The 55285-nt window shown below is 56.0% G+C and carries 60 protein-coding genes (1 of these 60 cut by a window edge); 31 read left to right on the forward strand and 29 right to left on the reverse strand.

Annotated features, from left to right (window positions below):
• The 4 genes from AC5EFR_RS14360 to AC5EFR_RS14375 form a co-directional block, all read left to right on the forward strand.
• A partial coding sequence (locus tag AC5EFR_RS14360) for a hypothetical protein (RefSeq protein WP_493576476.1) occupies positions 1–442 on the forward strand: 442 nt, incomplete at its 5' end.
• Between the two features lie 2 nt (positions 443–444).
• Complete coding sequence (locus AC5EFR_RS14365; protein WP_493576477.1) at positions 445–669, forward strand: hypothetical protein; 225 nt, start codon at positions 445–447, stop codon at positions 667–669.
• Between the two features lie 155 nt (positions 670–824).
• Complete coding sequence (locus AC5EFR_RS14370) at positions 825–1277, forward strand: hypothetical protein (protein WP_493576478.1); 453 nt, start codon at positions 825–827, stop codon at positions 1275–1277.
• Positions 1278–1350: 73 nt separating this feature from the next.
• Positions 1351–1905, forward strand: coding sequence for a hypothetical protein (locus AC5EFR_RS14375; protein WP_493576479.1), 555 nt, complete (start codon positions 1351–1353; stop codon positions 1903–1905).
• A 66-nt stretch (positions 1906–1971) separates the two neighbouring features.
• Here AC5EFR_RS14375 and AC5EFR_RS14380 read toward each other — a convergent pair whose 3' ends face one another.
• A complete protein-coding gene (locus tag AC5EFR_RS14380) occupies positions 1972–2388 on the reverse strand; it encodes a VOC family protein (RefSeq protein WP_493576480.1) in 417 nt (138 codons plus the stop codon).
• Positions 2389–2594: 206 nt separating this feature from the next.
• Here AC5EFR_RS14380 and AC5EFR_RS14385 point away from each other — a divergent pair, with 206 nt between their 5' ends.
• From AC5EFR_RS14385 to AC5EFR_RS14400, 4 genes are read left to right on the forward strand one after another with little or no spacing between them, the layout of a single operon-like run.
• Positions 2595–2921: an ArsR/SmtB family transcription factor gene (locus AC5EFR_RS14385; protein WP_493576481.1), complete on the forward strand. Its 327-nt coding sequence runs from the start codon at positions 2595–2597 to the stop codon at positions 2919–2921.
• Between the two features lie 12 nt (positions 2922–2933).
• Positions 2934–3389, forward strand: coding sequence for an SRPBCC domain-containing protein (locus AC5EFR_RS14390; protein WP_493576482.1), 456 nt, complete (start codon positions 2934–2936; stop codon positions 3387–3389).
• Positions 3390–3421: 32 nt separating this feature from the next.
• Positions 3422–3961: a DUF2244 domain-containing protein gene (locus AC5EFR_RS14395; RefSeq protein WP_493576483.1), complete on the forward strand. Its 540-nt coding sequence runs from the start codon at positions 3422–3424 to the stop codon at positions 3959–3961.
• A 15-nt stretch (positions 3962–3976) separates the two neighbouring features.
• Positions 3977–4891, forward strand: a complete 915-nt coding sequence (locus AC5EFR_RS14400; RefSeq protein WP_493576484.1) for a hypothetical protein — start codon at positions 3977–3979, stop codon at positions 4889–4891.
• Between the two features lie 31 nt (positions 4892–4922).
• On the opposite strand, the gene AC5EFR_RS14405 is transcribed toward AC5EFR_RS14400, so the two are convergent.
• Positions 4923–5387, reverse strand: coding sequence for a GatB/YqeY domain-containing protein (locus tag AC5EFR_RS14405; protein WP_493576485.1), 465 nt, complete (start codon positions 5385–5387; stop codon positions 4923–4925).
• A gap of 199 nt (positions 5388–5586) precedes the next feature.
• Between AC5EFR_RS14405 and carA the strand changes: the two genes are divergently transcribed.
• Both carA and AC5EFR_RS14415 read left to right on the forward strand, forming a co-directional pair.
• On the forward strand, positions 5587–6732 hold the full coding sequence (gene carA, locus AC5EFR_RS14410; protein WP_493576486.1) for a glutamine-hydrolyzing carbamoyl-phosphate synthase small subunit: 1146 nt from the start codon (positions 5587–5589) through the stop codon (positions 6730–6732).
• Between the two features lie 75 nt (positions 6733–6807).
• Positions 6808–8691, forward strand: coding sequence for a glycosyltransferase (locus AC5EFR_RS14415; RefSeq protein ID WP_493576487.1), 1884 nt, complete (start codon positions 6808–6810; stop codon positions 8689–8691).
• Positions 8692–8704: 13 nt separating this feature from the next.
• Here the strand turns inward: AC5EFR_RS14415 and AC5EFR_RS14420 are convergent, their stop codons facing one another.
• Complete coding sequence (locus AC5EFR_RS14420) at positions 8705–9364, reverse strand: GntR family transcriptional regulator (protein WP_493576488.1); 660 nt, start codon at positions 9362–9364, stop codon at positions 8705–8707.
• Between the two features lie 99 nt (positions 9365–9463).
• On the opposite strand from AC5EFR_RS14420, the gene AC5EFR_RS14425 reads away from it, so the two are divergent.
• The 3 genes from AC5EFR_RS14425 (at position 9464) to AC5EFR_RS14435 (ending at position 11679) form a co-directional block, all read left to right on the forward strand.
• Positions 9464–10108 (forward strand): pyrimidine 5'-nucleotidase, encoded by a 645-nt coding sequence (locus AC5EFR_RS14425; RefSeq protein ID WP_493576489.1) that lies wholly within the window; start codon positions 9464–9466, stop codon positions 10106–10108.
• Positions 10109–10197: 89 nt separating this feature from the next.
• Positions 10198–10404, forward strand: a complete 207-nt coding sequence (locus tag AC5EFR_RS14430; protein WP_493576490.1) for a hypothetical protein — start codon at positions 10198–10200, stop codon at positions 10402–10404.
• An 81-nt stretch (positions 10405–10485) separates the two neighbouring features.
• On the forward strand, positions 10486–11679 hold the full coding sequence (locus tag AC5EFR_RS14435; RefSeq protein ID WP_493576491.1) for a UbiH/UbiF family hydroxylase: 1194 nt from the start codon (positions 10486–10488) through the stop codon (positions 11677–11679).
• Positions 11680–11758: 79 nt separating this feature from the next.
• Here the strand turns inward: AC5EFR_RS14435 and AC5EFR_RS14440 are convergent, their stop codons facing one another.
• From AC5EFR_RS14440 to AC5EFR_RS14460, 5 genes are all read right to left on the reverse strand, one after another.
• Positions 11759–12883: an aminotransferase class V-fold PLP-dependent enzyme gene (locus AC5EFR_RS14440; RefSeq protein ID WP_493576492.1), complete on the reverse strand. Its 1125-nt coding sequence runs from the start codon at positions 12881–12883 to the stop codon at positions 11759–11761.
• A gap of 73 nt (positions 12884–12956) precedes the next feature.
• Positions 12957–13385 carry a hypothetical protein gene (locus tag AC5EFR_RS14445; protein WP_493576493.1) on the reverse strand — a complete coding sequence of 143 codons (429 nt, stop codon included), beginning with the start codon at positions 13383–13385 and terminating at the stop codon, positions 12957–12959.
• Positions 13386–13428: 43 nt separating this feature from the next.
• On the reverse strand, positions 13429–13884 hold the full coding sequence (locus AC5EFR_RS14450) for an Lrp/AsnC family transcriptional regulator (protein ID WP_493576494.1): 456 nt from the start codon (positions 13882–13884) through the stop codon (positions 13429–13431).
• Complete coding sequence (locus AC5EFR_RS14455) at positions 13877–14458, reverse strand: DUF3885 domain-containing protein (RefSeq protein ID WP_493576495.1); 582 nt, start codon at positions 14456–14458, stop codon at positions 13877–13879. The genes AC5EFR_RS14450 and AC5EFR_RS14455 overlap by 8 nt, the downstream gene beginning before the upstream one ends.
• Positions 14455–14910: an Lrp/AsnC family transcriptional regulator gene (locus AC5EFR_RS14460; RefSeq protein ID WP_299927927.1), complete on the reverse strand. Its 456-nt coding sequence runs from the start codon at positions 14908–14910 to the stop codon at positions 14455–14457. The genes AC5EFR_RS14455 and AC5EFR_RS14460 overlap by 4 nt, the downstream gene beginning before the upstream one ends.
• Positions 14911–15050: 140 nt before the next feature.
• Here AC5EFR_RS14460 and ilvC point away from each other — a divergent pair, with 140 nt between their 5' ends.
• From ilvC to AC5EFR_RS14480, 4 genes are all read left to right on the forward strand, one after another.
• A complete protein-coding gene (gene ilvC, locus AC5EFR_RS14465) occupies positions 15051–16073 on the forward strand; it encodes a ketol-acid reductoisomerase (protein ID WP_299933435.1) in 1023 nt (340 codons plus the stop codon).
• An 86-nt stretch (positions 16074–16159) separates the two neighbouring features.
• Complete coding sequence (locus AC5EFR_RS14470; protein ID WP_493576496.1) at positions 16160–16627, forward strand: hypothetical protein; 468 nt, start codon at positions 16160–16162, stop codon at positions 16625–16627.
• Positions 16624–17526, forward strand: a complete 903-nt coding sequence (locus AC5EFR_RS14475) for a DMT family transporter (RefSeq protein ID WP_493576497.1) — start codon at positions 16624–16626, stop codon at positions 17524–17526. The genes AC5EFR_RS14470 and AC5EFR_RS14475 overlap by 4 nt, the downstream gene beginning before the upstream one ends.
• Positions 17527–17595: 69 nt before the next feature.
• Complete coding sequence (locus tag AC5EFR_RS14480) at positions 17596–18162, forward strand: hemerythrin domain-containing protein (RefSeq protein WP_493576498.1); 567 nt, start codon at positions 17596–17598, stop codon at positions 18160–18162.
• A 102-nt stretch (positions 18163–18264) separates the two neighbouring features.
• Here AC5EFR_RS14480 and glyS read toward each other — a convergent pair whose 3' ends face one another.
• The 3 genes from glyS to AC5EFR_RS14495 are packed head-to-tail and all read right to left on the reverse strand — an operon-like array spanning position 18265 to position 22100.
• Positions 18265–20631 (reverse strand): glycine--tRNA ligase subunit beta, encoded by a 2367-nt coding sequence (gene glyS / locus AC5EFR_RS14485; protein WP_493576499.1) that lies wholly within the window; start codon positions 20629–20631, stop codon positions 18265–18267.
• A gap of 3 nt (positions 20632–20634) precedes the next feature.
• The gene (locus AC5EFR_RS14490; RefSeq protein ID WP_493576500.1) at positions 20635–21126 is read right to left on the reverse strand and encodes a DUF6446 family protein; all 492 of its coding nucleotides are present in this window, start codon (positions 21124–21126) and stop codon (positions 20635–20637) included.
• Between the two features lie 32 nt (positions 21127–21158).
• Complete coding sequence (locus AC5EFR_RS14495) at positions 21159–22100, reverse strand: glycine--tRNA ligase subunit alpha (protein ID WP_493576501.1); 942 nt, start codon at positions 22098–22100, stop codon at positions 21159–21161.
• Between the two features lie 177 nt (positions 22101–22277).
• Here AC5EFR_RS14495 and AC5EFR_RS14500 point away from each other — a divergent pair, with 177 nt between their 5' ends.
• The 6 genes from AC5EFR_RS14500 to glmM all read left to right on the forward strand — a co-directional run bounded on the left by AC5EFR_RS14500 (position 22278) and on the right by glmM (position 31056).
• Positions 22278–24074, forward strand: coding sequence for a serine protease (locus AC5EFR_RS14500; RefSeq protein WP_493576502.1), 1797 nt, complete (start codon positions 22278–22280; stop codon positions 24072–24074).
• 275 nt (positions 24075–24349) lie between these two features.
• Complete coding sequence (locus AC5EFR_RS14505) at positions 24350–26842, forward strand: putative PEP-binding protein (RefSeq protein ID WP_493576549.1); 2493 nt, start codon at positions 24350–24352, stop codon at positions 26840–26842.
• A gap of 123 nt (positions 26843–26965) precedes the next feature.
• Positions 26966–27610 (forward strand): cell wall hydrolase, encoded by a 645-nt coding sequence (locus tag AC5EFR_RS14510; RefSeq protein WP_493576503.1) that lies wholly within the window; start codon positions 26966–26968, stop codon positions 27608–27610.
• Positions 27611–27710: 100 nt separating this feature from the next.
• A complete protein-coding gene (locus AC5EFR_RS14515; RefSeq protein WP_493576504.1) occupies positions 27711–28649 on the forward strand; it encodes a dihydroneopterin aldolase in 939 nt (312 codons plus the stop codon).
• 51 nt (positions 28650–28700) lie between these two features.
• Positions 28701–29723, forward strand: a complete 1023-nt coding sequence (folP, locus tag AC5EFR_RS14520) for a dihydropteroate synthase (RefSeq protein WP_493576505.1) — start codon at positions 28701–28703, stop codon at positions 29721–29723.
• Complete coding sequence (gene glmM, locus AC5EFR_RS14525) at positions 29713–31056, forward strand: phosphoglucosamine mutase (protein WP_493576506.1); 1344 nt, start codon at positions 29713–29715, stop codon at positions 31054–31056. Before folP ends, glmM begins: the two co-directional genes overlap by 11 nt.
• A 69-nt stretch (positions 31057–31125) precedes the next feature.
• Here the strand turns inward: glmM and AC5EFR_RS14530 are convergent, their stop codons facing one another.
• The 5 genes from AC5EFR_RS14530 to AC5EFR_RS14550 form a co-directional block, all read right to left on the reverse strand.
• On the reverse strand, positions 31126–31638 hold the full coding sequence (locus AC5EFR_RS14530; RefSeq protein WP_493576507.1) for a DUF2937 family protein: 513 nt from the start codon (positions 31636–31638) through the stop codon (positions 31126–31128).
• Between the two features lie 10 nt (positions 31639–31648).
• Positions 31649–32116, reverse strand: a complete 468-nt coding sequence (locus AC5EFR_RS14535) for a hypothetical protein (RefSeq protein WP_493576508.1) — start codon at positions 32114–32116, stop codon at positions 31649–31651.
• Between the two features lie 143 nt (positions 32117–32259).
• Positions 32260–33603 (reverse strand): proline--tRNA ligase, encoded by a 1344-nt coding sequence (gene proS, locus AC5EFR_RS14540; protein ID WP_493576509.1) that lies wholly within the window; start codon positions 33601–33603, stop codon positions 32260–32262.
• Between the two features lie 71 nt (positions 33604–33674).
• Complete coding sequence (locus tag AC5EFR_RS14545; RefSeq protein ID WP_493576510.1) at positions 33675–34121, reverse strand: hypothetical protein; 447 nt, start codon at positions 34119–34121, stop codon at positions 33675–33677.
• Positions 34122–34175: 54 nt separating this feature from the next.
• A complete protein-coding gene (locus tag AC5EFR_RS14550) occupies positions 34176–34559 on the reverse strand; it encodes a hypothetical protein (RefSeq protein ID WP_493576511.1) in 384 nt (127 codons plus the stop codon).
• A 78-nt stretch (positions 34560–34637) separates the two neighbouring features.
• Between AC5EFR_RS14550 and AC5EFR_RS14555 the strand changes: the two genes are divergently transcribed.
• From AC5EFR_RS14555 to AC5EFR_RS14580, 6 genes are all read left to right on the forward strand, one after another.
• A complete protein-coding gene (locus AC5EFR_RS14555; protein ID WP_493576512.1) occupies positions 34638–35192 on the forward strand; it encodes a TetR/AcrR family transcriptional regulator in 555 nt (184 codons plus the stop codon).
• 54 nt (positions 35193–35246) lie between these two features.
• Positions 35247–36314 carry an AI-2E family transporter gene (locus tag AC5EFR_RS14560; RefSeq protein WP_493576513.1) on the forward strand — a complete coding sequence of 356 codons (1068 nt, stop codon included), beginning with the start codon at positions 35247–35249 and terminating at the stop codon, positions 36312–36314.
• Positions 36315–36397: 83 nt separating this feature from the next.
• Positions 36398–37003: a P-loop NTPase family protein gene (locus AC5EFR_RS14565; RefSeq protein WP_493576514.1), complete on the forward strand. Its 606-nt coding sequence runs from the start codon at positions 36398–36400 to the stop codon at positions 37001–37003.
• 89 nt (positions 37004–37092) lie between these two features.
• Positions 37093–39264 (forward strand): RNA degradosome polyphosphate kinase, encoded by a 2172-nt coding sequence (locus AC5EFR_RS14570; RefSeq protein WP_493576515.1) that lies wholly within the window; start codon positions 37093–37095, stop codon positions 39262–39264.
• A gap of 274 nt (positions 39265–39538) precedes the next feature.
• On the forward strand, positions 39539–40837 hold the full coding sequence (locus AC5EFR_RS14575; RefSeq protein ID WP_493576516.1) for a flagellin family protein: 1299 nt from the start codon (positions 39539–39541) through the stop codon (positions 40835–40837).
• Between the two features lie 109 nt (positions 40838–40946).
• Positions 40947–42488 carry a Ppx/GppA family phosphatase gene (locus AC5EFR_RS14580; RefSeq protein WP_493576517.1) on the forward strand — a complete coding sequence of 514 codons (1542 nt, stop codon included), beginning with the start codon at positions 40947–40949 and terminating at the stop codon, positions 42486–42488.
• On the opposite strand, the gene AC5EFR_RS14585 is transcribed toward AC5EFR_RS14580, so the two are convergent.
• From AC5EFR_RS14585 to AC5EFR_RS14600, 4 genes are all read right to left on the reverse strand, one after another.
• Positions 42485–42838 (reverse strand): hypothetical protein, encoded by a 354-nt coding sequence (locus tag AC5EFR_RS14585; RefSeq protein WP_493576518.1) that lies wholly within the window; start codon positions 42836–42838, stop codon positions 42485–42487. The genes AC5EFR_RS14580 and AC5EFR_RS14585 overlap by 4 nt on opposite strands.
• Before the next feature lie 47 nt (positions 42839–42885).
• On the reverse strand, positions 42886–43893 hold the full coding sequence (locus AC5EFR_RS14590; RefSeq protein ID WP_493576519.1) for an endonuclease/exonuclease/phosphatase family protein: 1008 nt from the start codon (positions 43891–43893) through the stop codon (positions 42886–42888).
• Entirely contained in the window at positions 43893–44573 is a 681-nt protein-coding gene (locus AC5EFR_RS14595; RefSeq protein WP_493576520.1) for a TerB family tellurite resistance protein, read from the reverse strand. Before AC5EFR_RS14595 ends, AC5EFR_RS14590 begins: the two co-directional genes overlap by 1 nt.
• Before the next feature lie 150 nt (positions 44574–44723).
• The gene (locus AC5EFR_RS14600; RefSeq protein WP_493576521.1) at positions 44724–45335 is read right to left on the reverse strand and encodes a VOC family protein; all 612 of its coding nucleotides are present in this window, start codon (positions 45333–45335) and stop codon (positions 44724–44726) included.
• Positions 45336–45464: 129 nt separating this feature from the next.
• Here AC5EFR_RS14600 and nhaA point away from each other — a divergent pair, with 129 nt between their 5' ends.
• Complete coding sequence (gene nhaA, locus AC5EFR_RS14605; RefSeq protein ID WP_493576522.1) at positions 45465–46646, forward strand: Na+/H+ antiporter NhaA; 1182 nt, start codon at positions 45465–45467, stop codon at positions 46644–46646.
• A 63-nt stretch (positions 46647–46709) separates the two neighbouring features.
• Here the strand turns inward: nhaA and scpA are convergent, their stop codons facing one another.
• Positions 46710–48839: a methylmalonyl-CoA mutase gene (scpA, locus tag AC5EFR_RS14610; RefSeq protein ID WP_493576523.1), complete on the reverse strand. Its 2130-nt coding sequence runs from the start codon at positions 48837–48839 to the stop codon at positions 46710–46712.
• Positions 48802–49737: a hypothetical protein gene (locus tag AC5EFR_RS14615; RefSeq protein WP_493576524.1), complete on the reverse strand. Its 936-nt coding sequence runs from the start codon at positions 49735–49737 to the stop codon at positions 48802–48804. Before AC5EFR_RS14615 ends, scpA begins: the two co-directional genes overlap by 38 nt.
• Before the next feature lie 157 nt (positions 49738–49894).
• Between AC5EFR_RS14615 and AC5EFR_RS14620 the strand changes: the two genes are divergently transcribed.
• Positions 49895–50338 (forward strand): DUF4174 domain-containing protein, encoded by a 444-nt coding sequence (locus tag AC5EFR_RS14620; protein ID WP_493576525.1) that lies wholly within the window; start codon positions 49895–49897, stop codon positions 50336–50338.
• A gap of 46 nt (positions 50339–50384) precedes the next feature.
• On the opposite strand, the gene AC5EFR_RS14625 is transcribed toward AC5EFR_RS14620, so the two are convergent.
• From AC5EFR_RS14625 to AC5EFR_RS14655, 7 genes are all read right to left on the reverse strand, one after another.
• A complete protein-coding gene (locus tag AC5EFR_RS14625) occupies positions 50385–50897 on the reverse strand; it encodes a hypothetical protein (protein ID WP_493576526.1) in 513 nt (170 codons plus the stop codon).
• 107 nt (positions 50898–51004) lie between these two features.
• A complete protein-coding gene (locus tag AC5EFR_RS14630; RefSeq protein ID WP_493576527.1) occupies positions 51005–53050 on the reverse strand; it encodes an acetyl-CoA carboxylase biotin carboxylase subunit in 2046 nt (681 codons plus the stop codon).
• Positions 53051–53185: 135 nt separating this feature from the next.
• Entirely contained in the window at positions 53186–53389 is a 204-nt protein-coding gene (locus AC5EFR_RS14635) for a hypothetical protein (protein ID WP_493576528.1), read from the reverse strand.
• A 334-nt stretch (positions 53390–53723) separates the two neighbouring features.
• On the reverse strand, positions 53724–54086 hold the full coding sequence (locus tag AC5EFR_RS14640) for a hypothetical protein (protein WP_493576529.1): 363 nt from the start codon (positions 54084–54086) through the stop codon (positions 53724–53726).
• Between the two features lie 150 nt (positions 54087–54236).
• Positions 54237–54380: a hypothetical protein gene (locus AC5EFR_RS14645; RefSeq protein WP_299928030.1), complete on the reverse strand. Its 144-nt coding sequence runs from the start codon at positions 54378–54380 to the stop codon at positions 54237–54239.
• A 214-nt stretch (positions 54381–54594) separates the two neighbouring features.
• A complete protein-coding gene (locus AC5EFR_RS14650; RefSeq protein ID WP_493576530.1) occupies positions 54595–54960 on the reverse strand; it encodes a DUF6497 family protein in 366 nt (121 codons plus the stop codon).
• Between the two features lie 101 nt (positions 54961–55061).
• On the reverse strand, positions 55062–55285 hold the 3' portion of the coding sequence (locus AC5EFR_RS14655; protein ID WP_493576531.1) for a hypothetical protein. Its footprint extends 145 nt past the window's final position; only the last 224 of its 369 coding nucleotides appear in the window; its start codon lies off the right edge, out of view; its stop codon occupies positions 55062–55064.

Raw genomic sequence — 55285 nt, forward strand, 5'->3', positions numbered from 1 at the left:
TCCCAGAGAACTAGAAAAACCGCGAAATATGATGTCGTTCGAGACAATTGTTGAATACTACAGTCAGCCTCTTGTCCTTCCAAGCGAAGTGCAAAATTTGCGTGCCAACGCCAATGGCGCTGAACGGTATCAGTCGCTCAAGTCTCAGCGTAGACAGGCACTTTCTCGCACCATAACCGAGACAGAGATTGCAGTGCTTGCACAGCATATTGTGCACCTGATGGACGAGTGTCCTGATTTGAAAGTCGCGCTTTTGGAGGCTGCCGAACAAAACCCTGAGGATAGCATTGCGTTTAACAGAATTTGGAAGACATGGCCAAAAGAAGGAGAAGCTCCTGAGTATATGAAAGCATACGCAAAGGCCATCTTTGCGACAAAACCAATGTCGGGCGTCACCCCACTTGCCACCATGATCTTTCAAGTTTTCGGTAAGGAGCAGTAAAGATGGCTGAAGTAAACCTTGCTGAAAGCTACGAGTCAGACGCGTCATCCGGAACTGTGCAAGCGATGAATACCGACTTGCGAACAGCTGCCGACTTCGATGAGCTTAAGGATCTACGTCCCAGTGCACCTGTCATCGTTGATACCGCTCCCTTGATCCCTGCGGCCACGATTTCCGCTGGGTTGGATGTTTTTTTATGCCAACAAAAGTGTTGTCATCCCGCGTGAAGTCGAGGAAGAGCTCGCTTACAATTGGCGCAACGTTGCCGATCAACTGGGGCTGCCCTTCGCTGAAAGCCCCAGTTCAACCTGATGTCTTGACCCTTGTCATGGTCATGCCCTTCCCTGTCTGGCAAAGACAGGTCATCCATTCCTAACTGGCGATGCCCATGTTAATCCCCGCCTTCTCTGTTCTCTTCATCGCACTGGTCGGCCTGTGCGGAACATGTGCGCTCTTCCTTCTCCCGGTCTTTCCAAAAAGCATCTGGGCCAAAGTCATCTGGCTCGGTTTTCTTGCGCTTATGTCGTGGATATTCGTCACCGAAATGGTGATCCCGGTAGAGTATGGAGCATGGCGAACCCCGCCCCGATCTATCCTTGTCCAAGGCTTGATCTTTTTCTCGCCTTTCGCCCTTTCCATGGTGCTGTGGCGGCGCAACTCACACCCAAACCGCGCGGCTTTGGGGGAGCTTACGTTGTTTTCATTGATTGCCATCGCCTGCGCGGTGTCCTTTTTTGGCTTGCAGGTCTTTAACAAAACCTGCCTTTCCGTTGCCGAGCAAAGCTCGGAAGAGCGCACATGGTGCACAACCAAATGGCAGGTTCAGCCGCGCTAAATCCGCCATGGTCAATTCAGGCGTTGTTTGACACACTCGCCTTGAAACGACGCGGACAATGGGTCTTGGGCATATGTTTAAAAGTACAATTTGGGTTTGTGGGGTGGCGATGGTGCTTGCGGCCTGCACGCCTGACAAAGCCGGGCGCATTCTCGCTCCGGAGGTCTATGGCCTGACCTGTGTCAGCGCGTCGATCTGTTTGGAAGATGTTGCACAACGGCAAAAGGCCGAACGTCTTTATACCGATGCGGCGCGCACCGTGCAGGGGCAGCTTGTTCCGTTCAAAAACCGCCCACGCATTCTCTTTTGTTCAACAAAATCCTGTTCGGCACAGTTTGGCGATGATCACAGTCAGGCGCTCACCCTTGGTACCTTTGGGATTTTGATCCGCGAAGATGGCTGGCATGGCTATACGCTGCGCCATGAAATGATCCACCACATCCAGAACGAACAATTCGGCGTACGGCAGGCAAGCTATAAACTGCCAAAATGGTATATCGAAGGCATGGCCTATACGCTAAGTGGCGATCCGCGCGACCCCCTCCCGACGCGCGAATTGCAAGAGTATCGCAAACGCTACAAAGCTTGGGAAGCGGCGGGAAATCAGTGGAACAAGCCACCCAAATAGGCGGTTCAAGCCGGGGCTTAGTCGCATAAGTTGCGAACAAAGGATGCGTGAGGCAGCAGTCAGGCGTTATCCATCGCGTCCCGGTTCGTTTGGGTTGCTGGAAAACAGCGCGATTTTGTTGCCTTGCGGATCACGCAGATAGCCAATGTAAAAGCTCGGCCCATAGGCAGCGCGAAATCCCGGCTGCCCCTCATCGGCTCCGCCCTCTTCAAGCGCTGCGGCGTGAAGGTCACGCACTTGTTTTTGATTAAGGGCTTCAAAGGCCACCATCGCCCCATTGCCCGCCGACGCTGGGCGACCATCAAAGGTTGGTTTGACATAGAAATCTGGCAGCACCGGGCGCTGCCCCGCCTCGACGGGCAAGGCATAGCTTAACCCCTCGGGCCCTTCTTTGAGACTGTAGCCCAAAGCCGGAAGCACCGCATTGTAGAACCGCTTGGCACGCGCGATGTCATCGGCGCCGACAGTGACATAGGCAATCATGATCCCTGTGCTTTCCGCTGTTATCTTCCTGTGATCGACACCCTAGGCCAACGCACTTTGCACCTCAACACCGGGGGGCGACGTCCTTTGGCGGCCAGCTTATCCAAGCGTTTTGGCTCTGATCACTTAGCACCTACTCCACCCCAAGCTTTTCGTCGCGACAAAGAACTCTTGACCAAAAGGTTAGCTGTGACTTACGGTAAGTCATGACTAACAGAGATTCGCCGTCGCAAAAAACCCTAACCGCGCTAAGCGATCCGACCCGGCGCGCGTTGTTTGAGGCGGTGGCGGCTCAGCCGCGTAGCGTCGCAGAACTTGCCAAAACCCAACCCATCAGCCGGCCAGCCGTCAGCCAACACCTGAAAGTGTTGTCAGAGGCGCAGTTGGTTCGCGCCGAGGCGCAGGGCACGCGGCGCATCTACCACCTCGACACCGCTGGATTGGCGGTTTTGCGGGACTATCTCGATCAATTTTGGGGCGACGCTTTGGGGGCCTATGCCGCCGAAGTCCGCCGCCGCACAAAACCCAATTAAGAAGGACATCTCATGTTGGAACCGATTGTCAAAACCATCACGGTCCCCTGTTCACAGGACAAAGCCTTCGACATCTTTGTCGATATGGCAAGCTGGTGGCCGTTGGAAAAACGCTCCATGTCGCTGATGCGCGCCGGTGGCCCGGCGAAAAAACTAACGGTCGAGGCCCGCGAAGGCGGCCGCATTGTTGAAACGGCCCTTGATGACGAAGAATGGCATTGGGGCACCTTTGTGAAATTCGAGCCACATGCGTTTTTGCAGATGACCTTTCACATGGGCCTGCCCGAGGACAAAACCGGGCATGTCGACGTGACCTTTACCCCGATTAGCGCCAGCGAAACGCAAGTTGAGCTAAACCACCACAATTGGGAAGGCTACGAAGACATGGCCGAGATGATGTATCAGGGCTATGGCGGAAGCTGGGATTTGCTGTTTGTCGAGCATTTCAACGCGGCTTGTGCCGGGTAAACGCCCCTCCCTTGGGGGCAAGGCGCGGCACCTTGTCCCTTAACATCCATGGTGAATGTATTAATTTCGCTCCTATGCCTTATCGCTGGACCGACACGCCCCCTTCCCCTGACCACGCCGAGTTGCACTTGTGGCCCTATAATGCGCTCAAGCCCGAGGGGTTTGCGGCGATGATTTTGGGGTTCTTTCTCTTTGCATCGATGCCGTTGATCGCGGTGATGGGGACCAAATTGTTTTGGGGGTTGTTGCCCTTTATGTTGGCGGCAACGGCCGCGCTTTACTATGCGCTGCGCAAAAATGGTCGCGATCGCCAGATTATCGAAGTGCTGACCCTAACCCCGGACATGACCCGCCTGACCCACACCCCGACAAAAGGCGAGAGCCAGAGTTGGGAGGCACAGACCTATTGGGTCAAACTGTCCTTGCACCCAACCGGCGGGCCGGTTCCCAACTATGTGACCCTAAAAGGCGGTGGACGAGAGGTTGAGCTTGGCGCGTTTCTGAGCGAAGACGAGAGGACGGCGCTTTTTGCCGAACTCAGCGACCGGATTCGCCAGATGGCGCATCCCTGATATAAATGGTGCACTATGGCTCAGGCCCCCGCGACATCAAAAACCCACCGTGCGGCGCTCAAACTCGCGGCGGCGTTGGGGGTGACCCGGTTGATGATCCGCCTGAACCCGGTCGAAAGTGAAATCGCCGCCTTGGAATTGCGCGCCGAAGAGGCGCATTATGTGCCACCACAACGCAAACAGGTGACATTCCTCATCCCGCTAGTCGGCCCGCATCATGTCGGGGATTGGCCCGCCGTTGTTGAGCGCCTGAACGCGACGCTGCAATGCGTGTTGACGCAGGACAATCCGCATTGGAATGCGGTGATCTGTTGTCAGGAACGCCCAACGCTCCCCGATGATCCGCGCATCAGCTATTTGCCCTTTGACGACCCCGAACCCGGTAACGACAAGTGGCGCAAACTGGCGGCGCTTTGTGATCATTTGCCAAATATGGATTTGGCGCCCGGCTATGTGATGAGCTTTGACGCCGATGATCTGCTGCGACAGGGCGTTGTTAACGAAATGCTGACCCGTCAGGCCCCTGGCGGCTATCTGGTTGAGGCGGGGTATGTCATGGATGCGGGCACCGGGGTGATCGCCTTGGCGGATGCACCGACGTTCAAGGAACCCTTGCGCAAACCGTTCTGGAAACTCTGCGGGTCTTGCGCGGCCATCGCCCATGACCCGGCTCTTCCGCAAAGCACCGCATTTTTGCGCGCCATGACGGCGCATGAACACAGGATGTTTCCCTATTTGGCCGATTTGGCCGGGCACAGCCTTGCACCGCTGTCGATGCCGGCGGTGCTTTACGTCTTAAATCATGGTGAGAATTTTGGCGCGCGGCGCGGACGGGTCGGTTTCAAGACCCGCTTTGTCGAACGGTTTCGCATCGACGATCCCGACGCATTGGCCGAAATCGCCGAAGGGTTTCCGCAACCCGACGCTTAAACCATGTCAGTCCAGTTGGGCTGGCACCAAGTTAACCAGCGGCAAGACGCTCTTTGACTTTTGGCCCAACCGAACCAAAATCCATCTGACCGGTATATTTCGCCTTGAGCGCGCCCATGACACGCCCCATGTCGCGAATTGATTCTGCACCGACTTCGCTCACCGCAGCAGCGACGGCTTTGTCGACTTCGGCATCACTTAGCGCTTTGGGGAGAAACTCTTCGATCACCTCAATCTCTGCGAGCTCGCGCTCAGCCAGATCAAGCCGGTTGCCCTCTTCATAGGTGCGCGCGCTCTCGCGGCGCTGTTTGACCATTTTGCCAAGGATTGCCAAGACTTCGGTGTCATCCACCCCGTCATCATTCCCCTCGGCCCGAGCCGCAATATCGCGATCCTTGACCGCTGCGCTGATCAGCCTCAGCGTCGAGAGACGGGCCGTGGCCTTGTCCTTCATCGCTTGTTTTATCGACGCCATAACGCGTGCACGCAGTTCCATGAGCTACCCCGTCCCCATTGTCGGGCCTCGTTTCTGGCCCAAGCCCGAAACCTACCCCAAGCCTCCCAACATGGCAACAGTCCAGAGCATCAAGTTAATACACTGTTTTAAAACGATTATTCATTTCACCTGCCCCCTTGACCCTGCCCGCGCCGCACCGTAGTTTCCGCGCAATTTGCCAAATGCCCGGAGAGTCGACATGTCTGCTGCCCAGACCAAACCAACCGCATGCCTAGCGCTTGCTGATGGAACCATTTTCATGGGACAGGGGTTTGGCGCGACCGGACAAACCACCGCCGAATTGTGTTTCAACACAGCGATGACCGGCTATCAGGAAATCATGACCGACCCGTCTTATGCCGGGCAGATCGTGACCTTTACCTTTCCCCATATCGGCAACACAGGCACCACACCTGAGGATGACGAAACCGGCGATCCGGTGGCCGAGGGCATGGTTGTAAAATGGGCCCCAACCCAGAGTTCAAGCTGGCGCGCGGTGTCTGAGCTTTCGGAGTGGCTTGCGTCGCGCGGGCGGATTGCCATTGGCGGTGTTGATACCCGTCGATTGACCCGCGCCATTCGTCAACAAGGCGCGCCCCATGTGGCCCTTGCCCATGACCCAGATGGCAATTTCGATATCGAAGCGCTGGTCGCCAAGGCCCGTGCCTTTGCGGGTCTTGAGGGGCTTGATCTGGCCAAAGATGTGACCTGTGCTCAGAGTTATCGCTGGGACGAAATGCGGTGGGCTTGGCCGGATGGTTACCCCCGTCAGAAAGACCCCAAACACAAGGTTGTCGCGGTGGATTTCGGCGCGAAACGCAACATCCTGCGCTGCCTCGCTTCTGCGGGTTGTGATGTAATGGTCTTACCCGCCTCCGCCACCTTTGACGACATCATGTCCCACAATCCAGATGGTGTGTTTCTGTCCAACGGCCCCGGTGACCCTGCCGCGACCGGCGAATACGCCGTTCCAATGATCAAAGAACTGCTTGATAAAACCGAGCTGCCGCTCTTTGGGATTTGTCTTGGGCATCAGATGTTGGCCTTGGCCCTTGGCGCAAAGACCATCAAAATGAACCACGGTCACCATGGGGCCAATCACCCGGTCAAAGAACATGACACAGGCAAGGTTGAAATCACCTCGATGAACCACGGGTTTGCCGTGGATGCCCAAAGCCTGCCTGATGGTGTGGTTGAAACGCATGTCTCGCTGTTTGATGGTTCGAACTGTGGTATTCGCCTTCAGGACCGGCCTGTGTTCTCTGTGCAACAGCACCCAGAGGCCTCGCCCGGGCCTCAAGACAGTTTTTACCTTTTTGAGCGATTTGCCGCGTCGATGGCCTAAGGTCAACGGGCAAAAATTAACCAACTTTTAACGCTTTGCGTGCCATTTTCCTACAAGCTTTGAAGCGGTAGGGTTATGAGCACGCAACGTCTCGACATGGCGGAACGCTTGCTGACGCAAGCAGGCAGCAAACGCGGCCAACCTGTCAGTCATATCTTGACTGAAAATGGAAAAGTTGCGCCACGCGTCATGCTTGGCGCACTTGCTGAGGCTGATCGGCTCAAACAACCCCTTGATCATGTCGTTGCCGCCGAAGCGATCGTCTCACGTAAAGAAGTGCTTGAGGCACAGGCCCAGCATTACGGAGCCTTGGCCCTAAGGCGTGACATACACCCCCCATCCGAAGATCTGGTTGGGGTGCTGCCGGCGTCCTTCTGCCTCGAAAAAGGGGTCTATCCATGGATGCGTATCGGCGAAACCTTGGTGTTGGCAACCTCACGTCCGGATCAGTTTGAAGCCCTGCTACCCGAATTGCCGCCGGGCATTGGCCCGGTGATGATGGCTGTGACCCAAGAGGCCGATATTCACGACGAAATCGCTGCACAACATGGCGCAGCTTTGGCACGTCATGCAGAATGTTGGGTCCCGGACGAGGCAAGTTGTCGGGACTTCAGCGCCGGCACAAAGGGCGCGCGCTACCTGTCTATGGTCGCTGCTGTAGTGTGTTTTACCCTCCTATATTGGCAACCGGTTGTGTTCTTTTCTGGCGCTTTGATCCTTGCTTTGACCTCGCTGATCCTTGCACAGGGCCTCAAGGTTGCGGCGTTTCTGGCTCTGCCCAAACAACAGCCTGTACATCCGACAACCTTGCCTGAAACACCGCCTCGCGTGTCGATCCTTGTTCCCCTGTTTCGGGAAAAGCAGATCGCAGGAACCTTGGTCAAACGGTTGTCCCGCTTAACCTACCCCAAATCCTTGTTGGACATTGTGTTGGTCCTTGAGGAAGAGGACACCACAACCCTAGACACACTAGCTCGAACACAATTGCCACCATGGTTTCGTACAATCAAAGTGCCACCTGGCGAGATAATGACCAAACCGAGGGCTTTGAATTACGCATTCCGGTTCACCAGAGGCGACATCGTCGGCATTTATGACGCCGAAGACGCGCCCGCCCCCGACCAGATCAACAAAGTCGTTCAGCGTTTTCATAGTGCCCCAGCCGAGGTTGGCTGTTTGCAAGGGATTCTTGATTTCTACAATCCGCGCGCCAATTGGCTGTCGCGGTGCTTTGCCGTTGAATACGCAAGCTGGTTTCGGGTTCTATTGCCCGGCTTGTCGCGGCTAGGGTTTGCGGTTCCATTGGGCGGGACGACGGTTTTCTTTCGCCGTCATGCTCTTGAGGACGTCTGTGGCTGGGATGCCCATAACGTCACCGAAGACGCCGATTTGGGCATCAGATTGGCGCGACATGGGTATCGCACCGAATTGATCCAAACCGTGACGCGCGAAGAGGCCAACAATCGGTTTTGGCCCTGGGTCAAACAACGCTCACGTTGGCTCAAGGGCTATGGCATTACGTGGTGGGTTCACACTCGCAACCCGCGAAAATTATACGCTGATTTGGGTGGATGGAAATTTGCAGGTGTACAGCTGATATTTCTCACAACCCTTGTGCAATTCACCATGGCCCCGGTCCTGTGGTCTTTTTGGCTCATCCTGTTTGGTCTGCCCCATCCCTTGAATGGTATTTTGGACGTTACCCAAGCCAAAATTCTCACCGGTCTCTTTTTATTCGCTGAGGCGATCACCATTCTTATCGGCTACGCCGCAATCTCACGAAGCCCACATCGCAGCCTGATCCCTTGGGTTCCAACGCTATTCGCTTATTTTCCATTGGGAACCATCGCCGCATACAAGGCAATCTGGGAAACCCTAACCAACCCGTTTTATTGGGATAAAACCGAGCATGGCCATTCCGAGCCTGACGAGCCAGGTGGCGATTTGAACCACCACTAGGTGGCCCCGCCTCTCAATCCATCTGCTGGCTGGCATCTAATTTCAGACGTGTCACAAAAGCCACCGAGATATGATCGCGTAGCGCCTGATACGCCGCATCCTCGTCTCGTCTCGCAATCGCATCCACAATGGCATTGTGCTCCGACAAGGCGTCTTCACCCCGCCCTTCTGCCGCCAAGGACGTTGTCGCCATCAACGCCATAGAGCGATGGACAAGATCCAACTGCTGAACCAAAAACCGATTGTGCGACGCCTTGTGGATCATCGTGTGAAACCGACGATTGGCACGGGCAAGGGCCTGCGGCTTATCCATAAGCGCGCGATCCTCTTCGACCATGTCACGTAGAACCTGCACCTCTTCTTCGGTGGCATGACGCGCCGCCAACCGCGCCGCGAGCCCCTCTAGCTCGGTGCGCACGGCGTAAAGTTCGGCCATTTGATTATGATCCAGCGACGCCACAATCAAGGAACGGCCATCACGCGCCAATAAAGACTGCGTTTCCAGACGTTGCAGTGCCTCGCGGATCGGCGTGCGTGACACACCAAACCGTTCGGCCAGCTCACTTTCGACAAGCCTATCCCCAGGTCGGTACAAGCCGCCATCAATCGCCTCCAGGATCAGTGTATAGGCATCTTTGTTGCCCTTGACGTGACTCATTTTTTCCTGACTCATCGCGCCTCTCCTTGTCGCTTTGCGCCACGTTACGCGCGGCATAGCCCAAGTTTCAAGCGGTGCATTGCCAGAAGGCCGCCCCTGCCGTAAACGAGTCTCATGCCAAAGCACTTTTTTGATCATATCCGAACTTGGGTGTTTGACCTCGACAACACCCTATATCCGCCAAGCCAAGAGCTGTTTCCTCAGATCGAAGTCAAAATGACTGCGTTTGTGATGCGCGCCCTTGGCGTCGACGAGGCCATGGCAGATCAACTGCGTCGCGACTATTGGCGCGACCACGGCACAACGCTTGCCGGGTTAATGCGCGATCATGACATCGACCCCGACGGGTATCTACATGAAGTACACGATATTTCCTTTGACGTGTTAGAACCTGATCCCTATCTGGCCAATCTGATCCAAGATCTCCCCGGCCGCCGTATCGTGTATACAAATGGGAGTGCCCCCTACGCAGTGCGCGTCCTAGAAGCCCGCGGATTGGACGCCGCTTTTGATGCGATCTATGGCGTTGAACATGCCGGTTATTCGCCCAAACCCGAGGCCCAAGCGTTTGAACGTGTGTTCAATTTGGACGGCTTATCCCCCGAAACAGCGGCAATGTTCGAAGATGATCCACAGAATTTGGCGGCCCCTCATGCAATGGGCATGCGGACCGTGCATGTCGCTCCGACCGCGGCCCCCGCGGATCACATTCATCACCACACGGACAATCTCAATCAGTTTCTCGCGCAATTAACCTAGCTAATCACAAAACCGAATCTGCGACCTTTTGCTAATGCCGCATCGCAGCATTTTCAACTAGGTGAGAGGCTCAACCAATGGAGACACCCATGACCGACGCCGCTGCTACAGCCATCGACACCGCCGAAGACAAAACCGCCGCCACGGAAAAATGGGCCTATCTCATCGCGCTGGCGCTTGTTGCCCTCTTGGCTGTTAACACTGCCCTGTTTGGTCTGGCCGGACTGTCCATGACTGCAGTGGCCTTGGTTCCGGTGATTTTCATCACCTTGCTGATCATCATGGTCGGTGGCTAGGTCAAAATCGAATTGGCCGCATGGCACTTTGCCTCTCCCTGCCCTACATAATCGGGCAAGAAGACGACAGATGAGGCCGCCATGGATTTTGACATCGTAATTTCAGGTGGCGGGATTGCCGGTCTGACCGCAACCGCCACCTTTGCACGGGCCGGGTTTTCGGTGCTTTGCCTTGACCCAATGCCGCCTGTCACCGATCGTGAAACCGCCGGTGCCGATCTGCGCACCACGGCATTTTTACAGCCCGCTCAGGCATTTCTAGAGGAAACCGGTCTTTGGACTCGCCTGGCCGATCACGCCATGCCGCTTCAAACCATGCGGATTGTCGATGCGGGCGGACCCGAGCCGGAACCAAGGGTCACCAAGGATTTCAACGCCTCCGACATTTCGGATTTGCCTTTTGGCTGGAACCTGCCCAACTGGCTGCTCCGCCGTGAAATGGCTGCGCAACTTGACGCGCTTCCCAATGTCGATTTTCGCCCCGGCACCGCCACAACCACGCTTTTCACCCGCGAAGCCGAGGCGCGTGTTGGCCTGTCCGATGGCACCCGTGTGCGCACCCGTTTGGTCATCGCCGCCGATGGACGTCAATCGCCGATGCGCAAGGCGGCTGGCATAGATGTGAAAACCACGCGGTTCGGTCAAAAGGCGTTGGCCTTTGCCGTCACCCACCCCATTCCTCATGACAATGTGTCGACCGAAATTCACCGCACTGGCGGCCCGTTCACCCTCGTGCCACTGCCAGATTTCGACGGTCGACCATCTTCAGCCGTAGTTTGGATGGAAGAAGGCCCCAAAGCCGAAGCTTTGATGGCGCTTTCTGACGAAGACCTCGAAGACGCGATGACAACACGCAGTTGCCATCTATTTGGCCCGCTGAAAATTGCGTCACAACGCACCATCTGGCCGATTATCGCCCAAGAAGCCGCCCACTTAAACGGCCAGCGCATCGCTCTTATTGCCGAGGCCGCGCATGTTGTCCCGCCCATCGGCGCACAGGGCCTCAATATGAGCCTCAAGGACATCACAGCCCTGCGCGACCTTGCCATCGCCAACCGGGACACTTTGGGAGATACCAAAATGCTCGACGCCTATCATCGCGCGCGCATCACCGATATCCGCGCCCGGGTCGCTGGCATCACCGTGCTCAACAAAACGTCAATGCTGTCCAATCCGTTGCTGCGCGACACCCGTGCCGCTGCGCTAAATGCGCTCTATAGTGTTAAACCGGTTCGCAAAACCTTGATGCAGCTTGGTCTGGGGGCAAAGGGCTAAGCCAAGCCCTTTGCTTCATCTTGCCAAATAAACTCCGGGGGGTGTCGCCATCGGCGGTCGGGCCACGCCCCCAGCGGGGTTAAAGAACCTCGTCCAATACGTTGCGCAACCGCGCCACGGTCGCATCCACGTCATAAAGCTTGTCTAAGCCGAACAAGCCAAGTCGGAAGGTCGAAAACCCCTCGCCCTCATCGCATTGCAACGGAACACCGGCGGCAATCTGCATCCCCCGCGCCGCAAAGGCACGCCCGGATTGGACTTCTGGATCACTTGTATAGCTGACCACAACGCCCGGCGCGCCAAATCCGTCTGCCGCGACCGAACGGACACCTTTGTCGGCCAAGATCGCGCGCACAGTATTGCCAAGCTCAAACTGCGCCTCACGCAGCTTTTCAAACCCATAATCACGGGTCTCGATCATCGCGTCGCGAAACATCACCAACCCTTCGGTCGGCATGGTTGCGTGATAGGCATGTCCACCGCCCTCATAGGCCGCCATGATGCTGTGCCACTTCTTGAGATCAACGGCAAAGCTATCGGACTCCGTTTCGCCCATCCGCGCCACGGCACGTTCCGACATCATCACCAACCCGGCGCAGGGGGTCGAAGACCAACCCTTTTGCGGGGCCGAAATCAACACATCGACACCGGTGGCCTGCATGTCGACCCAGGCACAGCCAGAGGCGATGCAATCGAGTACCATCAACGCACCAACCGCGTGTGCCGCGGCGGCCATGCGGGTGATATAATCGTCCGGCAAGATCATCCCAGAGGATGTCTCAACATGCGGAGCAAAAACCAGATCGGGTTTCAACTCGGCAATCTTAGCCTCGACCTCTTCGATCGGGGCCGGTGCAAAGGGCGCATCAACGCCATTTCCAGTGCGGCGGGCTTTCATCACTTCGGTAGAGTCGGCAAATTCACCGGCATCGAAAATCTGGCTCCAACGGAACGAGAACCAGCCATTGCGCACCACCAAAACATTGGCATTGCGGCCAAATTGACGGGCCACCGCTTCCATCCCAAAGGTCCCGCCACCGGGCACCAAGGCCACCGCATCCGCCTTGTAGACCTCTTTCAACATGCCAGAGATGTCGCGCATCACCTGTTGGAAGGCGGCGGACATGTGATTGAGGGAGCGGTCGGTAAAGACAACCGAAAATTCTTCGAGCCCGTTGGGGTCTACATTGTCAAGCAACGCCATGGTTTAGCCTATTGTTGGAATTCATTTCTCCCAACTTCGCTCGCACGGACGGGATGCGCAAGCAGGCAATGAATCAGTGGGTCGCCCAATCTGCGGCGGCACAGATAACATCCGAGACCACCATCGCCTTTTGCGCCAATTCAGGGGCGCTTTTGTCCTCGAGTGCCACAGCAACAACACGGTCATAAAGTGCTTGCGAGGTGTAGAACCCCAAAGCGCACTCTTTTTCCGAGCCCTCCCAGAATGCCGTCAACCATATCCGATGCGAATACCGCCCCCAGTCACGCCACAATTTGTGTTTCAAAACGTCATCCGGCAGGTCAGCAATCGGAGGGATCGGAAAATCGGCTTCGATCTCTGGCTCCATACAACAGTCGATACAACCCCCCGTCGCAATGGGCGTCTGACAGGAAAACGCCCGATAAGCGCCTTGAATCACCTGATAAAAGGCATGATCAGGTGAAGGCTTGGCTTCCAAAGTTGATCGGGACGGATGTACCATCTCCAATACTCTCAATCTATTTCAACACAGTTACCCAAGCAGCTCAGATTGGTCCGGGGCGGCGTTCTTCGGACAACAGCACATTTGCCTCAACATTGCCCAAACCCGGTAAGGTCATCACTCGGCGGCGCAGCACCCGTTCGAAATCGGAAATATCACGAGCGACAACGCGCAAGCGATAATCATAGAGGCCAAGGACGTGTTCCACGGTCTGCACCTCGGGGATCGCGGTGACAGCGCGTTCAAAGTCTTCCAAAGACACGCGCCCCTTGGTGGCAAGTTTCACCCCCAAAAACACCGTGACGCCAAACCCCAAAGCGGCGGCATCAACCTCAAGCCGGGTGCCGCGAAACACCCCCGCCTCTTTAAGGCGTTTAATCCGTCGCCAACAGGCCGGTTGCGACAGACCAAGGTCACGTCCCAAGGCTCCGGCGTTGCGCGTCGCGTCTTCGGCCAATGCCCGGATCAATGCGCGATCAATGTCATCAAGATCAACCACAATTGCCCCCCGTGTTTGGCATCCAATCAGGGAACTTGGCTTCGAAATCCCTTTTGGGCGCGCCCGATTCTAGGAAAAGGTCAAACCCTCCATCGTAGGGCGCAAATACTCTGTGGCTAACCGGATCGAATAGCAGTGCTCTTTTGACGTCCTCTGCAATTTCACGCCAAAGAAGCCGCAGCCCCTGACAATTCAGATCCACCGTTTTGGCGTAAATGCCGATACTGGTTACGTCATCGTCAAAAGTGTCTGCCGTCGGAGAGGCACAGGATTGCAACTCAAGGACAAGGGTATCGTTGGCCAGAGTGATCGTCTTAGGTGCGTCTGTCCCGAACAGAAACACAACAGACACTAGCCACAAATCTGCGCAGCCATCAAAGAGATCATTGGACAACGCTTCGGCACGTTTAAGAATAACATGCTGGTCTTGCGTCGTGTCTGCGTAGCGCTTTGAACCGGGGAGCGCATGAAAACGGGTCCAACTACGACCATGCTCATGGCGCAATATGTGCCCAATTGGGAGGGTGGAACCGAAGCCGCCTTTCCAATCGCCTGAAAAACTGGGCTTTGTCATATCGGCAGCGCCTCTTGCCCTTTGACGCGGGCAACCTGCATCAGGGCTTCGATGTCATTGATATGGGGAAGCACCAAAAGTTGGTCGCGATAGAGCTGCTGGTAATGCGCCATGTCGCGGGCAATCACCGACAGACGAACATCAACCTGTCCGAGGAAGGTTTGAATTTCAATGACTTCGGGCACAAGACGCGCCGCCGGGATAAATTCATCAAAGGCACGGGCCTCGGTTTTATCTAGCGTGACGCGCAAGGAGACCTCGACCTCATAGCCAAGCGCAGGCCAGTTGATGACATTGCGCACGCCCTTGAGAACACCGGTGTCGCGCATCCGATCCAACCTGCGCGATAGCGTCGTGGCCGTCACACCGGCGGATTCGGCCAACCGTGCGGCGGGGGCTTCGGGATCGGATTGATAGTAGCGCAGAATGCGCCGATCGGTGTCATCAAGCATGAAATCCCACATATCACCGAATATGGCGCATGAAAACTCCGATTTAGATTGAAACCCTGTGTGTTTTGCTGTTTTCACCGGCGCAAAACCCCTATTGTGACCCTCAACCAAACATCAACACGCTGACAAGGAAGATTATCATGCGCGTTTACTACGACCGCGATTGCGACGTGAACATCATCAAAGACAAAAAAGTTGCCATTCTAGGCTACGGCTCGCAAGGCCACGCCCACGCGCTGAACCTGCGCGACAGTGGCGCGAAGAACCTTGTTGTTGCGCTGCGCGAAGGCTCCCCTTCGATTGCAAAAGCCGAAGGCGAAGGCCTTAAGACCATGGGTATCGCCGAAGCCGCCGCTTGGGCCGATGTGATCATGTTCACAATGCCCGACGAATTGCAGGCCGAAACCTACAAGAAATACGTTCACGACAACATCCGTGAAGGCGCTGCCATCGCATTCGCCCACGGCCTGAACGTCCACTTTGGTCTGATCGAGCCCAAAGAAGGCATCGACGTGATCATGATGGCCCCCAAAGGCCCCGGTCACACCGTGCGCGGCGAATACACCAAAGGCGGCGGCGTGCCTTGCCTTGTTGCGGTTGATCGCGACGCAACCGGCAAAGCGCTGGAAATCGGCCTGTCCTATTGCTCCGCCATCGGTGGCGGCCGCTCGGGCATCATCGAAACCAACTTCCGCGAAGAATGTGAAACCGATCTGTTCGGCGAACAAGCGGTTCTGTGCGGCGGTCTGGTTGAACTGATCCGCTGTGGTTTCGAAACACTCGTCGAAGCGGGTTACGCCCCTGAGATGGCCTATTTCGAATGCCTGCACGAAGTGAAGCTGATCGTTGACCTGATCTATGAAGGCGGCATCGCCAACATGGATTACTCGATCTCCAACACTGCGGAATACGGCCAGTATGTCACCGGCCCACGTATCCTCAATTATGACGAAACCAAAGCCCGCATGAAAGACGTTCTGACCGATATTCAGGACGGCAAATTCGTACGCGACTTCATGCTGGAAAATGCGGTTGGTCAGCCAACCATCAAAGCCGCCCGCCGTCACAACGACGAGCACCAGATCGAAGCCACCGGCGAAAAACTGCGCGGCATGATGCCGTGGATCTCTGCTGGCAAAATGGTTGACAAAGAGCGCAACTAAGCGCCTTGCGGTTTGAACCGTAACCTAGTCAAACAAGGGGTGCCCTAGATATTGGGGCACCCTTTTTTGTTTTGTGGAGGTGCCAAATGTATTCAGAACGCGATCGTGAGCAGCACGCTGACAAGCTTGCCAAATTGATTTTATATTCGTTCCCTATCGGTTTCCTAGGTCTTTGGCTTTACTTGGCCCAGTTTGCTTGGTTCGGCACGAATTGCTCCAACCTTAAGCTGCCTCCCAAAGAACGCTTGGACTACTGTGATCGCAGCGATGCCACAGCGAAGATCGTTCATTACGTCCTCCCGCCCGCGGGTCACAAGAGAGCCAAGGGCAAAAACAAGGTATTGAGATCCCGCGCCATCGCACATGCCGAACTTGGCAACAGCCAAGAAGCCTTGGAGCTGTTTCGAAGGTCCTTGGCGCGTTGGCCAACGGATTTCAAAAAGCTTACTCGCAGCCAGAAGAGCGCAATCGGACACATGGAACGCAGCTCCACTCCCAAGGTCGCGCACGACATCTGGCGTATCGCAATAAATGAACATTTTGAGGCCCAATGACCGACACCGCGACACGCACCGACTGGCTCTCTATCTGCATTCTCGCCCTCGTTTGGGGCAGTGCCTTCATGTTCATGTCGGTGGCGCTCGAAGGGTATGGGCCAATCACCGTTGCCACGGCGCGCACAAGCCTTGGCGCGCTGGTGTTGCTGATCGCGATGCCTTTGGCCGGTCAGGGCCTTCCCGCACCACAACCCGGCCTGTGGCGCTCTATCATCACTTTGGGTTTGCTCAGCACTGCCGTTCCGTTTTTGCTTCTGAGCTGGGGCTTGCAACATGTTCCATCGAGCTTTGGCGGCTTGGCCATGGCCACGATCCCCTTGATGGTTTTGGTTTTGGCGCATTTCTGGGGTGATGAACGGATGATCCCGCGCCGAGCGGTGGGCGTTGCCCTTGGCTTTTGCGGTGCTTTGATCCTGATTGGCCCAGGCTTGTTAGAGCTTGGTCAATCCACCGCCCCCTTGGCGCAACTCGCCTGTCTCGCAGCAGCACTCTGTTATTCGGTGTCCTCAATCCTCACCCGCAAATGCCCGCCCGTCGCGCCCCTCACTTTGACGGCTCTCACCTTGGCTGTTGGCGCAGTGGTGTTGATCCCCTTGATGTTATGGGTCGAAGGCGTGCCAGATTGGCAAGGCATCCGCCCCGGCGGCGCGATCTTGATGCTCGGCCTTATGCAAACCGCTGCGATGAACCTGTTGCGCATCCGGGTTATCCAAAGCGCGGGGTCGGTGTTTATGACATTGGTCAATTATCAGGTGCCAATCTGGGCGATGATCTATGGCGCTTGGCTCTTGGGCGAAGACCTCCCCGTTAGGTTCTACATCGCGCTTGTCATGATCTTGGCCGGTCTTGCCCTAGGGCAATGGCGCGCCTTGATGGGTTTGCTGCGCCTGCGCTGAGCAGCTACGCGCCATCACTGTGCGCCCAGCGACGTTTGTTATATTATAACGAACGCCTATCTGGATGCCATGACCCAATATGACATCACCACACGGCAGGGCCTGCCTGATGAGATGCAGGCTTTGCTGCGGATATTGCCACGCGATGGCTGGCAAGAGCATCCGAATTTCGCACGCTCCATTCAAAACTGGATGGGAGCCCACCAAATGTTTCGCGGGCTGACCGGGCAAATCTTGCAAGATACGCAAGATTACTTGGAGCACGCGCTAGAAGATCGCACCTATGCGGCCCGGTTGGCGCATTTCGGCAACCTGTTGTTCAACAACCTGCATGGCCATCATTCTTGGGAGGATCGCGCGTTCTTTCCAGAGTTGGAGGCCGCCGATCCGCGCTTTGCCCGTGGGCTTGAGATGTTAGAAGCGGATCACGATGCTTTGGATGGGCTTTTGGATCAGTTCAATCGGACCGGAAATCGGATCGTGCAGCTTGCAACGCTAGAGCCCGCACAGATGTTTGACGAGGCCGGAAAACTTCGGGAAACCGTTGACGGGATCGCCGGCTTTTTGAACCGCCATCTGTCGGATGAAGAGGATTTGGCGGTGCCGATCCTGTTACATCACGCAATGCGTGGGTAAACGCCTCCAAAACACCAAAGGGCGGGGATAAAACCCCGCCCTTTCAAAAATCCGTAGGGTGGGGTTTTACCCCACCAGCCCTAGAAAACCCCGAGCCGTGTTTTACCCTTCAAGCTTTGTCATGTCCGCAACCTGCGAACAAATCGTGCGGATGCGTGACAAGAGGTTCAAACGATTGCGGCGCACGATGGCGTTGTCTGAATTGACCTGAACAGCTTCAAAAAACGCGTCAATCGGCGCACGAAGCGAGGCCATGGCCTCCATCGCTGCGGCGAAATCTTCGCTCTGCATCGCTGGGGTGATCTTGGCCTCAGCCGCGTCCAGCGCCGCAAAGAGCGCCTTTTCGCTGTCTTCCTCGGCAAATTTCACATCCGCGCCAAAGGAATATTCCACCCCATCCTTTTCCTCGGCCTGAGACAGGATGTTATTGGCGCGCTTGAACCCCTGGACAAGGTTTTCCCCATCATCGGTTTTCATAAACGCCGCCAGCTCGTTACAAGCAGAAATCACTTTCAACAAGTCATCGCTTCCAGCCATTCCGACGCTGGCGTCGACAATATCAAATTGGATGCCTTCATCGCGCAGGTAAACTTTAAGCCTTTCGTGAACGAATGAAAGTAAATGGTCTGCAATTGGACGGTAGGCGCAGAACAGCTTAACTCCATCGCTATTCAGATCTTCCCAATCGTGTTTTTCTACATGCCCAAATGGAGCATCGAATGCGTTTGGTACGAAATAAATATCATCATCCCATGCCGCTTCAGTATCAAAGTCCTGAAGCCTCAGATCGGAAGCCTCTTTCTTGTTCGCTTTCGCCAACAAAGCAAAAGAAATCTTAGAAAACAGTTTTCCGTTTTTCTCTTCCTCATCCTCAAGTTTGCGAACCAACGCAGCTTCGGACAATAAGCCTGTGGGCAAGGAACTATAGTACCACTCAAACCTTTGCGACGACCAAAATGCCGCTAGTTTCATCAACGACAAGCGTGCTTTGTTTTCTGATATTAGCCGCGTGACCCCCAGCACAGCACGCCTAAGCGCATAAGGGTCTTTCGAACCGGTTGGCAACTCAGAGATTAGCCAAAAACCGAAAACCGTATCGAGCTTATCGGCCAAGGCCACAGCGACCGAGACTGGCGCGGTGGGCACGTCGTCAGAGGGGCCAAGCGGGGAATAATGTTCCTCACAGGCAGCGGCGACCGAGGTGTCGAGACCGGCAGCCTCAGCATAATACCGCCCCATAAGCCCCTGAAGTTCGGGGAATTCATAGACCATTTCCGAGCTGAGATCGGCTTTGGCAACACGCGCGGCTTGCTCGGCCAGTTCGGCATCTGCACCCACTGCGGGCGCAATCTCGCGCGCCAAGGCGGCGATGCGATCGATACGCTCTGCCTGAGAGCCCAATTCACGGTGGAAGGTCACGTTGGACAACCGGTCTGTCCAGGCAGACAGCCCTTCACGTTGCGCCACGCGCAGGTCGTTTTCCCAGAAGAATTTCGCATCCGCCAAACGCGCCGCCAAAACCTTTTGGTTCCCGGCAAGGATCGTCGCGCCATTGTCGGCGGTTTCGATGTTGGACACGGTGATCCATTTTTCGATGCGCTCGGTCTTGGGGTTGCGTACCGAGAAAAACTTTTGGTGCTCTTTCATTGACGTCTGGAGCACCTCTGGCGGCAGCTCCAAAAACTCGTCATCAATGTCACCCATCAACACAACCGGCCATTCGACCAAACCGGCGACTTCGCGCAAAAGACCTTTGTCTTCAACAACTTCAAGGCCCAGCGCAAAGGCGGCATTGGTGGCGTCATTCCAGATCGCATCGGCGCGCTCATCGGCAGACAGCACAACAAAGTTGCGCTTGAGACGGGTTTCGTAATCTTCAAACGAGGTGACCTCAAAAGGGTCACCGCCCAAGAAACGGTGCCCTTGGGTGGTTTGCCCCGCCTTGATGCCATCAACGTCAAGCGGAACAACTTCGGCCCCCGCGTCATCGACCAAGATGCACAGGATCGAATGCAATGGACGCACCCAGCGCAGCGCGCCCGCCCCCCAACGCATGGATTTCGGCCATGGGAAATTGCGGATGGTTTTTTCCAAAACCTCGGCGACAATCTCAGCCGCCGGGCGGCCTTCGGTCACCACGGTGGCGTAATAAAAGCTACCTTTTTTGTCCTCACGCTCTTCGAGCTGATCACGGGTGACGCCTGCGCCACGCATAAACCCTTCGAGTGCTTTGTCCGGCGCACCAACCTTGGGGCCGCGACGCTCTTCGCGTTGTGTGGGCGACTGGGCTAACAAACCATCAAGCGCCAAGGTCAACCGGCGCGGCGTCGAAAAGGCCCGTGCTCCCGCATAGGTCAGACCGGCCTCGACCAGTCCGTCGGTCACCAGTTTCTGCAAATCCGCCGCGGCCTTGCCTTGCATACGCGCGGGGATTTCTTCGGAAAACAGTTCGATCAGCAAATCGGGCATCGGTTAGTCCTCATCTCGGGGCGGGCAATCTTTGCCCAGTGGCGAGCCGTCATAGGCTTTGTCACCACATTGATTAATCTCGTGCCAGACATAGCCGCGCCCATCATCGGTGATGGCAACCACACGGTCGATGCCCCATTCAAAATTGCGCTGTCCGACAAAGACCAGCGCGGTACCGGCTTCGATCTCGGCCCCAATGGCGGCGGCATCAAAACAGTCAAACCAATCGGGCGCGTTTTTCGGAGCCGCACCCTCGTAGTTTTCATAGGTTTCGGTCAGCATCGGAAACGACATCGGCGTGGTGAAACAGGCGCGATAGCGAATAGGCGAGCTTTCGGCGTCGATGGCTTTGAAATCGTTGTACAGGATGGGTTCGGCTTCGCCCGAGGCCATGACCGTCATTTGCACGTCGCTAGTGCCGCTGGCCTTCACTTCGTCGTAGTAGTGATAGACTTGCATATAGTAGACAACGGCACCGAAAATCAAAGCACTCACAACGATACCCCCACCAATGAGTTTGCCTGCGTTCACGCCGCATGCCCCCCCGAGAAACCACCAGCTTCGGTGAGCACAAAGGCGTCGGCGCACATTTTGGTGAGCGCCCGCACACGGCCGATATAGCCCTGACGTTCGGTGACCGAGATCACGCCACGCGCATCGAGCAGGTTGAAGATATGGGAGGCTTTGATCGCCTGATCATAGGCCGGGTGCACCATGATGATGCGCTTGCCGGTTTTGGGATCATCATGTTCTTGGGCGATGATGTTGGCGCATTCGGCCTCGGCCTCTTCAAAGTGGCGCAGCAACACATCGGTGTCGGCCACATCAAAGTTCCAGCGCGAATATTCCTGTTCAGTCTGTTTGAACACATCGCCGTAGGTCAGTGGGCTTGGTGATTGTGGATCGTTGAACGGCATGTCCATGACGTGATCAACACCCAGAACATACATCGCCAAACGTTCCAGACCATAGGTCAGCTCGCCCGAGACCGGCGTGCAATCATGGCCGCCGACCTGTTGAAAATAGGTGAACTGGCTGACTTCCATACCGTCACACCAAACTTCCCAGCCAAGACCCCAAGCACCGAGCGTTGGGCTTTCCCAATCGTCTTCGACAAAGCGCACATCATGCAGCGCCATATCGATGCCGATTGCCTTGAGAGAGCCAAGGTAAAGCGCCTGCAAATCGGGCGGGCTTGGTTTGATGATCACCTGATACTGGTAATAATGCTGTAGGCGGTTCGGATTCTCACCGTAGCGACCATCGGTTGGGCGCCGTGACGGTTGCACATAAGCCGCCGTCCAAGCCTTGGTCCCGAGCGAGCGCAAGGTGGTCGCGGGATGGAAGGTCCCTGCCCCAACTTCCATGTCGTAAGGTTGCAGAATCGCACAACCTTTTGACGCCCAGTAGGTTTGGAGGCGCAGGATGATCTCCTGAAAGCTTCTTGGTTTGGGCAAAGTCTCGGCCATCACATCATTCCCGGTCTCTAGGAGCGTCCATACGTGCCGCCTGATTAGGCGCGCTGGCGGCTGGGGTCAACTCTGGGTCAAGGATACATGCCACTTTTGACGTGCAACCGGGCAAGCTTCTGCTAAGAATGCCTAAATGGACAGGACAATGATTGTGACCCGAGGTCGAAATTGCGTATGAAGAAAAGTTTGATTGGTGGGCTGGCGGCGCTGATGCTAACGGCGGGCGTAGCGCTAGCTCAGGAAGATGCCGTCTTTATCCAAATCGAAGCGCGCACCTCTTTGAATGGTGCCCAGCAAAGTGTTGACTCATACTCCGGTGCCTTGCCGGACGTGAACGGTTTTTCGCTTGGTGGCGGATGGTATGGTGTAGCCCTTGGCCCCTATAGCCGCGATCAGGCGCAATCGGTGTTGCAAAACCTTCAGCGCCGCGGATTGATCCCCAGTGACGCCTATATCGAAGTGCCACGCGCCTATGGGCGGCAGTTTTGGCCGGTTGGGGCACAGGTGTTGTCTGACCTCAATCCACGCCCGGATCCGGTAGTGGCGCAACCTGCACCAGAGCCAATCGCAGAAACGGCGACACCAGAGGTTCCAGTCGCCGAGGCGACCCCTGCCCCCGAACCAGAGCCAGAGCCGGAAATCGTCGAAGAAACGCCGCGTCAGGCCCGCGCCAGCGAAGCGAAACTGACACGAGACGAGCGTAAAGACCTTCAGATCGCGATGAAATGGGCCGGTGTCTATACCGCAGCCATTGATGGGGCCTATGGCCGGGGAACCCGCCGCGCCATGGGCGACTGGCAGGTTCAGAACGGTTATGAAAAGACCGGCATCCTCACTACGTTGCAACGCGCCGAATTGCTCCGTCAATATAACGCCATTCTCGACGGCATGGGCATGGCCCAATTCAACGACCCGCGCGCCGGTATCTCTATGCAGCTGCCGTTGGGGGCGGTTGCCTTTGATCGCTACGAAGCGCCCTTTGCGCTTTTGGATGGCACCGGAGTTGTTGACGGGGCGCAGGTCCTGTTGATCAGCCAACCGGGCGATCGCAAAACCATGAATGGTCTTTACGAGATCATGCAAACGCTTGAGATCGTGCCGCTGGATGGCACCCGCAAGCGGGACAAAAACGGCTTTTTGCTAACGGGTGAAAACGCCCGCATCACCAGCCACACCGAAGTTGGTCTTAGAAATGGTGAGATCAAGGGCTTTACTCTGATCTGGCCGACCGGCGATGAAGAGCGTCGCACCCGTGTTCTGGGCTTGATGCAAGACAGCTGGGAACGCACCGCAGGCGTGTTGGACCCGGCCGCCGTGACCGATGCCGGTCAGGCGGTTGATCTCGTTTCAGGTCTCAAGGTGCGTACACCGCGCGAAAACGCTTCGGGCTTTTTCGTCGACAATCGCGGCACTGTTCTCACCAGCGCGGCAACCGTAGCAGGGTGTTCGCGGGTCACATTGGATGGTGTCTTTGATGCCAAACTGATCGCAAGCGATGACACCTTGGGGGTGGCAGTTCTACGCCCGGCGCAAAGCCTTGCTCCGCGTCGTGTTGCGTCGTTCCGCTCTGATGCTCCGCGATTGCAATCTGAAATTGCCGTGGCCGGTTATAGCTTTGGCGGACGCCTAAGCGCGCCGACCCTGACCTTTGGCACCTTGGAAGACCTGCAAGGTTTGGCCGGTGAAGATGAGTTGGTGCGTCTGGCGCTTGCCTCATTGCCCGGTGACGCCGGTGGCCCGGTTTTTGATGCCGGTGGCCTTGTCGTTGGCATGATGCAAACCAAGGGGGACACCGGCAACCGCCGCCTACCCGAGGATGTCAGCTTTGCCGCCAAGACCGACGAATTGCTGTCCTTCATGAATGCCAATGGTGTGCGCGCCGTGTCCAATAGCGGTGCAAGCATTATGGCGCCCGAAGATTTAACCGCTCTGGCTGCGGATACCACTGTTTTGGTAAGCTGCTGGGAATAAGGTGAAGCTAACCTTCTTCGGTGACAAAAGATTAGGGTCTAGGCCCTAAAAACGGGCGGCTGATCCAAAGCCGCCCGTTCTTTGTTTGTTAGGCAAAATTGCGGTATCAGATGGCAAATGCCGACCGCGTGCCCCCCCTGCGACGTTAACGTTTCGTTAAACCCGCTTGCCAGAGCGCCCAGCCCCCCTATGCTGCCCGGCAAGAAAAAGGTGCCGCAGTGCAGAAACCAGACGACCAAAACCCCGATGTGACCTTGATCACCGCCACCGCGCCAATGGCAACGCCAACCCATGGCGGACGGGCCAAATGCCTGCAGCGGCTTTTACGGCTGGATCTACCTGTCCCACGCACAGTGTCCCTTTCCTTTGACATGGTTCATAAAATCGCCGGTGGCGATATGCCCGATATGCAGGCCTTGGTCGCCGGTTTTGGCGACAGCGCCTTGCTTTGTGTGCGCCCGTCGTCCGAAGACCCTGATTGGGGCGGCCCCGGCGCGATTCTGAATATCGGAATGAACGATGCGCGCATGGTCCTCCTTTCGGCCAGCCTTGGGGTGGATGCTGCTGCTGAACTGTATTTTCGGTTTGTCCAAAGCTTTGCGATCCATGTGGCCCGGCTTGACCCGGACATGTTTGAAGAGATTGCAGCGACTGGCGTCGATGGATTGACCGAAGCCCTACGCGCCTATGAAGACGAGGCCGAAGAGCCCTTTCCTCAGGATCCGGCCGTACAACTTTCTGAAGTGTTACGCTCGATGGCCCGCGCATGGGAAGGCACCACCGCGCGGCTCTTGAGACAAGCCAAAGGCGCGCCGCTTGATGCGGGCCTTGGTTTGGTTGTCCAAGAGATGGCCTTGGGGCTTGGTCAGGGCGAATGTGGGTCCGGGGTCTTGCAGCTGGTCAATTCTGATACCGGGTTGCCACAAGTCACGGGGCGCTATCTAAGCCAAAGCCAAGGGCGCGAAGCCCTGCAACAGGAAAGCGAGAGCCTTTACCTCGTCTGCGACCCGCGCGGCCCGTCTCTTGAAGAGGCCGAGCCTGAGATTTTCGCGCGTTTGCAAGAACATGCCGAACTGATGCGACGCAAGCTGCGCGAAGAAATGCAGATCGAATTTACGCTTGTCGGCGGTGAGGTGCATATTCTGGATGGCGTCCGTGTCCACCGGTCTCCGCGCGCCGCAGTCCGTATCGCAGTGCGTTTGGCCGAAGATGGGATCATCCCGCGGCAAGAAGCGGTAATGCGGATTGAACCGCGCGCCATTTCGGAGTTGTTGCACCGCCAGATCGCGCCGGACGCCCCGCGCGATGTGATTGGAATTGGCATTGCCGCCTCCCCCGGTGCCGCCACTGGCCGGATCGTTTTCTCCGCCGCCGAAGCGCAGGCCAGCCTTGCGCGCAACGAACCCTGTATTCTGGTGCGTCGCGAAACCTCGCCCGAGGACATCCGAGGCATGCATGCAGCCGCCGGAGTTTTGACCGAACGGGGCGGTATGACAAGCCACGCCGCCGTTATTGGGCGCGGGCTTGGGACCCCTTGTGTGGTTGGCGCGGCGCGGATGAAGCTCAACCAAAAGCGCAAAACCATCACCGGGGCAAATGGCAAGGTGTTTCGCGAAGGCGATACTATCACCCTTGATGGCACCAATGGCCAAATTCTCGCCGGGGCACCGGCAACGGTTGAGGCCACGTTGGACGATGCGTTCCAAACGTTGATGACATGGGCCGATGGTGAGCGCGATATTTCCATTCGCGCCAATGCCGACACCCCGGCCGATGCGGCCACCGCCCGCAATTTTGCGGCGCAGGGCATTGGGCTCTGCCGGACAGAACACATGTTCTTTGAGGCGGATCGCATCACGCCCATGCGTGAGATGATCTTTGCCGACACCCCTGAGGACCGGCAGGCCGCTTTGGCAATTTTGCTGCCGATGCAGCGTGCCGATTTTTCGGAACTCTTTCGGATCATGGAAGGACTGCCGGTAGTCATCCGTCTGTTTGATCCGCCCTTGCACGAATTCCTGCCCTCGGATCGGGCCGGATTGCGGGATTTGGCCGAGGCGCTCGACCTACCTGTGTCCGATGTGACACGACGCGTAGAAGCTTTGGGGGAATACAACCCAATGTTGGGTTTGCGCGGCGTGCGCTTGGGAATCACCTTGCCCGAGATTTATGACATGCAAGCGCGGGCAATTTTTGAGGCGACGCTGGATACATCCGCCGTTGGCGAGCCGGTTGTCCCGGAAATTATGTTGCCGCTGGTGTCCGCCAAACGCGAGGTTGAATTGATCCGCTCGCGCATTGATGCGGTCGCAGCAGCCGTCCGGGCGGAACGCGGCGAAGAGTTCACCTATCGGCTTGGCGTCATGGTGGAAACGCCGCGCGCCTGTTTGCGTGCCGGTGACATTGTTCCACATTCTCAGTTTTTATCATTTGGCACCAACGATTTGACGCAAATGACCTATGGGTTGTCCCGCGATGATGCCGGGCGCTTTATGTCGGACTATGTACAACAAGGTGTCTTTAACGAAGACCCGTTCCATGTTCTTGACATCGAAGGCGTCGGCGAATTGTTGGCCATTGGGGCGGAACGCGCGCGCATGGTTCAAAAGGATGTGACCCTGTCGATCTGTGGTGAACACGGCGGCAACCCCGCCTCGATCGCCTTTTGCCGCGCCGTTGGAATGGACTATGTGAGTTGCTCTCCCTTTCGTGTCCCCGTCGCCCGTCTGGCGGCAGCACAATTAGCGATCACCGACAAAATCAGCTGATTTTTTAGGCAGCCCCCCCTAAATCTGGCCGGGTTTACGCAATTTGCGTAATTTTGTATGTAAGCCGGGTTTGCGAGGGGATGAGTCCCTTGCCTGAGAAGTCGAACAGAGTTGAGACAGTCAATGATCAGATGCTTGAGCCTTGTTGCCGCCATTGTTGGGGCCAGCGTTTTCGCCAGCCAACCGGCCTCTGCCGATAGCACCCATGGCAAAGCAAAACGCTTGATGTCGATGGAGCAGCGCGCCCTAAGCAACGCCAATGCGGCCCATCTGACCAAACTCGTCACTGTGATCCCCCAAGCAACACCGGTGTCTTTGCCCGGCGGGTCAAATGTACGATACAATAAGGTTTGGCTGGCATCGCAACCCCGCGCCAATGGTGGACGCGAATGGCGCTGTCTTTCCGAAGCTTTGTATTTTGAGGCCCGCGGTGAAACGGTCAAAGGGCAATTTGCCGTTGCCGAAGTGATCCTCAACCGCGTTGAAAGCAAGAAGTTTCCAAACTCGGTCTGCAGTGTGATCAATCAAGGGACCGGGCGCAAATACGCCTGTCAGTTCACCTATACCTGTGATGGCCGCCCCGAAAACATTCACGAACCCGCCTCATGGGAACGTGTTGGCAAAGTGGCTAAGGCTATGTTGGACGGTGCCCCGCGTCAGTTGACAAACGGGGCCACCTATTACCACACCACCGCCGTAAGCCCGAATTGGTCACGTAAATTCGACCGCACTGCAAAAATTGGTGTTCATCTTTTTTACAAACCCTAACTGTGTCGCTGTCGCTGCTTTGGCTGCCGCCTCTGCTGGTTTCCTTTGCCGGGCGTAGCGCGTATACCGCGCAAATCTGACGCCTTTGGAGCCGTGAACGATGGCCAGTGAAACACGCCTTGCCTTTGCCCACCCGTCTGAACGGGCCATTGCCACCGCCGGAGAAGAACCGCGCGACCGCATCAGCCTGCGTGACCATGTGGTCGAGGTCGAAATTGGGGCCTTTCAAGACGAACGTGGTACAACCCAACGGGTGCGCTTTAATGTTGTCGTCGAAGTTGTTCCCTTCAAAGGACATATCGACGACGATGTTGATCGCATCTTGTCCTACGACCGCGTCACTGAAGCCATTGCACATGAATTGGAAGCCGAACGGCTAAATCTTCTGGAAACGCTGGCTGAGCGCATCGCTGAACGGATTTTACTTGAACCACAAGCGCTCCGCACCTTCGTCCGGATCGAAAAGATTGACCGTGGCCCCGGCGCGCTAGGCGTTGAAATCGTGCGCGCCAAACGGGACGTCGCAGATCATTTGGAAAGCCTGGCGGATGAAGTTGCCCAAGAACAGCCCCACCCGCGGGTTGTTTATCTCTCAAATGCGGCGATCCAAGATCCGCGTCTGCCGGAATGGATTGATGTGTTGGCAAAGCGCAAAGCGCCGTTGATCCTCTGCGTTGGTCTGCCTGAAAACGCGCGGCCTCAATCCGGGCATGTGATGACCCAACGCCGGATCGACCTTTTGGCAATTGAACAAAACGGGTGGTGTCTGGCGGCGCGTGATCTGCGTTGCAAAGTTGTTGCAACCCGGACCGAACTTGATTGGGCCATGAAAAACGATCAAATCTGTGTTTGGGCCCCGTCCAAAGTGGTTTTGGATTCTGTTCAAGGCCCTGAAATTCAACCAAAAGACGCCGTTGCCCTATCTGCATGGTTTGCCGGGGAAATTGATGCCTGCGAAATGGTTGTCATCGGCGAAGCTTTGCCCGAGGAGGCACCTGTTGCGATCCGCACCCTTGCCCCGGGCGACAGCTTGTTCTAGCGACATGGCAAGGGACTTGCTAAGTTGGCAAGGATCAGTGACGGAAGCAGAATGAACGAGTATTACCGACCACTTGTCCGTTTTGACATCCCGCGCCCGTCCAATGCATTGGCGGTCGCCGGGGGATCGGGATGGTTCACCCACGCGGTTTTGCACCGACGTGACGACGACAGCCAAACCATAATTCATATTGATGACGTGCCCGCCGAATGGCTTGCCAATATCAGCGCGCCACGGTCTAACATCGCCGGAATAAGCATGGATCAGCCACGCTTGATGGGGATTTTAAATGTCACCCCAGATAGCTTTTCCGACGGCGGGCTTCATAGCTCGCCCGCGCGCGCATTGCAGCATGCATCGCAAATGGTTGCCGATGGGGCGGACCTTTTTGACATTGGTGGCGAAAGCACCCGCCCTGGTGCTGAAACCGTACCCGCCGAAGCCGAGATAGCCCGGATCGAGCCAGTCATTCGCGCCGTGCGCCACGAGCACCCCTTACCGATCTCTGTTGATACCCGCAAATCGAGCGTTGCCGAAGCCGCCGTTCATGCGGGGGCGACTATTGTCAATGACGTGTCCGGCTTTACTTATGACCGGATGCTTGGGCGCTATTGCGCCGATCAGAACCTGCCGGTTTGCATCATGCATGCCCAAGGCGAACCGCATGCCATGCAGATCGATCCAACCTATGACTGCGTCTTGTTGGATGTGTTTGATTTTCTCAATGCCCAGATCTCCATGCTGGCCGAGCTTGGGATTTCGCGTGATCAAATCATCGTTGATCCGGGTATTGGATTTGGCAAAAGCCTTCAGCACAACCTTTCCTTGATTAACGGCATCTCATTGTTTCACGCACTCGGATGCCCGATCCTTCTTGGGGCGTCTCGCAAGGGTTTCATTCGCAAAATCACCGGAGTCGTTCCGGCCTCTGCGCGAATGCCTGGGTCCGTTGCCACCGCACTTTTCGCTCTGAACCAAGGGGTCCAGATCCTCCGCGTCCATGACGTCGCCGAAACGGCACAAGCCGTTGATGTCTGGAAAGCCATTTGGAAGGGAGAACAATTTGAAACGTAAGCTTTTTGGGACCGATGGGGTGCGCGGCACCGCCAATAGTTATCCTATGACTGCCGAAATGGCCTTGATGCTAGGGGCCGCCGTCGGGCGTTATTTTCGCAACGAACGCGGTGGTGTGCACCGGGTTGTGATTGGCAAAGACACGCGTCTTTCCGGCTATATGTTTGAAAACGCGTTGACTGCCGGGCTGACATCGACCGGTATGAATGTTCTGCTGCTTGGCCCGGTTCCAACACCTGCCGTCGGTCTTTTGACCCCGTCGATGCGGGCTGATTTGGGGATCATGATCTCCGCCAGCCACAACCCCGCCGCCGACAATGGCATCAAGTTTTTCGGGCCAGATGGGTTTAAACTCTCTGATACCGTCGAAGCCGAGATCGAAGCCTTGGTGACCGAGGGGGTGCGCCCTGCTCATCCCGAAAACATCGGACGCGCCCGGCGGATCGACGACGGGCGATCGCGGTATCAAGAGCGGGTCAAAAGCACCCTCCCCTCGGGCCTGCGCTTGGATGGGATCAAAGTTGTTGTCGATTGCGCCAATGGGGCCGCCTATCGCACCGCACCGGAAATTCTCTGGGAACTTGGCGCAACGGTGATCCCTTTGGGAGTCGAGCCAAACGGTTTGAACATCAACGAAGGCTGCGGCTCAACCAAACCACAAAAAGCCGCGGCGGCGGTGATCGAAAATGGTGCGGATGTCGGCATTTGCCTGGATGGCGATGCGGACCGGATCATCCTGATTGATGAAAAGGGCCAAATCGCTGATGGCGATCAGATCATGGCCCTGATGGCCGCACGTTGGGCTGCCGAAGAACGCCTTTCTGGCGGGGCTTTGGTGGCCACGGTCATGTCGAACCTTGGCCTGGAACGTTTCCTCGCGGGCAAAGGTCTGCGACTAGAACGCACGCAAGTCGGCGACCGCTATGTTGTCGAAGCCATGCGGAAAAACGGCTGGAACCTTGGTGGAGAGCAATCGGGCCATATCGTTATGACCGACTATGCCACAACGGGCGATGGGTTGATGGCAGGTATGCAATTCCTAGCGGAAATGGTGCGCAGTGGCCGCCCGGCATCCGCCTTGACCCGCAATTTTGAACCGGTTCCTCAGCTGTTGAAAAACGTGCGTTTCGGTGAAGGACAAACCCCTTTGGACGTCTCGTCGGTCCAATCGGCGATTTCAGAAGCGGAAGGACTGCTGCAAGGCAAGGGGCGGTTGTTGATCCGCAAATCAGGAACAGAACCGCTGATCCGTGTTATGGCCGAGTGTGAAGATCCCGGCCTTTTGGAACAGGTTGTTGACGGGATTGTCGCCGAGGTAAAAGCGGTCGCTTGAGGCCGGCGAGACCAAATTCCGTGCACGGAATTTTCAAAATCCATGCATGGATTTTGCTGCGCTCCCTAGCTAGGCCCGTCTCCGGAACACTCCGGTGACGGAATTCCAGAAGGCTTGCATCAGTGCAAACAAAGCGCTCGCTCCAAGCCAACCACCCAAAAATCCGGTTCCCGCGAACACCGCGCCTTCAAAGGTGACCGGAATTGCAGGTTTGAAATCTTCGTAGGCGCGCGCCGCAACCCCTTGATCGGCCATATGCGCCGCCAAACGTGCGCGCATAAACGGCCCCGCCCCTTGCAGCGAGGTCAACGCCGTAGACAAGGTTTGATACCGATTGACATGCGCTTGCATGTTGCCGGCTTGGGTCTTGCTTAAGTCCCCTTCCTCAGACAGCGCCTCAATGTAATCCGGTAATTCAAGCCCAGCCGATTGTGCATCGCGGTCATATTGATCGGTGATAACCTTCAATTCATCCACGGCCCCGCCCAAACGCTGCATGTATTGTTGAGAAAACTCTGGGAATTGCGACAATCCCGCCGCCCCCGTCAACCCTCCGGCCAAGGCCAGGCTTCGCAAAATCATACCAGCCCCTCTAGCACGGACCAAAACCCAAGGATTTGGCCAGCGGCCCAACCAGCGGGTCATAAGCGGCGCGGCTGTCTTCGGGATAGACGAACTCCATCGAAGCGCGGGCCTCTTCTCGTCCGCAGGTCAGGCCATTTTCGACCCTTAGGTAGAAAATAGACTGTCCAAAGTATCCAGACAAGACATACCATCCGTTTCCGCGTGCATCGTAGGTCACAACGCCGCCAATCTCTTGATAGTAATCACGCATTCCAGCTTCATCACCTGCAATGCTCTCAATCCGCCAACCGCCCCAGACGCGAATTTCGGCCCCGTTCTTGTCAACAAATCGTCGACCGTCGTCATTGCCGGGCGGCGGTTGAATGGCAAACCCCTGCGGAACCTGAGCAGAGACACCATATTTGCCGAAATTCCCTGCATTGGCCAATGTCGCAACACCAACGAGGACACACACCGCCATCATCAAAGCACGCATCTTCTTTGCCTCCGTTTTAGGGGATCATGCCCGAGCCAGAAACAGGATGCAATTTTGTGGAGGTCGAAAACCGACAATCAACAAAAAACCACCGCCCCAACTTTGGGACGGCGGCTATTCTCGGTATTTAAGGAAACAGGGGGTTAAACCGCTGATTTCCCATAGATCTGCGCGATCCGCTCGATTGCGGCTTCTGGCGGCATCTCTTCGCTCTCACCGGTACGGCGCGAGGTCAGTTCGACCACGCCGTTTTTCAACCCGCGTGGGCCAACGGTGATCCGCCATGGCAAACCAATAAGGTCCATCGAGGCGAACTTGCCCCCGGCCCGCTCTTTGGTGTCGTCATAAAGCGGTTCAAGACCCATGGCGGTCAGTGATTTGTAGATCGCTTCACAGGCGGCATCGGCCGCGTCGTCGCCGGATTTCAGGTTCACGATCCCACAATGGAACGGCGTCACGCCTTCTGGCCAAATGATGCCCTTGTCGTCATGCGAGGCCTCAATGATCGCGCCCAACAGACGCGACACGCCAATACCATGTGACCCCATATGAACAGGAACGGCCTTGCCGTCACTATCTTGAACCGTAGCGCCCATGGCTTCGGAATACTTGGTGCCAAAGTAGAAAATCTGACCAACTTCGATGCCGCGCGCGGTGCGACGACGCTCCTCGGGGACGTCATTGAACAAGGCTTCGTCGTGGGTCTCGTCGGTGCGGGCGTATTTGGTGGTGAACTCTTCCAAAACGCCTTGGCACTGTGCCACGTCATCATAGTCAATGTCACGATCACCAAAGGTCAGATCGGTTACGGCGCTGTCATAGAACACCTCGGACTCACCTGTTTCGGCAAGAACAAGGAATTCATGCGTATAGTCACCGCCAATTGGGCCACCGTCGGCGCGCATTGGGATCGCTTGCAAGCCCATGCGTTCATAGGTGCGTAGGTAGCTCACCAAATGACGGTTATAGGCGTGCAACGCATCCTCTTTGGTGAGGTCAAAGTTGTAGCCGTCTTTCATATAGAATTCGCGGCCACGCATCACGCCAAAGCGCGGGCGGATTTCATCGCGGAACTTCCACTGGACGTGATAAAGCGTCAGAGGCAAGTCCTTATAGCTCGACACGTTGGAGCGGAAAATATCGGTGATCAGCTCTTCGTTGGTGGGGCCATAAAGCATATCCCGGCCATGACGGTCATTGATGCGCAGCATCTCTTCGCCATAGTCATCATACCGCCCGCTTTCCTTCCAAAGGTCCGCCGATTGCAACGTTGGCATGAGCATTGGGATGTGACCCGCCCGCTCTTGCTCTTCGTGCACAATATTCTCGATCTTTTTGAGAACCTTAAAGCCCAGCGGCAACCAGGAATAAATCCCGGCACTGGATTGTTTGATCATGCCGGCGCGCAACATATAGCGGTGGCTGACGATCTGGGCCTCAGAAGGTGTTTCCTTGAGGACCGGTAGAAAATAGCGGGAAAGGCGCATCGGTATGTCCCTTGATACATGTGTCCAAGCGGTTTTGGGCTAAGCCGTGCCGCTTGGCAAGGGCGGGTTGATTATTCCTTGTCCGGGGGCCCTGTTAGCGCACGGGTGTAACCGAGACTATCAGGGATCGCATATGCGCTTCTTGTGATTTTCCAGTACCCACCAAGGCGGCGCATGTCTGAAAAGACTGGAAAAGGTCTTGATAACAATTGGTTGCCGTTCATCAAACGGGTTTCATGAGTACATATGAGTTTCTCCTGAGAGAGAAGCTTCACTTCGAGGCATGTACGCACCAATTGCGTCACACCCAACCGTCTGTATTGCCAGCGCACATCATCAAAAATACCTTTCCACTCCGGAAGCGTGGTCACGACGCGCCTTTTTTCGAAGGTTTCGATAACCTGCGGTAAGGTGAAACCGGCGCTGAAGGATGAAAAGCATCCCGTCATGAGCGCATCGCCCGTTGTTTGCAATATCGTGTGAACCAAAAGTTTGGCATCTTTGTCAGGCAAGTCCATAGGTTCAGTATAGCCTAGCTGAACCGCCTGGTATCAAACTTTCTGTAACTTTCCCTATGGTTGAGAAGACACCCGCCGCCGTTCCGCCCAACTCGCTGAAGCCGGAAACCCCAGAAACAAAACCCACTGCGGTTGTGTTGCCAACTCTCCCAAATGCGTTGCTCCGTAAAAAAGGAACAGACCAGCCCAGCCAAATTGCAGAGCAGATGTAAACACAAACAGCGCAGGGTTGCGATGAAATCCGAGCCAAAGATAGGCCAGCGCCACCAAGATGAGCGAAAGGGTTACGGCGTGCCACAACACTTGGGACATTGCGCGCAGGTCTGGCGTGGACAGGTCGTCTAGAAAGGGCTCCGCATATTGTGGCCCGCCCAAAAAGACATGAACGGCCACGATTCCGGCCATCAAAGCACTTAAACATAAATAGGGTTTGGACATTTCGGCAACTCCATACGGTTGCGTATGGATAGGGCGCATAGCTATGGTAAGTCAATACGCACCCGTATGGTAAAAGTGATGACGCAAAAAAGACTGTCACAGGAAGATTGGCTGGCCGCCGGGTTCCGCGCCTTGTCGCAGGGGGGGCCATCGGCGCTTCGAGCCGAGGCAATAGCCCGTGACCTTAAAACGACCAAAGGGTCATTTTATTGGCACTTCAAAGACTTGCAAGCGTTTAAGGCCGCAATGCTGGCCGTGTGGAAGCACAAAGCAACAGACGCGATCATAGCCGATTTGCAAAACCTGCCACCCGATCAAAACCCGTTGCTGTCCCTGATCACCATCGCCAGTCACACGCCCACCCGATTTGGCGGGGCCGCCGTGGAACCCGCGATTCGGGAATGGGCAAGGGCGGACCCAGATGTTGAAACGGCATTGATCGAGGTCGACACCCTACGCATTGCCTTTTTGCACAAGCATCTCAGAACCTCTGAGGGTGGGGACAGCACCAAGGCCCGTTTGTTCTACGCCGCGCACCTTGGTTTGGAACAGTTGGCGCGTTCAACCGGAAACCACGGAGAAGCTGAGCGGCACCTGCTATTATCGCTTTTACAGCCCGATAAAGCGGGATGAACACTTGAAACGGCCCCGGTTCCACGCAATGTAGAGCGAGAACAAGGAGCACCCATGGCCCTGCCCGTCAAAGATCAGATTAAATATTGGGGAATCGCGTCCGCTATTTCCGCCTTGGTTTTGTGGTTGCTCGGCGATGTGCTGCTGCCCTTTGTCTTGGGGGGGGCGATCGCGTACTTCCTTGACCCAGTCGCGGATCGTTTGGAGCGCATGGGCCTGTCGCGCAATGCGGCGACGGCGGTGATCACCGTTATTGGCGTTGTGACGTTTACCGTCCTGTTGCTGGCGGTCATTCCGACCCTGGTTCAACAGGCTATCTCCTTGGCGCAAACCGCCCCGCAGCTTTTGACCGACTTACAATCTTTTTTGAACGAACGTTTTCCCTACCTGACCGATGATAGCGGTATCGTACATGATACGCTGTTGAAAATCGGCCAGATCATCCAAGAAAAAGGGGCCCAGGTTCTTGGCACCCTGTTCAACTCAGCCAAATCGATCATCGACTTGGCGATCTTATTGCTGATTGCGCCGGTGGTGGCGGTCTATTTGCTTGTCGATTGGGACCGGATGATCGACCGCCTCGATTCCTTGCTGCCGCGCGACCACGTCGGAACCGTTCGCTATCTGGCCCGTGAAATAGATGGGGTTCTGTCGGGCTTTGTGCGGGGGATGGGCTCTGTTTGCCTGATCCTTGGTATTTATTATGCCTTTGGCCTGTGGCTGGTTGGGTTGCAATTCGGGCTCGTGGTTGGCGTGATTGCCGGTGTGCTGACGTTTATTCCCTATGTCGGCGCATTGGTCGGCGGGGCATTGGCCATTGGGTTGGCGCTGTTTCAATTCTGGGGGGATTGGCCGTCGATCATCGCGGTTTGGGCGATTTTCCAATCCGGTCAATTGATCGAGGGCAATGTTCTCACCCCTCGCCTTGTCGGTTCTTCGGTCGGCCTACACCCGGTGTGGTTGCTGCTGGCTCTCTCTGTCTTTGGGTCCTTGTTTGGATTTGTCGGCATGTTGGTCGCTGTTCCGGTTGCCGCCGCAATTGGGGTCTTGGCGCGCTTTGCTTTGTCACAGTATAAGGGCAGCCTTCTGTATCGCGGTCAGGCGGAAAACGAGGAATCATAATGTTGGTCGAGCAATTGCAGATCCCCCTGCCCGTTCTTACGGCGCTGGGGAGAGAAGACTTTTTTGTCAGCGAATCCAATTCCATGGCTGTTGCGCTCGTTGAAGGTTGGGAAAACTGGCCCTCGCGCAAGATGGTGCTAAATGGCCCGGCTGGATCTGGTAAAACACATCTGGCCCATGTTTGGGCCAAAATGTCCGGTGCGCGTATCGTGGCCGCACAGGGTTTGGAATATGCCGATATCCCCGATTTGGCGAATGGCCCAATTTGTGTTGAAAACGTCGATCAGATCGCCGGAAATATGCGTGCCGAAGAGGCCTTATTTCATCTGCACAATTTGCTCTTGGCTCAGGGGCATTCCCTGTTGCTTACCGGAACGGCGTCCCCGAACCTGTGGAACATGACCCTGCCTGACTTGCAAAGCCGCATCATGGCGGCGCAATCCGCAGCGCTAAGCGGGCCCGACGACATGTTGCTTTCGGCTTTGCTTGTCAAACAATTCGACGATCGTCAGATTGTTCCGGCTAGCGACGTTATCCCCTATTTGCTGCGCCAAATGCCACGTAGCTATCACGCCGCTCGTACTATTGTTGATCGGTTGGACCGGGCGTCTCTCACGCGCCCGTCAGGTGTGAACCGCCCGCTCGCGATCCAAATCCTTGCTGAAATGGAAGACAGTTCCGAGGCTTAAACACGGCAACATAACGGGCAACGAGTATTAGGGCTTGAGTGATTGACACATGTCATTAAAGCTTTGCAAACAAACATGCATAAGGCGCTATGACTCAAGCTGACTTTCTCAAATCCCCGCTTCCCGCCGCCGCGATACTGTCCGAATTGGATATTACCGGCCCCAACCGCTTTCACAATCGCGAGCTAAGCTGGCTCGGGTTCAATTGGCGTGTTCTGGAAGAAGCCGAGAACCCGCGCGTTCCTCTGCTTGAGCGGATGCGGTTTTTGTCGATCTCGGCCACCAATCTGGACGAGTTTTACACCGTCCGCGTCGCTGGTCTTCGGGAATTGGCCCATGCGGGCAACACCACCCCCGCCGCCGATGGCCTAAGCCCGGCCGAGCAACTGGTGTTGATAGACGAAGACGCCCGCGACCTCATGGCCAAACAACAACGGGTTTTTGTCAGCCTGCGCAAAGAGTTGGAAAATGAAGGCATCGAGATCGTCAACCGTGATGGACTGATGGAGGATGATATCTCCTTCTTGTCTGACGCCTTTCTGGATCTGGTCTTTCCGGTTTTGTCGCCCTTGGCCATCGACCCGGCGCATCCGTTCCCGTTTATTCCCAACATGGGCTATTGCATCGCGATGCAGTTGGAACGGGTCAAAGACAAAAAGGGCCTTCAGGCGCTTGTGCCGATCCCCGCGCAAATCGACCGTTTCATGAAGCTTCCGGCGTCGGACGGCAAACACCGTTTTATCCTTCTCGAAGACGTGTTGCTTTTGCATATTGATGGCTTGTTCCCCGGTTACCGCTGCCGCGACCATTTCGGGTTCCGCGTGTTGCGCGACAGCGATATCGAGGTCGAGGAAGAAGCCGAAGACTTGGTGCGCGAATTTGAGGTGGCCCTAAAACGCCGTCGTCGTGGTGAGGTTGTTCGCTTGACCATCACGGCGGGCGCGTCGGACAAATTGCGCGGCATTGTCATGCGCGAATTGCATGTGAACGATCAAGACGTCATCGAACAAGAGGGTCTCATCGGGATCACGGATACCAAAGAGCTGGTAATCGACGAACGCCCCGATCTGCTGTGGCGGAGCTTTACACCGCGGGTTCCCGAACGGGTTCAAGACCACGATGGCGACATGTTTGAAGCGATCAAACAAAAGGACATGTTGCTACATCACCCCTATGAAACCTTTGACATGGTGGTGCGGTTCCTACGGCAAGCGGCAATGGACCCAAATGTTGTCGCGATCAAACAAACGCTCTACCGTACCTCGCATTACTCCCCCATCGTCGAAGCGCTTTGTGAGGCCGCCGAAGACGGCAAGTCCGTCACCGCATTGGTTGAGCTGAAAGCCCGCTTTGACGAGGCCGCAAATATCCGCCAATCGCGGCGCCTTGAGCGGGCTGGGGCGCAGGTTGTCTATGGGTTCCTCGATTGGAAAACCCATGCCAAGATTTCCAGCGTGGTGCGCCGCGAAGGCGACAAGCTTGTCACCTACACCCATTGGGGCACCGGCAACTACCACCCGATCACCGCCAAGATTTACACCGATCTCAGCTTTTTCACCTGCAACACCGCGCTGGGGCGCGATGCGGCCAAGATATTCAACTATCTGAGCGGCTATGCCCGCCCCGCGTCGTTGGACAACCTGCTGATTTCTCCGCATTCGCTGAAATCCGGCATGATCGAGATGATCGAAGCCGAAGCCGCCCATGCCCGCGCTGGCCGTCCTGCGCAAATTTGGATCAAGATGAATTCGCTCATCGAGCCAACCATTATTGATGCGCTTTACAAGGCGTCTCAGGACGGGGTTCGGATTGATTGCGTTGTGCGTGGCATTTGCGGATTGCGCCCCGGTATCAAAGGATTATCCGACAACATCCGGGTCAAATCGGTTATTGGTCGTTTCCTTGAACATTCGCGCATTGTCTGTTTTGGCAATGGCCACGGGCTTCCGCACAAAAAGGCGCGGGTGTTTATGTCTTCGGCGGATTGGATGGGGCGCAACTTGAACCGGCGGATCGAAACCGGGGTGGAAATCGAAAATGCCACCGTCAAGGCTCAGATCGTCAGCCAGATCATGGCGGCCAACCTTGCGGATACGGCGCAAAGCTGGGTCATGGAGCCCAGCGGGAAATTCACCCGACATGCGGTGCCCGAAGGCGAAAAACCGTTCAACTGCCACAAGTTCTTTATGGAATACCCCTCCCTTTCGGGACGCGGATCCGCAGGGGCAAAAGACGTGCCCAAATTGACCCACGGCGATTAATCAATCCACAAGATAGATAAAGAAACGCCCGGCCTTTTGGTCGGGTTTTTCTTGTCCACAGGGTTCTGCCCCATTTCGGCCATAATATGACCCCTCAAGCGCCACAAAGTGTTAAAGCCCGGTTAATCCCCTCATGACAGTGTGAATTTGCACTTTGGTAACAAGTGGCGCAGTCCGAATTTTCGGAGCTGCATACGTCAGAAGACGCTGGACTAGCCGTGAAAGACGCGGCTCTGGCGTGCAAACGCCTTGACCTGAAAATGAGGCGAGACCGATGTCGAGTATTCTGACCAACAATGGCGCAAGTGTTGCGCTGCAAACGCTCAAATCCATCAACAAGGAGATGAGCAACGTACAGACCGAAATTTCCACCGGCAAAAAGGTGGCACGACCTGGCGACAACGCCGCGGTTTGGGCGATTTCAAAAACCATGGAAGCCGATGTTGCGGGCTTCAAAAAGATTTCTGACAACCTAAGCTTAGGCCAGTCAACTGTCGCCGTAGCCCGGCAAGGGGCCGAAACAATCACCGATCTCTTGACCGATATGAAAGGTAAAATTGTTGCCGCTCAAGAGGAAAACGTTGATCGCACGAAAATCCAAGCGGATATCGAGGCCCTAACCACCCAGATCAATGACATCACCAAGGCTGCCCAATTCAACGGCCAAAATCTTTTGATCAACCAAGAAACAACCGCCGATTCCGGCAGCATCAACATCATGGCATCGCTTGACCGCTCCTCGAATGGTGTCTCGACGACCAGGATGAATGTCAAGAAACAAGACCTGTCAACAGCCGCATCGTCGGTGGCCTCCGCGGGCGGGACCTATGTGGCCGACGCGGCAACCGCCACACTAAACGCCACTCAGACAGCGACCATCGACGCCAGCAGCCTAACCGCCGAAGCCGGTGCCGCCTTTTCGATCTCGGTTTTTGGTACCGACGCCAACGATTCAAGCTTCACCCAAGCCGATTATCGTTCCACCGCCGCCTCTGCAGAAACACAGGCAGAAATGGCCGCCGGTGATCTCACCTATGTTGCCGCCGAAGGGGATACGATGGCGGATGTTGTGAATGCGCTTGGCAAGAAGTGGCAAACATTTGCCCATACCAACAACCACGACAGCAGTGATTTGGCCCTGTCCTTCTCTGGTTCAAGCATTTCGATGTCCTCCTCCTCGACCAGCGGTTCGGACACCATCAAGGTTGCGATCAACCGCCTAGACGCCGACGCTGGCAATACGATTGGCGGTGGCCTCGAGGATTTGAGTGATCTGGATGTCTCAACGGCATCTGGGGCGGACGAAGCCCTTGGGCGGATCGAGGGCATGATCCAAATTGCCGTCGAAGCCTCGGCCGCCTTTGGCTCGGATCAGGGGCGCATTGATACACAGGCAGATTTTGTATCGAAAATGTCCGATACGCTTAAGGCTGGGATCGGCGCATTGACCGACGCAAATATGGAAGAGTCCTCGGCCAAATTGCAGGCCCTTCAGGTGCAACAACAGCTTGCAGTCCAGGCCCTTTCGATTGCCAATCAATCGCCTCAGACCCTTCTGGCACTCTTCCGCTAACCTCTGGGTTGTTTCTGGACAATAGGTCACAGTAAACCCAACGCTTTCAAGTGATTGACCCCCGGCCATTCCTCTGGCCATATGGCAAAAAGATCGGGGGTCAAAACCAATGCAAGACAGCCTTCCGCAGGATGATTGGGCCCAGTTCGGTCAGCCCCTGTTTGACGACCCGAAATCCCGCGCCCTTAGCCGGGTTGGCGTCGTCGATATCGGATCAAACTCGGTCCGTATGGTGGTCTTTGACGGCGCGGCGCGAAGCCCGGCCTACTTCTTCAACGAAAAAATTCTCTGCGGCCTTGGCGCTGGCATGAACGAAACCGGGCATCTCAACCCAAAAGGCAAGGCCCGCGCGCTTGTTGCTTTGCGGCGTTTTCAATGCCTTGCGGATGGTATGGACCTGCCGCCTTTGACTGTGGTTGCCACCGCCGCCATGCGCGACGCCCAAGATGGCCCAAGCTTTCGGAATCAGATTGAAGCCGAAACAGGCCTCAAGGTCTATGTGATCGACGGTGACGAAGAGGCACGGCTATCGGCGCAAGGTGTGCTTTTAGGCTGGCCCGGATCTTATGGATTGATCTGCGACATTGGCGGATCGTCAATGGAATTGGCCGAAATTAATGATGGCGACGTCGGACGTCGGATAAGCTCATCGCTTGGTCCACTCAAACTCATGGATATCGAAGGCGGCCAACCGGCGCGCGAAAAGCATATCCGCAAAGTCATGAAAGAACTCAAGGACCATATGGGCAAACAGCGCGACCGTTTGTTTCTGGTCGGCGGCAGTTGGCGGGCCTTGGCCAAGGTCGATATGGAACGTCGCAATTATCCGCTTCATGTTTTACACGAATACCGGATGGATACGGAGGCGGTTGCCCAAACCATTGAATACCTTGGCAAACATAATCCCGAAGATTTGCGAAAAACCTGTGGAATTTCTGCGACCCGGATGGGCCTTCTCCCCTATGCCGCCGAAGTTTTGTCAGAGCTTCTATCACGCTTCAAACCCAAGGACATCGCGATTTCCAGCTACGGCATTCGCGAAGGAATGCTTTACGAACAAATGTCCGAAGAGCTGCGCCGCCGCGATCCTTTGATCGAAGCAAGCCGCTTTGCCGAGGCCAAGGACGCGCGAATACCGGGGTTTGGCAAACGCTTGTATGATTTTGTAAAACCGCTGTTTCCCGACGCAGATTCACCGCGTCGGCGATTGATGAAAGCCGCCTGTTTGATGCATGATGTGAGCTGGCGCGCTCATCCCGACTACCGGGCCGAGATTTGTTTCGACAATGCGACCCGTGCAAATTTGGGCGGGCTAAAACATTCGGAGCGGGTGTTTTTAGGCATCGCCCTGCTCTATCGCTATCGCAATAAACCCGAGGGCACTCATTTTGAGCCACTGTTTGATTTACTCGACAAGGACGATCAGTTAGAGGCCGCAATCCTTGGCAAGGCAATGCGCCTAGGGGCGATGTTGTGGATGGAAAAACTCACCAAGGAAGAGGCGCATTTGGTGTGGAATCCTGCCAAACGCGAACTGTCCCTGCATCTGTCTGAAAACTCAGCCCCGCTTTATGGCGAAGTCACAGAAGCCCGTTTTCACTCGCTCGCTGAGACGCTAGAAGCCGAAAGTCACACTGTCGAATCTGCCTAAAGTTCGACCTCATCCGGGTCTTTGGACTCTGTGTCATCGACGGATTTTCGGCGCATGATGATATCCCCATTCGGGAGCTTTTCCGGAAGGTGATAAGCGCTCCAATCATCGACCTCGTCCATCAAATCCTTGAGAGCCGGCCCCATCTCAGCCGACAGTTTTTCAAGATACGGCTCCATCTCTTGGGCCATGCCTTCAAGTTCATCAAGCGCAGGCTCCATTTCCTCCATCAATCCTTTGAAAAACAACTGGGCCCCTTGCTCCATGAGCGACGGACCCTCTTTTTCTTGGGCCGCCAACGGGGCGGCGGCAAGGCTTGCGATGAGCAATGAGGTAGCAAAACGTGTCATGGCCTTAATATAAGTGCCCGACACCATGCATGTAAGGGGAAACCCTGTTATAGATCGATATCCAATGTGACTGGGAAATGATCCGAAGCGGTCAACAAAGCCTGACGAAGCTCTGGAAGCGCCCAACACCGCGGGTCATCAAACGGATGCCAAATGCACCAATCCCCATTTTTTGCCCGAAGGTCGCGCGAGATCATGATGTAGTCAAGCAAGGCTTGAAGGTAGCGCTTTTTGTCCTTGAGGTAGAAGCGAGACGTGGTCGGGTGTGCGTTCAAACGCCCTCCCAAAGCTTGGCTCGCATGCGGATCGAAAAGGGCCTGTGCCCCTTCCCCCAACAAAATCTCGACCGAACTTCGTCCGAACAGGTTTTCGTATTCATCCAAACCAGGGCCATCATTGAGATCGCCCATCACAATAGTCGCGTCGCCTTTGGACACATGATGTTCAACACGGCGGCGTAGCCAAATAGCCTGTGCCAACTGCTTGCGTCGATTGGCGATTGAAATCCGCATGACCTCGTCACGCGACCGCGCCCCATGCGGCGCCTTTGATTTCAAATGAGCCCCGATCAGCCGCAAAGACGTTCCACTTTTTGTCGTCGCCACAAGTTCAAGCGGCGGTTTTGAAAACCTGACCTCATCCCGATCGGCATCAACGTCCAAATCAATTTCAAACACCTGATCAAACCCCGGCGCGTCCGGATTCCCCGCGCCCTGTGGATCATGGCGAACAGTCAAAACATCGGGATCATAGAGAAAGGCGATCTCTTGCTGCGTGTCATTTGCAAAACCGGTCACCACCTCGCGGCAGCGTAAATCGAAACTCTCGGCAAATGTCGTCAACGCCTTGGTGGTCGAACGTTTCGAATTGGTGTCCGGGGCCTCAATAATCATGACGCCATCAGCGTCCAGCGCGGTAAACACCATGCCCAGCGCTTCGATTTGTTGGGCGCGGGTCACATTGTGCCGCGACGACCACTCGCCGTCATTCAAAAGCTGCCCCTGATTGTCGAACAGCGCGTCAAACCATTCGACATTATAGGTGGCAAGCCGCATCAGATCCCTTTCCCGCTAATCTCGGCCCAGGCATCATTGATATCCTGCATCCGCCGTTCCGACAATTTCACCGCCTCTTCGGGAACACCACGGGCAATCATGACGTCCGGGTGGGTTTCACGGACCAAAATGCGCCAATGTTTGCGGATCTCTTCCATTGGCATATCCGACGTCACCCCCAAGACCGTGTATGGGTCCGGTTTGGCATCGGGGACAAAACGCGCCCGCATGGTCCGAAACCGAAGATCATCTATTTCAAAAATCGCTGCAACCTCGGCCAAAAACGTGTCTTCGGCTGGGTGATATGTGCCATCGGCCATGGCGATGTGAAACAGCCCTTCCATCAAATCGCACAGGGTTCCCGGTTCGGACCCAAACATGGATTTGATCCGGCGCGCATAGTCTTCAAAACCGGCAACATCTTGACGTGCAAGATTAAAAACCTTGGCTGCGCCTTCTTCGTCTTCGGCGGCGATGTGGAACACCTCGCGAAACGCGGTGACTTCATCGCGGGTGACAAGGCCGTCCGCCTTGGCCATTTTCGCAGACAGGGCAATAACAGCAATCGTAAAGGCGATAGAGCGTTCCGGCGGGCTGCGCAGCTTTTCAAAAACCGCTGAAAGCCCTTCGCCCGAGGCGAGGGCCGCCACTGCCTGTGATATCCGAGACCAAATCGACATGAGACTACCTTACCTCAGCACCAAGCAGCTGTCAGGCGATCCTACGCGGTTTTTTCGCAATAAAAACAGATCGGTCCGACGCGCAATCTTGTGCCTGAGCGCGCGCAGGGTTGCAAGACATCTGCATGTCGCTTGGAACACCCCCGCCGGTTAGGTCAAATCAACCTCACCTTGTGGGGTTTCGATACGCGCCGTCAGGCCCGCTTTGCCGGTCGCAAATGTCACAAGTGGCGTGTGTAAAACCGGGGTTAGAAGATCGATCATGGCATCGGCATCCGGATGCGACACGGTGAGTTGCTTTAACGCTAGCCCGCCCGCAGGCAAAACCCGCCCCGGCATCAGATCGCTATGCCATTGGATCAATGCCGGAAACAGCCCGTCAAAGGCCTGCTGTCCATCCTCTGGAACCGCCATGGACCAGCGTAAATCACCACGTTCCAAATCGACCCGACGTCCCGCCATAGGCAGAGCATCCAACGCAACATCAATATCTTCAACCCGACAAATCCATTTGTCCAACCGCGCAGGTCCACGAAACTCATCCAGCCAAAACCAACGCGGTTCCTTGGGGCGTTCCGCCGCCGGATCAATTGCAATCGCCTCCATGTATAGCTCCGGCGCGAGCCCCAAGAGACGGTTGTGCGTCCCAAAGCGGGCGTGTTTTCCTCCGGGCAAAAGCGGCAAGTTCACCGCCGCCTCAAGATGTGCCGCGGCCTCTTCGAGGGTCTCGCCCAAGACGGCAATGTGATCGAGTTCCAGCATTCTGTGTCCTTTGTCGCCAAACTGCCCCAGTTTCGAGGAGAAAACCTGCAAAAACTGTGGTTTCCCCTTGAAAACCTAACTCTAAACTACAGATTTTGTCAGGAAATTTCCAATAAATCTGAGGGACCGATGCTGCTACGCGCAATTGACCGCTTTTTTCGACACGAAGCCTCTGGAGGGTTGCTTTTGATGGCGGCTGCTTTGGCGGCACTAATCGTCGCCAACTCTGGTCTAGCGGGAACATATGAGGGTGTCCTCAACAGCATCTTTTCCGTGACCCTGAACGGTAGCGGTCTAGAAAAACCCCTGATCTTGTGGATCAATGACGGGTTGATGGCGGTCTTTTTCTTCTTAATCGGGCTTGAACTCAAGCGCGAGCTTTTGGAAGGCAAGCTCAAAAACCCCTCCGATGTGGTCCTCCCGGGAATGGCGGCGGTTGGCGGCATGGTGGTTCCGGCGCTGATCTTTTTGGGTTTCAACTGGGGCAACCCGGCAACTGCGTCTGGCTGGGCTATTCCCGCCGCCACCGACATCGCCTTTGCGCTCGGGGTTTTGGCCTTGGTTGGTGACCGTGTTCCCTCTTCGCTCAAAGTGTTTCTTCTGACACTCGCCATTCTCGACGATATCGGTGCCATTTTGATCATCGCCCTGTTTTACACGGCTGAACTTAAAATCGATTACTTGTTGATGGCTCTCGTCCCGATGTTGGCGATGTTCTGGCTCAATAAACGCCGTGTGCACCGCGTTGCGCCGATCTTGTTTCTTGGCGTGATCATGTGGGTTTTGGTGTTGAAATCGGGCGTCCACGCGACTTTGGCAGGCGTCATCACCGCGTTCTTTATCCCGCTAAAGGATAGATGGGGCAAATCTCCACTGCATTCGCTCGAGCACGCTTTGGCCCCCTATGTTCTATTCCTCATCGTTCCGATTTTCGCCTTTGCCAATGCAGGTGTTGTTCTGACCGGCTTGAGCTTGTCCGATCTGGCTGCTCCACTGCCGTTGGGCATCGCCCTTGGTTTGGTGCTTGGCAAACAGATCGGCGTTTTTGGGGTCACCTGGCTTATGGTAAAACTGCGCCTGGCTCAGCCCCCGGCCGGGGCCAATTGGGCGCAAATCTACGGCGTGGCCTGTCTTGCCGGTATTGGCTTTACCATGTCTCTGTTTATTGGATCGCTCAGCTTTGCCGATCCGGAACTCATGAACCACGTGCGTCTTGGCGTCTTGCTCGGCTCCTTGGTCTCTGGCGTTTTGGGCTTTGCAGCCCTGCGTCTTTCAACACCTAGCTCAGAAGACGCTGCCCAAACTGCTTAACAAAAACGGCGCGCCCTTGGTATCCAGGGGCGCGCCGATTGTGGTGCCTAAGGTGTGTGCCGCTTACTTACGGGTATCGCGGATCAGACGTAAAATATCCTGCGCAGCCTCAGGAATATTTGTCCCCGGCCCAAAGATCGCTTTGACCCCGGCGGATTTGAGGAACTCATAGTCCTGCTGCGGGATAACCCCGCCACAGATCACCAGAATATCCTCGGCACCTTGTTTCTTCAGCTCTTCGATCAACTGCGGCGCAAGGGTTTTGTGCCCAGCAGCTTGTGAGCTGATGCCGACAACATGAACATCATTGTCGATGGCATCCTGCGCGGCTTCGTCCGGAGTTTGGAACAGCGGGCCAACATCAACGTCAAAACCGATATCGGCAAAGGCCGTCGCAATCACCTTGGCACCACGGTCATGACCGTCCTGACCCATTTTCACCACCAGCATCCGTGGGCGACGCCCCTCTTCTGTGGCAAAGGCTTCGATGTCTTTCTGGATCGCGGCGAACCCTTCGTCGCCTTCATACGCCGCACCGTACACACCAGCCAAAGTTTTCACTTCGGCACGGTGGCGACCAAACTCTTCTTCCATAGCCATGCTGATTTCTCCAACAGAGGCACGGGCACGCGCCGCTTCAACAGCGGCCTCAAGCAAGTTTCCACCCTCTTTTGAGCGACGGGTCAGTTCGGCCAAGGCCGCGCTGCACACCGCTTCATCGCGATCAGCCCGCATTTTTTCGAGACGGGCGATTTGGCTTTCGCGGACGGCGACGTTGTCGACATCGAGAATGTCGAGTTGGTCTTCTTTCTCAAGCTTGTACTTGTTCACGCCGACGATGACTTCGTCGCCACGGTCGATCATCGCCTGACGTTTCGCCGCCGACTCTTCGATCCGAAGCTTAGGCATGCCAGACGCCACCGCCTTAGTCATACCGCCCATTTCCTCGACTTCCTGCATCAAGGCCCAGGCGTCATTGATCAACTGATCCGTCAGGCTTTCGACATAGTACGACCCAGCCAGCGGATCGACCACGTTTGTCACACCGGTTTCTTCCTGAAGGATGATCTGCGTGTTGCGGGCGATGCGGGCGCTGAACTCGGTCGGAAGCGCAATCGCTTCGTCCAAGGCATTGGTATGCAGCGACTGAGTGCCACCCAAAACCGCGCTCATCGCCTCATAGGCTGTGCGGATCACGTTGTTGTAGGGGTCCTGTTCCTGCAAGGACACGCCAGAGGTCTGGCAGTGGGTGCGGAGCATTTTGGAGCGTTCCGATTTTGCCTCAAACTCGGTCATGACCCGGTGCCACAAGGTCCGCGCCGCGCGCAGTTTTGCCGCTTCCATGAAGAAGTTCATTCCAATCGCAAAGAAGAACGACAACCGGCCCGCAAATGTATCGACATCCATACCAGCATTGATCGCGGCGCGAACATATTCGCGGCCATCGGCCAAAGTATAAGCAAGCTCTTGAACCAAGTTCGCGCCCGCTTCTTGCATGTGGTAACCCGAGATCGAGATCGAGTTGAATTTCGGCATCTCATTCGAGGTGTACTCGATAATGTCCGAGATGATTTTCATCGACGGTTCTGGTGGGTAAATATAGGTGTTGCGAACCATGAACTCTTTCAGAATGTCGTTCTGAATGGTGCCCGCCAACAGCGATTTGTCATGCCCCTGTTCTTCACCGGCGACAATGAAATTCGCCAAGATCGGGATGACCGCGCCATTCATCGTCATCGACACCGACACCTTGTCCAACGGGATGCCGTCAAACAGGATTTTCATGTCCTCAACGCTGTCGATGGCCACACCAGCCTTGCCGACATCCCCAACAACACGCGGATGGTCGGAATCGTAACCACGGTGTGTCGCGAGATCAAAGGCCACCGAAACCCCTTGCTGACCAGCCGCTAGGTTTTTGCGATAAAAGGCGTTGGATTCTTCGGCGGTAGAAAAGCCTGCATATTGGCGGATCGTCCAAGGACGGCCCGCATACATGGTGGCCTTAACCCCCCGCGTGAATGGGCCAACACCGGGCGTGCCACCCATATGGTCAAGGTTTGCAGTGTCATCCGCCGTATAAAGCGGTTTGACGTCAATCCCTTCCAATGTGTTCCATGTCAGATCGTCCAGCGGACGTCCGCGGAGTTCTTTTTCAGCGAGTTTCTTCCAATCGTCGGGCAGATCGGTCATAGGCTTGTCCTCTCTCAGTCAGCACCGCCGCCAGCTTGTTCGCTGATCTTGCGGGCATGGGATCTTCTCTCAGTTTTGCCAATCCTTCCGCCCCGGCGCGCAGCCAGTACAGATCATCGGCATAGGCCTCGCGCAAAGCAGAGGCCTGAAAAGCGTTAAAGGGGTGCCAGCGCCCGGTGTCATCGGGCAGCAGGTCAGGGAAATCACCGCGATCCATCAAGGCATCACGCAACGTACTGAGGTCCGGGCTTCGGTTGGCCCAAAACTCCCCCATGCCGGCGGTGGGTACATTGGCACGGCCTATGGCCACCCCCAGCAGATCATCCGGATGAGGCGCGAAACGTTCAAAGGGTGTCACCACGATTTCCGCATCAGGGCAGGCACAGGCCAAATCGGTGATGACATGGCGCCAACTGCGATCCGAGCTTGCGATCTTGTCTAAAGCCATTTCATCCAGAACCGCTTCGCCACGCGGAATGAGATAGGACATCACCGAGGCCCACCAACGATCCGGCGACCGGATTTGCAGGACAACACGCGTGACAGGATCAAAGGCCGCATTGATGCGCGCCATCCGTTCACCAATGTCGGGGTACATCACCCGTTTGCGCAAATTGCGCCGTGCGGTTCCGATGATATTTTCATCCGAGACGACCAGAACCTTGGCCCCCTGCCCCTTGGCACCGGCGAGGTTGAGTTGCACGCGACCTGCTGAGCGGCGCGCCTGTGCAGAGTTGATAGGACGATCGGCCACCCCATGCAAAAGGCCCTTGCGGGTGCGCCATGGTCCCCAAAACCCAACGCCCTGCGCCGACAATTCCCCCCGGTTCGTCCGAAGATAGTTTTGAAAACTGGTCGAGCCGGTGCGATGCGCACCGATATGCAGAATGACGTCCATAAGGCAGCGGCCCTTTTCGGAACCCGCGACGCGGGAAATTGCAGATGCTGAGGACCCTGCCGCCTTGCTTATGACAATGTCGTTAATGTTAAAATTTTCACCGTCATCAGGTGTTGTCCCCTGTGCAGCGCGCCATCCAGCGCCTATATCTATGGGTATGAACGCATTTTCACGTCTCGCCATCGCGGCGCTGTTGCCCGTAGCCCTTGGTTCTATGGCGTTTTCCGCCACAGAGGCCGAGGAACCGTTTACCTTGATCCAGGACGCATCGGAAACGACCTTAGAGGACTGGGTCTGGCAAAAACGCATTGTCGTTGTTTTTGCAGACAATCCTAACGATCCCCGTTTTGCCGAACAAATGCGGTTGATCGAAGATCGGCCAGAGGCCTTGTTGGAACGCGATGTGGTGGTGATTACCGACACCGACCCCAAAGCTCGCAGCGCCGTTCGCCAAGAGCTACGCGCCCGTGGGTTTATGCTGGTGGTCTTGGCAAAAGATGGCAGCGTGGTGATCCGCAAGCCAGCCCCATGGGATATGCGCGAGATTTCTCGTTCAATCGACAAGCTGCCCCTACGCCAACAGGAAATTCGCGACCGGTAGGCCAACCGTCGGGGAACAACACAATCGCCTTGGCAAGGGCGTACCGCTAAACATTGCCACGCAGGAAAAACGCTAGGTTTCCCGGTGGGTATATCATCAGCAGCGCGTCGCCAGCCGGGTCGTAGATTGTACGTGTATCCGGCGACATCAGAACCGCGTAATAGCCAACGGCAACCTCGTCTTCCATACAGTCCTTGGCCGGGCCGACGCCCGTCGACAACATGCCAAGACCTTTGCCCAAATCCTTGGACATCAATTGTTGGGAAATCTCGTTGGGGCTGACATCCGGGATGTCGAACAAAACCGGTCGCCCGTTGCGCACCCGCGTCAAAGCCGTTTCGATGGATTTCGCCCGTTCGATTTTGCTGCTGATCTCGGGACGAACCAGATCGAACACCGCAGCGGTGCAGCTCATTTTGGACACGAAAACGCGGGTTTGCGCGAGAAAAACCCAATTCGAAAGCTGTGCGCGCAACTCGGCCTCTTTGTCGAGCGTACAGGCCGAGAGCAGCGCCAAAAGCACCACCATCCGCCCTATCAGGTTTAATCGGGCCACCATAAGCCGCGTCCAATCGCCAAACATCCGTTTCGGCAGGTGTAGCCGAGAAGGGTTGACGCTTGGTTTCCGCAAATACGGAAAGATATGTGGCGGCCCGGATCAAGGGGTTACTCGAATTCCATGATCACATCATCCACAGCTAGGCTATCACCCGCTGCGGCATTGATCTTGGACACCACGCCCTTTTTCTCAGCGCGGAGGATGTTTTCCATCTTCATCGCCTCAACAGTACAGAGCGCCTGACCTTCCTGAACTTCTTCGCCCTCGGTTACGTCAACTTTGACGATCAGGCCCGGCATTGGGCAGAGCAGCATTTTCGAGGTATCTGGCGGCAGTTTCTCAGGCATCATTTTCGCAAGCTCGGCCTGACGCGGGCTGCGCACATGTACCTTGAGATCGGCACCACGGGTGCGAACCCGGAAACCATGGGTGATCTTGTCAACCTTAAGCACCAATGGCGCTCCGTCGACCGTCATCCGCGCAAGGCTATCACCCGGCGTCCAATCCCCTTCGACACGCAGGTCACCGCCATCAGCAAAGCGAACGGTCGACCCGGCAGGATCGGCATCAATGACAACATCAAAGCCGTTTTTCTGGAGGCTTACGTTCCAATCCGCGCCAACCACACGCTCATGATTGTCGAGACGGCCAGACACCCGCGCGCGGCGAATTTCGGCAACACGGTTCATCGCGGCCGCGGCGGCAGCAACCCGGCGAAGCTCGGCCTCGGCCAGTTCAACCCCTTGGAAACCATCGGGATATTGTTCTTCAATAAAGGCGGTCGTCATGTCACCCTTGATGAAAACAGGATGATCCATCACCGCCGACAGGAACGGCAAGTTGTGACCGATGCCTTCAACTTCAAAGCTATCAAGCGCCACACGCATTTCCTCAATCGCGGCGTCACGGGTTGGGGCCCATGTGCAGAGTTTCGCAATCATTGGGTCGTAATACATGCTGATTTCGCCGCCTTCATAGACGCCGGTATCATTGCGCACCGCGTTGTCACCGCTTGGCGCATCGCCCTGCCATTTGTCGTTTTCCAACAACAAACCAGCGGCGATTTCAGCCGGTGGACGATAACGTGTCAGACGGCCGATCGACGGCAAGAAGCCACGATATGGATCTTCGGCATAGAGACGGTTTTCGATTGCCCAACCGTTCAGCTGCACGTCGTCCTGTGTGATGCTCAGCGGCTCGCCATTGGCAACGCGGATCATCTGCTCGACCAGATCAACACCGGTGATCAGCTCGGTCACAGGGTGTTCCACCTGCAAGCGCGTGTTCATTTCGAGGAAATAGAAGTTGCGATCGCCATCAACGATGAACTCCACCGTGCCGGCGCTGGTGTAACCAACGGCCTTGGCCAAAGCGACGGATTGTTCGCCCATTGCTTTGCGCGTTGCTTCGTCTAGGAAGGGCGATGGCGCTTCTTCGACAACTTTTTGCTGACGGCGCTGAATCGAGCATTCACGCTCGTTCAAGTAAATGCCATTGCCATGGGCGTCGCAAAGAACCTGAATTTCGATGTGACGCGGCTGGGTGACGAATTTCTCGATGAAAATCCGATCATCGCCAAAGCTATTCGCAGCTTCGTTCTTGGACGACTGAAAGCCTTCGCGGGCCTCTTCGTCATTCCACGCAATCCGCATCCCTTTACCGCCACCACCAGCCGAGGCTTTGAGCATGACAGGATAGCCAACTTGGTTCGAAATCTTAACCGCCTCATCGGCGTCTTCGATCAAACCCATATAGCCGGGAACGGTGCTCACCTTGGCATCTTGGGCGATCTTTTTCGAGGTGATCTTGTCACCCATGCTTTCGATCGCGAACTTTGGGGGGCCGACAAAGGCCACGCCTTCGGCCTCAAGGGCTTCGGCGAATTTGGAGTTTTCAGACAAGAAACCGTAACCAGGGTGCACAGCCTGTGCGCCGGTCTGGCGGATCGCATCCATGATCTTGTCGATCACAATGTATGACTGGTTGGCCTGTGGCGGGCCGATATGAACGGCTTCGTCCGCCATTTGCACATGCAGTGCCTGCTTGTCGGCATCTGAATAGACGGCAACAGTCTTGATACCCATCTTGCGCGCTGTCTTGATAACGCGGCAGGCGATCTCACCACGGTTGGCGATCAGGATCTTGTCGAACATATCTGTCCCTTTCCTTATGTCTCGGGCCTGGCGGCGCTTGGCGCGCCAGAACATACAAAAAGACCGCCCTCGTACCTTGGGGACCCCCAGGGACGAGACCGGTCAAATCCAACGCGAACCGTGTGCCGAAGGTGATCAGCAGCGGTCCGGATATTTGTTGCAATAGGCGATATTGCCAGCGGCCCCGATGGCCGCACCAATAAGCGCGTCTTGCTCAAGGACAACGGCAGCTGCGCCGCCTGCCCCGGCGCCGACAAGCGCTTGTTCACCAATTGTGTCACCGCAGGCAGCAAGCGTCGTAAACGCAAGACCAGCGGCCATCCATTTGAATTTTTGCATTGTGCTCTTTCCTCATTGATCCTTATGGCGGATAGGGCCATGGACCATGAAAACACACGATCTGTCCATGAGCGTGGTTTACATGAGGAATCCTCGGCAAACCCTTGCCGAAGAGCAGAAATTTCCGAAGACTTGAAAAGGCGGGGCGGACGGACAGGGGAATGCCCGGACCGCCCCATAAGGGAAGGGTCACGTTGAAAAATGATCGTGTCTTGGGTCCACGTTTCATTTTTCAACCCTAGGCTGCCAAAGCCATTGGCCATCGCATAGCGCAAAGGAAAACGCAGGCCGATTTCGGCAGCGTTTTGCGCAAATCGGATGGCCGCAAGCAGGATCATGCCAATTGCTCCGGATTATCGAATGCTTCAGGAAAGGCAGCGCGCGCCGCAGTTTCGTCGATCACCAGCAAGGCGTCATAGCTTTCGGGATCAAACGGATCGTCATAAGGAAGCACTTCGCGGCCGAACAGCCAGCTCAGACGCCCGGCATCCAAATTACCCCGCTCAAACGGTTGATCGCCAAAATGGCTCCAAAGCGCAGCCATGAAAGCCGCGTCGGCACGACGGTCCGGCGGACGACGGTCGCGAAACCTCTCACGCTCGGTAATGGCTGTGACACCCTTGGGGTTGGGGCGACGGATTGTGAATTGGAAATCAGTTCCCGGCAAACGCCCGGGGAAACCGCGATGCTTTAGCATGGTATGCCCTCCGATTGGTTTTCCCAACGGGGGGTGCCTTGCGATGCGACCTCATGCAAGAGGTTTGCCAAAGCTTTGCAAAGCTTTTTCACACCAACGCCGGGCGCGGTGTGGTTCGGAACGGGCCCGAAGGCCCGCCCCGGGGTACAATTACTTGTACTTGCCGGTGTAGACGGGCTCAACGCTGATCGGCTCTGGATCAACGACAACGAACTCTTCTTCTTGTTGGCCACCACAAGCGGAAACGCCTGCAACAATGGCGAACATGGCAAGCAGTTTGATGCTCTTGGACATCTAAGACTCCTGTCAGATTCAACGAGGTCAACACAGCCGTAAAGCCATGCCAGACCCCTTTTCGAGGTAAAGACTGCTTGGGAGCAATCTGGGCTCAAATTAACGGACAGGTTGTTAAAAAGATACGTTCCCAATCCCGAGAGAAAATCCTGTGACTGCAAAGCCTCAGAAAGTTGTCCACATGAGAGTCGATCCGCAAGATATTGTGTACGCATCAAAAAAGCTCCCAGATACAGAGGCCGTTTTCGACGCTATAACTCTCGAAAAATTGGGTTACTTCGGGGGCCATTGCGCCAAAATCAACAGGTTCGGCCATCAGGCTGATGACAACCTGTGACGCCTGAAGCTCTTGGATTTCCAGCTGAGGGAGCACGAATTGGTCACACAGATGCGCCATGTCATCGACCACGTCGTCGAAGGTTTTGCCCCCCTGCCCGATCTCTGGCGCAACAAAACGAAAGCGATGCGCGCCCTGATCATCCAACCAATCATGGAACACCACGTCCAACCCTGACGGGACATCAACAGGCTCTTCTGCGGACGCCTGCGTCGCGGCAAAGGTTAAAACGATCGTGGTCAATGCAGTGGTGAGTAAGGTGCAGCCCCGACCCCCGAAGGGTCCTCCCGCCGGGGCTGCGAAAATCCCGGGCGCACCCAGGGATATAACTCGTGTGTGCCAGCTCATAAGCCGCGCACCCGCGCCCAAGACAACCAACGAGCACGATGTGCCGGGCTGTCCAACAGCGCTTGAATCTTGGTCGAAAGGTTGGTCGGAACCGCTCCGCGCACCAAAAATTGGCCGCCCGCAGTCACTTTTACCCCCTCTTCCGTAGCGACAATCACTACCACAGGAGAGAAACCGCGCAAGCCCCTAAGTTCGCGCCACAGATCTTGACGGATCTGAC

This window comes from Pelagimonas sp. (assembly GCF_058892305.1).

What these genes read in the sequence shown, in the direction of transcription:
- AC5EFR_RS14365 (WP_493576477.1), top strand. Translation starts at nt 445, where the DNA reads ATGGCTGAAGTAAACCTTGCTGAAAGCTACGAGTCAGACGCGTCATCC.
- AC5EFR_RS14370 (WP_493576478.1), top strand. Translation starts at nt 825, where the DNA reads ATGCCCATGTTAATCCCCGCCTTCTCTGTTCTCTTCATCGCACTGGTC.
- AC5EFR_RS14375 (WP_493576479.1), top strand. Translation starts at nt 1,351, where the DNA reads ATGTTTAAAAGTACAATTTGGGTTTGTGGGGTGGCGATGGTGCTTGCG.
- AC5EFR_RS14380 (WP_493576480.1), bottom strand. Translation starts at nt 2,388, where the DNA reads ATGATTGCCTATGTCACTGTCGGCGCCGATGACATCGCGCGTGCCAAG.
- AC5EFR_RS14385 (WP_493576481.1), top strand. Translation starts at nt 2,595, where the DNA reads ATGACTAACAGAGATTCGCCGTCGCAAAAAACCCTAACCGCGCTAAGC.
- AC5EFR_RS14390 (WP_493576482.1), top strand. Translation starts at nt 2,934, where the DNA reads ATGTTGGAACCGATTGTCAAAACCATCACGGTCCCCTGTTCACAGGAC.
- AC5EFR_RS14400 (WP_493576484.1), top strand. Translation starts at nt 3,977, where the DNA reads ATGGCTCAGGCCCCCGCGACATCAAAAACCCACCGTGCGGCGCTCAAA.
- AC5EFR_RS14405 (WP_493576485.1), bottom strand. Translation starts at nt 5,387, where the DNA reads ATGGAACTGCGTGCACGCGTTATGGCGTCGATAAAACAAGCGATGAAG.
- carA (WP_493576486.1), top strand. Translation starts at nt 5,587, where the DNA reads ATGTCTGCTGCCCAGACCAAACCAACCGCATGCCTAGCGCTTGCTGAT.
- AC5EFR_RS14415 (WP_493576487.1), top strand. Translation starts at nt 6,808, where the DNA reads ATGAGCACGCAACGTCTCGACATGGCGGAACGCTTGCTGACGCAAGCA.
- AC5EFR_RS14420 (WP_493576488.1), bottom strand. Translation starts at nt 9,364, where the DNA reads ATGAGTCAGGAAAAAATGAGTCACGTCAAGGGCAACAAAGATGCCTAT.
- AC5EFR_RS14425 (WP_493576489.1), top strand. Translation starts at nt 9,464, where the DNA reads ATGCCAAAGCACTTTTTTGATCATATCCGAACTTGGGTGTTTGACCTC.
- AC5EFR_RS14430 (WP_493576490.1), top strand. Translation starts at nt 10,198, where the DNA reads ATGACCGACGCCGCTGCTACAGCCATCGACACCGCCGAAGACAAAACC.
- AC5EFR_RS14435 (WP_493576491.1), top strand. Translation starts at nt 10,486, where the DNA reads ATGGATTTTGACATCGTAATTTCAGGTGGCGGGATTGCCGGTCTGACC.
- AC5EFR_RS14440 (WP_493576492.1), bottom strand. Translation starts at nt 12,883, where the DNA reads ATGGCGTTGCTTGACAATGTAGACCCCAACGGGCTCGAAGAATTTTCG.
- AC5EFR_RS14445 (WP_493576493.1), bottom strand. Translation starts at nt 13,385, where the DNA reads ATGGTACATCCGTCCCGATCAACTTTGGAAGCCAAGCCTTCACCTGAT.
- AC5EFR_RS14455 (WP_493576495.1), bottom strand. Translation starts at nt 14,458, where the DNA reads ATGACAAAGCCCAGTTTTTCAGGCGATTGGAAAGGCGGCTTCGGTTCC.
- AC5EFR_RS14460 (WP_299927927.1), bottom strand. Translation starts at nt 14,910, where the DNA reads ATGCTTGATGACACCGATCGGCGCATTCTGCGCTACTATCAATCCGAT.
- ilvC (WP_299933435.1), top strand. Translation starts at nt 15,051, where the DNA reads ATGCGCGTTTACTACGACCGCGATTGCGACGTGAACATCATCAAAGAC.
- AC5EFR_RS14470 (WP_493576496.1), top strand. Translation starts at nt 16,160, where the DNA reads ATGTATTCAGAACGCGATCGTGAGCAGCACGCTGACAAGCTTGCCAAA.
- AC5EFR_RS14475 (WP_493576497.1), top strand. Translation starts at nt 16,624, where the DNA reads ATGACCGACACCGCGACACGCACCGACTGGCTCTCTATCTGCATTCTC.
- AC5EFR_RS14480 (WP_493576498.1), top strand. Translation starts at nt 17,596, where the DNA reads ATGACCCAATATGACATCACCACACGGCAGGGCCTGCCTGATGAGATG.
- glyS (WP_493576499.1), bottom strand. Translation starts at nt 20,631, where the DNA reads ATGCCCGATTTGCTGATCGAACTGTTTTCCGAAGAAATCCCCGCGCGT.
- AC5EFR_RS14495 (WP_493576501.1), bottom strand. Translation starts at nt 22,100, where the DNA reads ATGGCCGAGACTTTGCCCAAACCAAGAAGCTTTCAGGAGATCATCCTG.
- AC5EFR_RS14500 (WP_493576502.1), top strand. Translation starts at nt 22,278, where the DNA reads ATGAAGAAAAGTTTGATTGGTGGGCTGGCGGCGCTGATGCTAACGGCG.
- AC5EFR_RS14505 (WP_493576549.1), top strand. Translation starts at nt 24,350, where the DNA reads ATGGCAACGCCAACCCATGGCGGACGGGCCAAATGCCTGCAGCGGCTT.
- AC5EFR_RS14510 (WP_493576503.1), top strand. Translation starts at nt 26,966, where the DNA reads ATGATCAGATGCTTGAGCCTTGTTGCCGCCATTGTTGGGGCCAGCGTT.
- AC5EFR_RS14515 (WP_493576504.1), top strand. Translation starts at nt 27,711, where the DNA reads ATGGCCAGTGAAACACGCCTTGCCTTTGCCCACCCGTCTGAACGGGCC.
- folP (WP_493576505.1), top strand. Translation starts at nt 28,701, where the DNA reads ATGAACGAGTATTACCGACCACTTGTCCGTTTTGACATCCCGCGCCCG.
- AC5EFR_RS14530 (WP_493576507.1), bottom strand. Translation starts at nt 31,638, where the DNA reads ATGATTTTGCGAAGCCTGGCCTTGGCCGGAGGGTTGACGGGGGCGGCG.
- AC5EFR_RS14535 (WP_493576508.1), bottom strand. Translation starts at nt 32,116, where the DNA reads ATGCGTGCTTTGATGATGGCGGTGTGTGTCCTCGTTGGTGTTGCGACA.
- proS (WP_493576509.1), bottom strand. Translation starts at nt 33,603, where the DNA reads ATGCGCCTTTCCCGCTATTTTCTACCGGTCCTCAAGGAAACACCTTCT.
- AC5EFR_RS14545 (WP_493576510.1), bottom strand. Translation starts at nt 34,121, where the DNA reads ATGGACTTGCCTGACAAAGATGCCAAACTTTTGGTTCACACGATATTG.
- AC5EFR_RS14550 (WP_493576511.1), bottom strand. Translation starts at nt 34,559, where the DNA reads ATGTCCAAACCCTATTTATGTTTAAGTGCTTTGATGGCCGGAATCGTG.
- AC5EFR_RS14555 (WP_493576512.1), top strand. Translation starts at nt 34,638, where the DNA reads ATGACGCAAAAAAGACTGTCACAGGAAGATTGGCTGGCCGCCGGGTTC.
- AC5EFR_RS14560 (WP_493576513.1), top strand. Translation starts at nt 35,247, where the DNA reads ATGGCCCTGCCCGTCAAAGATCAGATTAAATATTGGGGAATCGCGTCC.
- AC5EFR_RS14565 (WP_493576514.1), top strand. Translation starts at nt 36,398, where the DNA reads ATGGCTGTTGCGCTCGTTGAAGGTTGGGAAAACTGGCCCTCGCGCAAG.
- AC5EFR_RS14570 (WP_493576515.1), top strand. Translation starts at nt 37,093, where the DNA reads ATGACTCAAGCTGACTTTCTCAAATCCCCGCTTCCCGCCGCCGCGATA.
- AC5EFR_RS14575 (WP_493576516.1), top strand. Translation starts at nt 39,539, where the DNA reads ATGTCGAGTATTCTGACCAACAATGGCGCAAGTGTTGCGCTGCAAACG.
- AC5EFR_RS14580 (WP_493576517.1), top strand. Translation starts at nt 40,947, where the DNA reads ATGCAAGACAGCCTTCCGCAGGATGATTGGGCCCAGTTCGGTCAGCCC.
- AC5EFR_RS14585 (WP_493576518.1), bottom strand. Translation starts at nt 42,838, where the DNA reads ATGACACGTTTTGCTACCTCATTGCTCATCGCAAGCCTTGCCGCCGCC.
- AC5EFR_RS14590 (WP_493576519.1), bottom strand. Translation starts at nt 43,893, where the DNA reads ATGCGGCTTGCCACCTATAATGTCGAATGGTTTGACGCGCTGTTCGAC.
- AC5EFR_RS14595 (WP_493576520.1), bottom strand. Translation starts at nt 44,573, where the DNA reads ATGTCGATTTGGTCTCGGATATCACAGGCAGTGGCGGCCCTCGCCTCG.
- AC5EFR_RS14600 (WP_493576521.1), bottom strand. Translation starts at nt 45,335, where the DNA reads ATGCTGGAACTCGATCACATTGCCGTCTTGGGCGAGACCCTCGAAGAG.
- nhaA (WP_493576522.1), top strand. Translation starts at nt 45,465, where the DNA reads ATGCTGCTACGCGCAATTGACCGCTTTTTTCGACACGAAGCCTCTGGA.
- scpA (WP_493576523.1), bottom strand. Translation starts at nt 48,839, where the DNA reads ATGACCGATCTGCCCGACGATTGGAAGAAACTCGCTGAAAAAGAACTC.
- AC5EFR_RS14615 (WP_493576524.1), bottom strand. Translation starts at nt 49,737, where the DNA reads ATGGACGTCATTCTGCATATCGGTGCGCATCGCACCGGCTCGACCAGT.
- AC5EFR_RS14620 (WP_493576525.1), top strand. Translation starts at nt 49,895, where the DNA reads ATGAACGCATTTTCACGTCTCGCCATCGCGGCGCTGTTGCCCGTAGCC.
- AC5EFR_RS14625 (WP_493576526.1), bottom strand. Translation starts at nt 50,897, where the DNA reads ATGGTGGCCCGATTAAACCTGATAGGGCGGATGGTGGTGCTTTTGGCG.
- AC5EFR_RS14630 (WP_493576527.1), bottom strand. Translation starts at nt 53,050, where the DNA reads ATGTTCGACAAGATCCTGATCGCCAACCGTGGTGAGATCGCCTGCCGC.
- AC5EFR_RS14635 (WP_493576528.1), bottom strand. Translation starts at nt 53,389, where the DNA reads ATGCAAAAATTCAAATGGATGGCCGCTGGTCTTGCGTTTACGACGCTT.
- AC5EFR_RS14640 (WP_493576529.1), bottom strand. Translation starts at nt 54,086, where the DNA reads ATGCTAAAGCATCGCGGTTTCCCCGGGCGTTTGCCGGGAACTGATTTC.
- AC5EFR_RS14645 (WP_299928030.1), bottom strand. Translation starts at nt 54,380, where the DNA reads ATGTCCAAGAGCATCAAACTGCTTGCCATGTTCGCCATTGTTGCAGGC.